The sequence below is a fragment of the Pseudomonas sp. 15C genome (assembly GCF_055484735.1).
The window spans coordinates 1-41,969 of record NZ_JBUDGD010000049.1; the positions used below are offsets into that span (position 1 = coordinate 1).

Annotated in this window: 34 protein-coding genes and 1 pseudogene; 24 read left to right on the plus strand and 11 right to left on the minus strand. The window is 61.8% G+C overall.

Going from position 1 to position 41,969, the window contains the following annotated elements:
• Positions 1 to 299: 299 nt before the first annotated feature.
• Positions 300 to 1,793 (minus strand): CoA-acylating methylmalonate-semialdehyde dehydrogenase, encoded by a 1,494-nt coding sequence (locus ACYYKW_RS20810; protein WP_093104948.1) that lies wholly within the window; start codon positions 1,791 to 1,793, stop codon positions 300 to 302.
• Positions 1,794 to 1,869: 76 nt separating this feature from the next.
• Positions 1,870 to 3,219 (minus strand): omega-aminotransferase AptA, encoded by a 1,350-nt coding sequence (gene aptA / locus ACYYKW_RS20815; protein ID WP_464991021.1) that lies wholly within the window; start codon positions 3,217 to 3,219, stop codon positions 1,870 to 1,872.
• Positions 3,220 to 3,356: 137 nt separating this feature from the next.
• On the opposite strand from aptA, the gene ACYYKW_RS20820 reads away from it, so the two are divergent.
• The 9 genes from ACYYKW_RS20820 (at position 3,357) to ACYYKW_RS20860 (ending at position 13,713) form a co-directional block, all read left to right on the plus strand.
• Complete coding sequence (locus ACYYKW_RS20820; RefSeq protein WP_464991022.1) at positions 3,357 to 4,277, plus strand: LysR family transcriptional regulator; 921 nt, start codon at positions 3,357 to 3,359, stop codon at positions 4,275 to 4,277.
• A 121-nt stretch (positions 4,278 to 4,398) separates the two neighbouring features.
• Positions 4,399 to 5,787 (plus strand): uracil-xanthine permease family protein, encoded by a 1,389-nt coding sequence (locus ACYYKW_RS20825; protein WP_464991023.1) that lies wholly within the window; start codon positions 4,399 to 4,401, stop codon positions 5,785 to 5,787.
• An 88-nt stretch (positions 5,788 to 5,875) separates the two neighbouring features.
• Entirely contained in the window at positions 5,876 to 6,526 is a 651-nt protein-coding gene (locus ACYYKW_RS20830) for a TetR/AcrR family transcriptional regulator (RefSeq protein WP_464991024.1), read from the plus strand.
• Positions 6,527 to 6,534: 8 nt separating this feature from the next.
• Positions 6,535 to 7,116, plus strand: coding sequence for an IMPACT family protein (locus tag ACYYKW_RS20835; protein ID WP_464991025.1), 582 nt, complete (start codon positions 6,535 to 6,537; stop codon positions 7,114 to 7,116).
• 536 nt (positions 7,117 to 7,652) lie between these two features.
• Positions 7,653 to 9,200, plus strand: a complete 1,548-nt coding sequence (locus ACYYKW_RS20840) for an ABC transporter ATP-binding protein (RefSeq protein WP_464991026.1) — start codon at positions 7,653 to 7,655, stop codon at positions 9,198 to 9,200.
• A 15-nt stretch (positions 9,201 to 9,215) separates the two neighbouring features.
• Positions 9,216 to 10,322: an ABC transporter permease gene (locus ACYYKW_RS20845; protein WP_336357158.1), complete on the plus strand. Its 1,107-nt coding sequence runs from the start codon at positions 9,216 to 9,218 to the stop codon at positions 10,320 to 10,322.
• The gene (locus ACYYKW_RS20850; protein ID WP_464991027.1) at positions 10,322 to 11,248 is read left to right on the plus strand and encodes an ABC transporter permease; all 927 of its coding nucleotides are present in this window, start codon (positions 10,322 to 10,324) and stop codon (positions 11,246 to 11,248) included. Before ACYYKW_RS20845 ends, ACYYKW_RS20850 begins: the two co-directional genes overlap by 1 nt.
• 166 nt (positions 11,249 to 11,414) lie before the next feature.
• On the plus strand, positions 11,415 to 12,101 hold the full coding sequence (locus ACYYKW_RS20855; RefSeq protein WP_206414811.1) for an SDR family oxidoreductase: 687 nt from the start codon (positions 11,415 to 11,417) through the stop codon (positions 12,099 to 12,101).
• A 253-nt stretch (positions 12,102 to 12,354) separates the two neighbouring features.
• Positions 12,355 to 13,713, plus strand: a complete 1,359-nt coding sequence (locus ACYYKW_RS20860; protein ID WP_208938833.1) for an 8-oxoguanine deaminase — start codon at positions 12,355 to 12,357, stop codon at positions 13,711 to 13,713.
• Between the two features lie 122 nt (positions 13,714 to 13,835).
• Here ACYYKW_RS20860 and ACYYKW_RS20865 read toward each other — a convergent pair whose 3' ends face one another.
• Entirely contained in the window at positions 13,836 to 14,927 is a 1,092-nt protein-coding gene (locus tag ACYYKW_RS20865; RefSeq protein WP_464991028.1) for a calcium:cation antiporter, read from the minus strand.
• 287 nt (positions 14,928 to 15,214) lie between these two features.
• Here ACYYKW_RS20865 and ACYYKW_RS20870 point away from each other — a divergent pair, with 287 nt between their 5' ends.
• The 3 genes from ACYYKW_RS20870 (at position 15,215) to ACYYKW_RS20880 (ending at position 18,430) form a co-directional block, all read left to right on the plus strand.
• Complete coding sequence (locus tag ACYYKW_RS20870) at positions 15,215 to 16,288, plus strand: BMP family ABC transporter substrate-binding protein (protein WP_464991029.1); 1,074 nt, start codon at positions 15,215 to 15,217, stop codon at positions 16,286 to 16,288.
• 142 nt (positions 16,289 to 16,430) lie between these two features.
• A complete protein-coding gene (locus tag ACYYKW_RS20875) occupies positions 16,431 to 17,396 on the plus strand; it encodes a 2-oxoglutarate and iron-dependent oxygenase domain-containing protein (protein ID WP_464991030.1) in 966 nt (321 codons plus the stop codon).
• A gap of 80 nt (positions 17,397 to 17,476) precedes the next feature.
• Entirely contained in the window at positions 17,477 to 18,430 is a 954-nt protein-coding gene (locus ACYYKW_RS20880; RefSeq protein ID WP_464991031.1) for an adenosine deaminase, read from the plus strand.
• Positions 18,431 to 18,550: 120 nt separating this feature from the next.
• On the opposite strand, the gene ACYYKW_RS20885 is transcribed toward ACYYKW_RS20880, so the two are convergent.
• From ACYYKW_RS20885 to ACYYKW_RS20895, 3 genes are all read right to left on the minus strand, one after another.
• Positions 18,551 to 19,933, minus strand: coding sequence for an MFS transporter (locus ACYYKW_RS20885; protein WP_090281174.1), 1,383 nt, complete (start codon positions 19,931 to 19,933; stop codon positions 18,551 to 18,553).
• Positions 19,934 to 20,074: 141 nt separating this feature from the next.
• The gene (locus ACYYKW_RS20890) at positions 20,075 to 20,806 is read right to left on the minus strand and encodes an ArsR/SmtB family transcription factor (RefSeq protein WP_090281171.1); all 732 of its coding nucleotides are present in this window, start codon (positions 20,804 to 20,806) and stop codon (positions 20,075 to 20,077) included.
• Positions 20,807 to 21,123: 317 nt separating this feature from the next.
• Entirely contained in the window at positions 21,124 to 22,053 is a 930-nt protein-coding gene (locus ACYYKW_RS20895) for a LysR family transcriptional regulator (RefSeq protein ID WP_090281169.1), read from the minus strand.
• Positions 22,054 to 22,173: 120 nt separating this feature from the next.
• Here ACYYKW_RS20895 and ACYYKW_RS20900 point away from each other — a divergent pair, with 120 nt between their 5' ends.
• From ACYYKW_RS20900 to ACYYKW_RS20910, 3 genes are all read left to right on the plus strand, one after another.
• The gene (locus ACYYKW_RS20900) at positions 22,174 to 22,467 is read left to right on the plus strand and encodes a putative quinol monooxygenase (RefSeq protein ID WP_464991032.1); all 294 of its coding nucleotides are present in this window, start codon (positions 22,174 to 22,176) and stop codon (positions 22,465 to 22,467) included.
• 31 nt (positions 22,468 to 22,498) lie between these two features.
• Entirely contained in the window at positions 22,499 to 23,512 is a 1,014-nt protein-coding gene (locus ACYYKW_RS20905; protein ID WP_464991033.1) for a zinc-binding alcohol dehydrogenase family protein, read from the plus strand.
• A 160-nt stretch (positions 23,513 to 23,672) separates the two neighbouring features.
• The gene (locus ACYYKW_RS20910; RefSeq protein ID WP_172833298.1) at positions 23,673 to 23,846 is read left to right on the plus strand and encodes a hypothetical protein; all 174 of its coding nucleotides are present in this window, start codon (positions 23,673 to 23,675) and stop codon (positions 23,844 to 23,846) included.
• Positions 23,847 to 23,852: 6 nt separating this feature from the next.
• Here ACYYKW_RS20910 and ACYYKW_RS20915 read toward each other — a convergent pair whose 3' ends face one another.
• Both ACYYKW_RS20915 and ACYYKW_RS20920 read right to left on the minus strand, forming a co-directional pair.
• On the minus strand, positions 23,853 to 25,055 hold the full coding sequence (locus ACYYKW_RS20915; protein ID WP_464991034.1) for a multidrug effflux MFS transporter: 1,203 nt from the start codon (positions 25,053 to 25,055) through the stop codon (positions 23,853 to 23,855).
• Positions 25,056 to 25,143: 88 nt separating this feature from the next.
• Positions 25,144 to 25,341 carry a heavy-metal-associated domain-containing protein gene (locus tag ACYYKW_RS20920; protein WP_093105016.1) on the minus strand — a complete coding sequence of 66 codons (198 nt, stop codon included), beginning with the start codon at positions 25,339 to 25,341 and terminating at the stop codon, positions 25,144 to 25,146.
• A gap of 149 nt (positions 25,342 to 25,490) precedes the next feature.
• On the opposite strand from ACYYKW_RS20920, the gene ACYYKW_RS20925 reads away from it, so the two are divergent.
• The 3 genes from ACYYKW_RS20925 (at position 25,491) to cueR (ending at position 28,875) form a co-directional block, all read left to right on the plus strand.
• Positions 25,491 to 25,874 carry a hypothetical protein gene (locus ACYYKW_RS20925; protein WP_090281155.1) on the plus strand — a complete coding sequence of 128 codons (384 nt, stop codon included), beginning with the start codon at positions 25,491 to 25,493 and terminating at the stop codon, positions 25,872 to 25,874.
• 197 nt (positions 25,875 to 26,071) lie between these two features.
• Positions 26,072 to 28,465, plus strand: coding sequence for a heavy metal translocating P-type ATPase (locus ACYYKW_RS20930; protein WP_464991035.1), 2,394 nt, complete (start codon positions 26,072 to 26,074; stop codon positions 28,463 to 28,465).
• Positions 28,462 to 28,875, plus strand: a complete 414-nt coding sequence (gene cueR, locus ACYYKW_RS20935) for a Cu(I)-responsive transcriptional regulator (RefSeq protein ID WP_090281149.1) — start codon at positions 28,462 to 28,464, stop codon at positions 28,873 to 28,875. The genes ACYYKW_RS20930 and cueR overlap by 4 nt, the downstream gene beginning before the upstream one ends.
• Here cueR and ACYYKW_RS20940 read toward each other — a convergent pair.
• Positions 28,829 to 30,037 carry an MFS transporter gene (locus ACYYKW_RS20940; protein ID WP_464991036.1) on the minus strand — a complete coding sequence of 403 codons (1,209 nt, stop codon included), beginning with the start codon at positions 30,035 to 30,037 and terminating at the stop codon, positions 28,829 to 28,831. The two genes, cueR and ACYYKW_RS20940, sit on opposite strands and share 47 nt — an antisense overlap.
• Before the next feature lie 229 nt (positions 30,038 to 30,266).
• Positions 30,267 to 31,163, minus strand: a complete 897-nt coding sequence (locus ACYYKW_RS20945) for a PA4780 family RIO1-like protein kinase (protein ID WP_090281144.1) — start codon at positions 31,161 to 31,163, stop codon at positions 30,267 to 30,269.
• A gap of 603 nt (positions 31,164 to 31,766) precedes the next feature.
• Between ACYYKW_RS20945 and ACYYKW_RS20950 the strand changes: the two are divergent.
• Both ACYYKW_RS20950 and ACYYKW_RS20955 read left to right on the plus strand, forming a co-directional pair.
• Positions 31,767 to 32,699 (plus strand): annotated as a pseudogene (locus tag ACYYKW_RS20950) (cache domain-containing protein); the annotation flags it as partial.
• A 129-nt stretch (positions 32,700 to 32,828) separates the two neighbouring features.
• Complete coding sequence (locus tag ACYYKW_RS20955) at positions 32,829 to 33,557, plus strand: methyl-accepting chemotaxis protein (protein ID WP_464991042.1); 729 nt, start codon at positions 32,829 to 32,831, stop codon at positions 33,555 to 33,557.
• A 233-nt stretch (positions 33,558 to 33,790) separates the two neighbouring features.
• On the opposite strand, the gene ACYYKW_RS20960 is transcribed toward ACYYKW_RS20955, so the two are convergent.
• Positions 33,791 to 35,068, minus strand: coding sequence for an acetyl-CoA C-acetyltransferase (locus tag ACYYKW_RS20960; protein WP_464991037.1), 1,278 nt, complete (start codon positions 35,066 to 35,068; stop codon positions 33,791 to 33,793).
• A gap of 231 nt (positions 35,069 to 35,299) precedes the next feature.
• Here ACYYKW_RS20960 and ACYYKW_RS20965 point away from each other — a divergent pair, with 231 nt between their 5' ends.
• From ACYYKW_RS20965 to ACYYKW_RS20980, 4 genes are all read left to right on the plus strand, one after another.
• The gene (locus ACYYKW_RS20965; protein WP_464991038.1) at positions 35,300 to 36,652 is read left to right on the plus strand and encodes a 3-oxoacyl-ACP reductase; all 1,353 of its coding nucleotides are present in this window, start codon (positions 35,300 to 35,302) and stop codon (positions 36,650 to 36,652) included.
• A 2-nt stretch (positions 36,653 to 36,654) separates the two neighbouring features.
• Positions 36,655 to 37,509: a MaoC family dehydratase gene (locus ACYYKW_RS20970; protein ID WP_464991039.1), complete on the plus strand. Its 855-nt coding sequence runs from the start codon at positions 36,655 to 36,657 to the stop codon at positions 37,507 to 37,509.
• Positions 37,510 to 37,811: 302 nt separating this feature from the next.
• On the plus strand, positions 37,812 to 39,386 hold the full coding sequence (locus ACYYKW_RS20975) for a collagen-like triple helix repeat-containing protein (RefSeq protein WP_464991040.1): 1,575 nt from the start codon (positions 37,812 to 37,814) through the stop codon (positions 39,384 to 39,386).
• Between the two features lie 134 nt (positions 39,387 to 39,520).
• Complete coding sequence (locus ACYYKW_RS20980; protein WP_464991041.1) at positions 39,521 to 41,191, plus strand: ShlB/FhaC/HecB family hemolysin secretion/activation protein; 1,671 nt, start codon at positions 39,521 to 39,523, stop codon at positions 41,189 to 41,191.
• The last annotated feature ends 778 nt before the right edge of the window (positions 41,192 to 41,969 follow it).

A 41,969-nucleotide genomic window follows, 5' to 3' on the forward strand; every position in this document is an offset into this window, starting at 1 on the left:
TTCCGATCTCTCGTCAGCGGGAGGCGAATTCTACAGCGTTACACGCTGCTGTCAACACCTCTTTTTCAACTTCCTTTCGAGCTTCGATGAACTGAAGCCACTTACCGCCGAAACCTACTTAACTCATTGAATATCAAGGAGTTTTCCGTTTCGACTGCGCCGGAAGTGGGGCGAATTATAGACATCTGAAATTCGCCGTCAACCTCTATTTTCATAAATCTGTCACATCAGTCAAAAAAGTCCACAAACAGGAAGGCCGACCTCAATGAGGTCGGCCTTCTGCGCTTCCGCCGCGCTACTTACAAGCTAGGGAAAGCGAATTGCGAAGCTTCATGGCTGGCACGCTGCGGCCAGCGCTGGGTGATCGCCTTGCGCCGCGTGTAGAAGCGCACGCCATCCGGACCGTAAGCGTGCAAGTCGCCGAACAGCGAACGCTTCCAGCCGCCGAAGCTGTGATAAGCCACTGGCACCGGCAGCGGTACGTTGACGCCGACCATGCCGACTTCGATCTCGTCACAGAACAGACGCGCCGCTTCGCCGTCGCGAGTGAAGATGCAGGTGCCGTTGCCGTATTCATGATCGTTGATCAGTTGCATGGCCTCTTCCAGGCTGTTCACCCGAACCACGCACAGGACCGGACCGAAGATCTCTTCTTTATAGATGCGCATCTCCGGGGTGACGTTGTCGAACAGGCAGCCACCGAGGAAGAAGCCGTCTTCGTGACCGGCCACGCTCAGACCCCGACCATCGACGACCAACGTCGCGCCCGCCGCGACGCCGTCATCGACATAACCGCTGACCTTGTCTCGCGCCTGACCAGTCACCAGCGGCCCCATATCCAGGCCACAGGAAGTGCCAGCACCGATTTTCAGCGCCTTGATCTGCGGCACCAGTTTGGCCACCAACGCATCCGCCACCTGATCACCGACACACACGGCAACGGAGATCGCCATGCAGCGCTCGCCACAAGAACCGTACGCCGCGCCCATCAATGCGCTGACCGCATTATCCAGATCGGCATCCGGCATCAGCACCGCGTGGTTCTTCGCGCCGCCGAGTGCTTGGACGCGTTTGCCGCGCCTGGTGCCTTCGGCGTAGATGTATTCGGCAATCGGCGTCGAGCCGACAAAACTCAGCGCCTTGATTTCCGGCGCTTCGATCAACGCGTCCACCGCTGTCTTGTCACCGTGAACCACGCTCATCACGCCTTTCGGCAAACCGGCTTCCAGAAGCAGTTGAGCGATCAGCAGCGTCGAACTTGGATCGCGCTCGGACGGTTTCAGAATGAAGCAGTTGCCGCAGACGATCGCCAGTGGATACATCCACAGCGGCACCATGGCGGGGAAGTTGAACGGGGTGATCCCGGCCACGATGCCCAAGGGTTGAAAGTCCGACCAGGCATCAATGTTCGGGCCGACGTTGCGGCTGTATTCACCCTTGAGGATTTCCGGGGCGGCGCAGGCGAACTCGACGTTCTCGATGCCGCGCTTCAGCTCACCGGCCGCGTCTTCCAGGGTCTTGCCGTGTTCTTCGCTGATCAATTGTGAGATGCGCGCTTCGTTCTGCTCCAGCAGTTGCTTGAAGCGGAACATCACCTGCGCACGTTTGGCCGGTGGCGTGTTGCGCCACGCCGGGAACGCAGCCTTGGCGGCATCGATGGCTTTCTGGATGGTGGCCTGGCTGGCCAGTGGCAGTTTGTGAATGGCCTGGCCGGTAGACGGGTTGAACACATCCACTGCGCGACCGTTCTCGGTCACCAGTTCGCCATTGATCAAATGCGGAATAACGCTCATCGAACACTCCTGAATTCTGGTGCGCAGACGCCCGCAAGGAGCGCCTGCCATTTGTGCATCTATATAGAAGGAAAAATCAGTCGAGCTTGCTCAGCACTTCGCCGACCGCGTCGAACAGACGGTCAAGGTCTTGCGGCTTGCTGTTGAAGGTTGGGCCGAACTGTAGGGTGTCGCCGCCGAAGCGCACATAGAACCCGGCCTTCCACAGCGCCATGCCCGCTTCGAATGGACGCACGATGGCGTCACCGTCACGACCGGCAATCTGGATCGCGCCGGCCAGACCGTAGTTACGAATGTCGATGACGTTCTTCGCCCCTTTCAAACCGTGCAGCGCGTTTTCGAAATGCGGTGCGACTTCCGCGACGCTCTGCACCAGGTTTTCCTTTTGCAGCAGATCGAGTGCGGCCAGACCAGCCGCGCAGGCCACCGGGTGCGCCGAGTAGGTGTAGCCGTGGGGGAATTCGACCGCGTATTCCGGGGTCGGCTGATTCATGAACGTCTGGTAGATCTCGGAGCTGGCAATCACTGCGCCCATCGGAATCGCGCCGTTGGTGACTTGCTTGGCGATGCACATCAAGTCCGGGGTCACGCCGAAACTGTCGGCGCCGAACATCGAACCGGTGCGACCGAAGCCGGTGATCACTTCGTCGAACACCAGCAGGATGTTGTGCTGATCGCAGATCTCGCGCAGGCGCTTGAGGTAACCCTGCGGCGGCACCAGTACACCGGCGGAACCGGCCATCGGCTCGACAAAGACTGCGGCGATGTTTGACGAATCGTGCAGTTCGATCAGCTTCAGCAGCTCGTCAGCCAACGCAATACCGCCCTGCTCCGGCATGCCACGGGAGAAGGCATTGCTCGCCAGCAAAGTGTGCGGCAGGTGATCGACATCCATCATCGGCTGGCCGAACAGCTTGCGGTTGCCGTTGACGCCACCGAGGCTGGTGCCGGCGATGTTCACGCCGTGATAGCCACGGGCACGACCGATCATTTTGGTTTTGGTCGACTGGCCCTTCAGGCGCCAGTAGGCGCGGACCATTTTCACCGCGGTGTCGGCGCACTCGGAACCGGAGTCGGTGAAGAACACGTGGTTGAGATTGCCCGGGGTCAGCTCGGTGATTTTCTCCGCCAGTTGAAACGACAGCGGATGGCCGTACTGAAAGCCCGGCGAGTAATCGAGGGTGCCCAACTGTTTGGCCACCGCTTCCTGAATTTCCTTGCGGGTGTGCCCGGCGCCGCAGGTCCACAGACCGGACAGCGAATCGTAGATTTTGCGGCCCTTGTCATCGAACAGCCAACTGCCTTCGGCACCGACGATCAGCCGCGGGTCGCGTTGAAAGTTACGGTTGGCGGTGTACGGCATCCAGTGCGCGTCCAGCTTCAGTTGGCTGGCCAGTGGCGACGGCGCGTTTTCAGGCATGTTCATCGGGCAAAACCTCGCAGGGCATAAGCGGCAGGGAGATAAAAAGCGTTATTGCAGCTACGTTGCCACGGCGATAAAGTCCGTGAAATCCAACTTTTCTAACCTTCAGTTAGAACACTGCTAAACAAAGAGCCTAATAAATGAGCAGCCGCCGTCCCGATCCGCTGGCCCAGGTCAGTGACTTTGATATTCGCCTGCTGAGGATTTTTCGCAGCGTGGTGGAATGCGGTGGCTTCTCGGCAGCGGAAACCGTGCTGGGCATCGGTCGCTCGGCGATCAGCCAGCAGATGAGCGATCTGGAGCAGCGCCTCGGGTTGCGCCTGTGCCAACGCGGTCGCGCCGGTTTTTCGCTGACCGAAGAAGGCCGCGAGGTCTATCAATCGGCGCTGCAACTGCTGAGTGCGCTTGAAAGTTTTCGCACCGAGGTCAACGGCCTGCATCAACACTTGCGTGGCGAGTTGATCATCGGCCTGACCGACAACCTCGTCACCCTGCCCCACATGCGCATCACCCACGCTCTGGCGCAGTTGAAGGAGCGCGGGCCGGATGTGCAGATTCAGATCCGCATGATCGCGCCCAATGAAGTCGAGCAAGGCGTGCTCGATGGCCGTCTGCATGTCGGCGTAGTGCCGCAGGCCAGCGTGCTGTCGGGCCTGGAGTATCAGCCGCTGTATAGCGAGCGATCGCTGCTTTATTGCGCGGTGGGGCACCCGTTGTTTTATGTCGATGACAAACAACTCGATGACCAGCGCCTGAACAGCCAGGACGCCATCGCGCCGACGTTCCGTTTACCGGCGGACATCCAGGCGCATTATCAGGCGCTCAATTGCACCGCCAGCGCTTCGGACCGTGAGGGCATGGCTTTCCTGATCCTGACCGGGCGTTACATCGGTTACCTGCCGGATCACTACGCCAGCCTCTGGGTTCAGCAAGGTCGTCTGCGTGCGCTGAAATCCACTACACGGTTCTATGACCTGAGCCTCGCATCGGTCACGCGCAAGGGGCGTCGCCCTCATTTGGTGCTGGAAAGCTTTCTCGAGAGCCTGGCGGCGACGCGCTGAAAACACCTGCCAGGCCCGCAAGCGCTGGGCCGCACAGACAAAAAATCATAATAACCTGAGCAAGTGGACAGCTTTTTGCAGAGCAGGATCAACCCGATCCCTGAACAAGAAGCCCAGCGCCATGCAGCCAGATTCCGATTCGCCCAGTGAACTGATCTACGGCCTCGACGACCGTCCCAAACCCCTCGCGGCGATCCTTGCCGCACTGCAACACGTGCTCGCCAGCTTCGTCGGCATCATCACCCCGCCGCTGGTGATCGGCTCGGCGCTCGGCCTGACCGCGCACCTGCCGTATCTGATCGGCATGGCGCTGATGGTCTCCGGCGTCGGCACCTTTATCCAGGCGCGGCGGCCGTTCGGCATTGGTGCCGGGATGATTTGCCTGCAGGGCACCAGTTTCGCCTTTCTTGGCGCCGTTCTCTCTGCCGGGTTTCTGGTCAAGCAGCGTGGCGGCAGTCCGGAAGACATTCTGGCGATGATTTTCGGTGTGTGTTTTTTCGGTGCACTGGTGCAAATCGTGCTCAGCCGCTTCATCGGCCAGTTGCGACGGGTCGTCACGCCGCTGGTGACCGGTATCGTCATTACCCTGATCGGCATCAGCCTGATCAAGGTCGGCATCACCGATCTGGGCGGTGGTTTCAATGCGCCGGACTTCGGTGCGCCGGGTAATCTGGCGCTGGGCGTATTCGTGTTGCTGACGATCATTCTGCTCAACCGCTCGAACACGCCGTGGGTGCGCCTGTCGGCAATCATCATCGGTCTGGTGCTGGGCAGTCTGGCCGCGTGGTTCAGCGGAAAACTGCTGCCGCAGCCTTTGCCTGACGTGCCGCTGGTGAGTTTTCCCACGCCGTTCAAGTTCGGTTTCAGCTTTGACTGGACAGCTTTCCTGCCAGTCGCGCTGATTTATCTGATCAGCACCATCGAAACCGTCGGCGACCTCACCGCCAATTGCATGCTCGCTCGCCAGCCCATCAGCGGTCCTTCCTATATAAGCCGTTTGCGCGGCGGCGTATTGGGTGATGGCGTGAGCTGCATGATCGCCGCGACGTTCAGCGCATTCCCCAACACCACCTTCGCGCAGAACAACGGCGTGATCCAGTTGACCGGAGTCGCCAGCCGTTACGTCGGCCTGTACATCGGCGCGATTTTGTTCTGCCTCGGCCTGTTCCCGATGATCGGCGCGGTGCTGCAGCAGATCCCGAAACCGGTGCTGGGTGGCGCGACGCTGGTGATGTTCGGCGCCGTTGCAGCGGCCGGGGTGCGCATCCTTGCGCAGTCGCCGCTGGACCGGCGCAGCATGTTGATCATTGCCACTTCGTTCGGTGTCGGCCTGGGCATCGCTGCGCAACCGAACCTGCTGCACCTGTTGCCGAAGCTGGTGCAGAACCTGTTCGACTCGGCGATTACCAGCGGCGGTTTGACCGCCATCGTCCTGTGCCTGCTGCTGCCGGAAAGCCAAACCGCGGCCACTGAAGTGCCGGCCACGCTGAACAAGATCGAACAGGCGTAACGGTTTTATCGCGCAAGGACTTGTCGGATGCCTGTGGGTGCGCTATCAACGCAACTGGTTGCACCCACAGACAAATCCGGAAGTGCCTATGACCTTTGAAGTCCCCGCTCACGGCGGCAAGCCCGCCAGCCGCATTCGTCAGAAGAACGAAGAGACCATTCTCAAAGCCGCCGAAGACGAGTTCGCCCGTCACGGGTTCAAAGGCACCAGCATGAACACCATCGCGCAGAATGCCGGGTTGCCGAAAGCCAACCTGCATTACTACTTCACCAACAAACTCGGTTTGTACGTGGCGGTGCTGAGCAACATCATCGAGTTGTGGGACAGCACCTTTAACACCCTGACCGCCGAGGACGATCCGGCTGAGGCGCTGACCCGCTATATCCGCGCCAAAATGGAGTTCTCACGCCGCCAGCCACAGGCCTCGCGAATATTCGCGATGGAAGTGATCAGCGGCGGCGAATGCCTGACCGAGTATTTCAATCAGGACTATCGCGCCTGGTTCCAGGGCCGCGCCGCCGTGTTCCAGGCCTGGATCGATGCGGGCAAAATGGACCCGGTCGATCCGGTGCACCTGATCTTCCTGCTGTGGGGTAGCACCCAGCATTACGCCGACTTCGCCACACAGATTTGCCGGGTCAGCGGGCGCAGCAAGTTGACCAAACAGGACATGGAAGACGCCGGCAACAACCTGATCCGCATTATCCTCAAGGGCTGCGGCCTCACTCTTTCTGTATAAGACGTTTTATGCCTTTTACCCTCAGCGGTTTTTGCGAGTACCGCGAAGAGATTCGCAAAAGCCGCTTCATCACCCTCGCCGCGCCGATCGACAGCCCAAACGATGCGCAGGCGTTTTTCGAGCAGCACAGCGATCTGAATGCCACGCACAATTGCTGGGCGTGGAAATTCGGCGCGCAATACCGCAGCAGCGATGACGGCGAGCCCGGCGGCACCGCGGGGCGGCCGATTCTGGCGGCGATCGAGGCACAGGATTGCGATCAGGTCGCGGTGTTGGTGATCCGTTGGTACGGTGGCATTCAACTGGGCACGGGAGGTTTGGCGCGGGCATACGGCGGTGGTGCGAACAAATGCCTGCAAGCGGCGGACAAGATCGAACTGATCAGTCGTGTGCCGCTGAGCTGTGCCTGTGGATTTTCCGAACTGGCCCTGGTCAAGCTGCGCGTGGCGGACCTTGGCGGCCTGGTGCTGGAAGAAAATTTCACCGCCAACGGCGTCGAATTGCGGCTGGCACTGGGGGCGGCCCACATCGATTTGCTGCAAAGCCAATTGGCCGATCTGAGTCGCGGACGGATTTTGCTACAGCGCTAGAACGCTGCGAGCTTTTAGGGCGCAGCCGTTTCCCCTTATTCCGCCAAGTTGCCCACATGCGCTGTGCACCCGACTGTGGATAACCTGAGTACATTCGCCTGCAACCCTTCTGTCACGCGGCTTTGCGCAGTTTGTTCACTTTTCGTTCAATTTCTCCGACGAAACGGAAATTCCAAGTCCAAACAATCAGTTAGCGATGTTTAGCACCATTAGAACAAAGCACCGCAGTGCTTATGCCGAGCTTTCTGGCTTGCGCACAATAACTGTGGAACAACCTGTGGATAACCCGTTCATGACCGGCGCTGTCGCAGGTTCTGCCTGCTTCGCAACGGTTTGCTCGTTTTTTGATCAGTTATCCATGAGCAAAACTGGAGCCCGATCAATACCTTTGCGCCGAATTGGTGCTGTGTTTGCGTACTTTTATTAATCCGAAGCTCTACATCAGGCGCCGCCGAACGCGGCCCGCGAGCGTTCCTGACTCAATGGCCAGGAAATTGCTTTATCCACAGGCACAACTCCAAGCAGTCGAGCCTGTCATGCCAATCGCTCCGCCCGTCCCGCGCCTGCAACTGCGCCATATCAGCAAACGCTACCCCGGTTGTCTGGCCAATGACGCCATCGACCTGAGCATTGCACCCGGGGAAATCCATGCCTTGCTCGGCGAAAACGGCGCCGGCAAAAGCACCTTGATGAAGATCATCTACGGCGTCACCCAAGCCGATGCGGGCGACATGCTCTGGCAAGGTCAGTCGGTGAAAATCCGTAACCCGGCGCAGGCGCGGCAGTTGGGAATCGGCATGGTGTTCCAGCATTTCTCGCTGTTCGAAACGCTTAGCGTGGCGCAGAACATTGCACTGGCAATGGGCGCGGCGGCTGGCACGCCGCAACAACTGGCACCGAAGATTGCCGAAGTGTCGCGCCGTTATGGCATGGCGCTGGAGCCGGAACGACTTGTCCACAGCCTGTCGATCGGCGAGCGTCAGCGCGTCGAGATCGTGCGTTGCCTGATGCAGGACATTCGTCTGCTGATCCTCGATGAACCCACCTCGGTGCTGACGCCGCAGGAGGCCGACGAACTGTTCGTCACCCTGCGCCGCCTCGCCGCCGAGGGCTGCAGCATTCTGTTTATCAGCCACAAGCTCGGTGAGGTTCGCGCCCTGTGCCACAGCGCTACGGTATTGCGCGGCGGGCGTGTCGCCGGGCATTGCCGACCGGCCGAATGCTCGGATCAGCAACTGGCGCAATTGATGGTCGGCGAAGCAGCGGCGTTGATCGGTGAATACCCCAAGGTCAGCGGCGGCGCGGCGTTCTTGCAGGTGAACGGCTTGAGCTGGCACAACCCGGACCCATTCGGCTGCTCGTTGCGCGATATCGACTTGCAGGTACGCAGCGGAGAAATCGTCGGCATCGCCGGGGTGGCCGGCAATGGTCAGGATGAATTGCTGGCGCTGCTCAGTGGCGAACGGCGCTTGCCTCGAACAGACGCCGCCACCATTCGATTCGGCGCGCAAAACGTTGCCGATCTACGCCCGGATGCGCGGCGCAAACTCGGTCTGGCGTTCGTCCCGGCCGAACGTCTTGGCCACGGCGCAGTGCCGGAATTGAGCCTGGCCGATAACGCTTTATTGACCGCTTTTCAGCAGGGATTGGTCAGCCGCGGCATGATCAAGCGCAGCAAACTTGAAACCTTTGCTGAGCAAATCATCCAGCGCTTCGGCGTGAAAACCCCAGACACGCAGACCGCCGCGCGCAGCCTGTCTGGCGGCAATCTGCAGAAATTCATTCTCGGCCGGGAAATTCTCCAGCAACCGAACCTGTTGATCGCCGCACATCCGACCTGGGGCGTCGACGTTGGCGCTGCGGCGACCATCCACCGAGCATTGATTGCGCTGCGCGATGCCGGCGCGGCGATTCTCGTGATCTCCGAAGACCTCGACGAGCTGTTCCAGATCAGCGACCGCCTCGGCGCGTTGTGCGGCGGGCGTCTGTCGCCGCTCCAGGACACTGGCGAAACGCAGCTCAGCGACGTCGGCGGCTGGATGGCCGGGCAGTTCGCGCACTCACCTTCATCAGCCACGGTTTAACGGAGCTTTCCTGACATGCTGCTTTCCCTCGAACCGCGTGGCCAGCAATCGCGCCTGATGCTCTGGTGCTCGCCGTTACTGGCCGCCGTGCTGACCCTGGCGTGCGGCTCGCTGCTGTTCATCGCCCTCGGCCACGACCCGCTGCAAACCTTGCACACGCTGCTGATCGTGCCGGTCAGCGATCTGTACGGCGTCTCTGAATTGCTGGTCAAGGCGCTGCCGATTCTGCTCTGCGCACTCGGTCTGGCGGTGGCCTATCAGGCGCGAATCTGGAACATCGGCGCCGAAGGTCAATTGCTCCTCGGCGCCCTCACCGGCAGCGCCGTGGCGGTGCACATCATCGACTGGCAAAGCCGTTGGGCGCTGGTGCTGATTCTGCTCGTCGGCATGCTCGCCGGCGCCGCTTGGGCCGGGCTGACGGCGTGGTTGCGCACGCGCTTCAACGCCAATGAAATTCTCACCAGCATCATGCTCAACTACATCGCACTGAACCTGCTGCTGTTCTGCGTGCACGGGCCGCTGAAGGACCCGGCCGGGTTCAACTTTCCCGAGTCGGCGATGTTCGGCGACGCCAGCCGGTTGCCACTGTTGCTCGAAGATGGCCGCGTGCATGCCGGGGTGTATTTCGCCCTGCTCGCGTTGGTGGCGGTGTGGGTGCTGTTGCAGAAAAGCTTTATCGGTTTCCAGATCAAAGTGCTCGGTCTGGACAAGCGTGCGGCAGGATTCGTGGGTTTTCGCGAGAAACGTTTGATCTGGCTGGCGCTGCTGATCAGCGGCGGCCTGGCGGGGCTTGCCGGAGTCAGCGAAGTCACCGGGCCGATTGGCCAATTGGTCCCGCAGGTCTCGCCGGGGTATGGCTATGCGGCGATCACCGTGGCGTTTCTCGGCCGGCTCAATCCAATCGGCATCGTGTTTTCCAGTCTGTTGATGGCGCTGCTGTACCTCGGCGGCGAGAGCGCACAGATGACCCTCAATTTGCCGCAGGCGATCACTCAGTTGTTTCAGGGAATGATGCTGTTTTTCCTGCTCGCCTGTGACGTGTTGATCCTCTATCGGCCGCGCCTGAATCGGCGCTGGACCCGACGCACGTCGACCACCGCCGTAACTGCCGGAGCGCTGTGATGGACATCGATCTGTTGAGCAATATTTTTTACGCCATGGTGCGCTGCGGCACGCCGCTGTTGCTGGTGGCGCTGGGTGAACTGATCTGCGAAAAGAGCGGCGTGCTCAACCTGGGTCAGGAAGGGATGATGCTGTTTGGTGCGGTGATCGGCTTTATCGTCGCGCTCAGCAGCGGCAACCTGTGGCTGGGCGTGCTGCTGGCGATGCTCGCGGGGATGCTGCTCTCGTCGCTGTTTGCCCTGGTCGCCTTGGTGTTCAACGCCAATCAGGTCGCGACCGGGTTGGCGCTGACGATTTTTGGTGTCGGGCTATCGACCTTTGTCGGCGCGGCCTGGGTGGGCAAACCGCTGGCCGGGTTTGAGCCGTTGGCGATTCCGTACCTGAGTGACATTCCGCTGCTCGGGCGCATGCTGTTCGCCCAGGATCTGCTGGTGTACCTGTCGTTCGCGCTGTTTGCGCTGGTGGCGTGGGTGATCATCAAGAGCCGTGTCGGGCTGATCATTCAAGCGGTCGGCGAAAACCCCGATGCGGCCAGCGCGATGGGTTTGCCGGTGCTGACTGTGCGTACCCTGGCGGTGCTGTTTGGCGGGGCGATGGCCGGACTGGCCGGGGCCTATCTGTCGCTGGCGTACACGCCGATGTGGGCGGAAAACATGACCGCCGGGCGCGGCTGGATTGCCCTGGCGCTGGTGGTGTTTGCCAGTTGGCGGGTGTGGCGGTTGTTGCTCGGCGCGTATCTGTTCGGCCTCGCCAGCATCCTGCATCTGGTGGCGCAGGGCTTGGGGCTGGCGATTCCTTCAAGCCTGCTGGCGATGCTGCCGTATGTGGCGACGATTATCGTGTTGGTGCTGTTGTCGCGGGATGCGTTGCGTACGCGGTTGTATGCGCCGGTGTCGTTGGGGCAGCCGTGGCAGGCAGGGCATTGATGTTGTCAGAGCGGGCCTGCTCGCGAAAGCGTCCGCATAGGGGAAGCCAGCACGACAAGGGCTGGGGTATGCTCCGGTCGCTGCCTCTTTTGCGCCGGGCGCTGCAACTTCGGCTCGGGCAGGCCTGTCCATTGAATCCTGAACGCTGACAATCAAGGAACCCATCATGTCTCAGGCAAAAAACGCACTGATCATCGGTGCCTCTCGGGGTTTGGGCCTCGGGCTGGTGAAAACCCTGCTGGCCGATGGCTGGCAAGTCACCGCCACTGTGCGCAATCCGCAGAACGCCGAGGCGCTGCAAGCGCTGGGCAGCGTGCGGATCGAGAAGCTCGACATGGATGATCAGCAAGCGGTGATCGCCCTCAGTCAGCAATTGAAGGGCGAAACGTTCGACCTGCTGTTCGTCAATGCCGGGGTCAAGGGCCCGGATGTACAGACCCCGGGCGGCGCGACCCTGGCCGAAGTCGGCAAGCTGTTTTTCACCAACGCAGTGGCGCCAATCAATCTGGCCCAGCGCTTTGCCGGGCAGATCCGCGACGGCAGCGGCGTGCTGGCGTTCATGAGTTCCGGACTCGGCAGCGTGACGGTGCCCGATGCACCGGAGCTGGCGTTGTACAAGGCGAGCAAAGCTGCGCTGAACTCGATGACCAACACCTTCGTCACGCAACTGGGCGAGCAGAAACTGACCGTGCTGTCGCTGCATCCGGGCTGGGTGAAAACCGACATGGGCGGCGACGGCGCTGACCTCGACGTGGAAACCAGCACCCGTGGGCTGATTGATCAGGTCAACGCGTTCAGCGGCAAGGGCGGGCATCATTTCGTCAATTACAAGGGTGAAACGATTCCCTGGTAAGCCCTGATAATCCCTGTAGGAGTGAGCCTGCTCGCGATTGCGCAATGTCAGTTGGAGCATTGATGTCTGACACATCGCAATCGCGAGCAGGCTCACTCCTGCAAGGGATCGGGTTGTCTGGTCGGGTCGGGCTTGCCCGGCGCGGCGATTTGTTTGAAACTGCGCTCCTCGCCGTCGCGGCGAACCTGGATCAGCAGACAGGGCAACACTGAGCTGGCAACCCTGAACCCAACTTTCAGAGGAGCCGGCGACCATGCCTGCGACCCGTATCTGGTTAAAAAACCCCCTCGCCATTTTCACGGCCAACGCGCTCGATGCCCGTGGCGGTCTGGTCTTGCAAGACGGTGTGATCGTCGAAGTGCTTGCTGCCGGCCAGCAACCCTCGGCGCCGTGCAGCGAAGTGTTCGATGCCCGCGAGCATGTGATCCTGCCGGGGCTGATCAACACCCACCACCACTTCTATCAAACCCTGACCCGCGCCTGGGCGCCGGTGGTCAATCAGCCGTTGTTCCCGTGGTTGAAAACCCTCTACCCGGTATGGGCACGTCTGACTCCGGAAAAACTCGCCCTCGCGACCAAAGTGGCATTGGCCGAGCTGCTGCTGTCGGGCTGCACCACCGCCGCTGACCATCATTATCTGTTCCCGGACGGCCTGGAAAACGCCATCGACGTGCAAGTCGAAACCGTGCGCGAACTGGGCATGCGCGCCATGCTCACCCGCGGTTCGATGAGCCTTGGCGAGAAGGACGGCGGTCTGCCTCCGCAGCAGACCGTGCAGGAAGGCCAGGTGATTCTCGATGACAGTCAGCGCCTGATTCACGAGTACCACGAACGCGGCGACGGCGCGCAGATCCAGATCGCCCTCGCACCGTGTTCGCCATTCTCGGTAACGCCGGAAATCATGTCGGCCAGCGCCGAACTGGCGAACACGCTCGACGTGCGCCTGCACACGCACCTGGCCGAAACCCTCGACGAAGAAGATTTCTGCCTGCAGCGTTTCGGCCTGCGCACCGTCGATTATCTGGACAGCGTCGGCTGGCTCGGCCCGCGCACCTGGCTGGCCCACGGCATCCACTTCAACCCGGACGAAATCGCTCGTCTTGGTCAGGCCGGCACTGGCATCTGCCACTGCCCGAGTTCGAACATGCGCCTGGCGTCGGGCATCTGCCCAAGTATCGACCTGACCGACGCCGGCGCGTTGTTCGGGCTGGGCGTTGACGGTTCGGCGTCCAACGACGCCTCGAACATGATCCTCGAAGCGCGTCAGGCGCTGTACATCCAGCGCCTGCGTTATGGCGCCGAAAAGATCACCCCGGAGCGCGTGCTGGGCTGGGCGACCAAGGGCTCGGCGAGTTTGCTGGGCCGCAGCGATATCGGTGAACTGGCGGTCGGCAAGCAGGCGGATCTGGCGTTGTTCAAGCTCGACGAGTTGCGCTTCTCCGGCAGTCACGACCCGATTTCGGCGCTGCTGCTGTGCGGCGCGGACCGTGCCGATCGGGTGATGATTGGTGGCAAGTGGCGTGTGGTGGATGGTCAGGTTGAAGGGCTGGATCTCAAAGGCCTGATCGCCGATCACAGCCAGGCGGCGCGGCAGCTGATCGCCGGGACCTGATTCAACACTGATCAAACCTGTGGGAGCCAGCCTGCTGGCGATTACGGTGGGTCAGCAACAGAAATGTTGACTGATGCACCGTTATCGCCAGCAGGCTGGCTCCCACATTTGTTTGTGGTGTTTCAGAGGCCGAGCAGGGACAGCATGATGAACGTCGCAAACAGCACAAAGTGGGTCATGCCTTCGATGGCATTGGTCTCGCCGTCGTTGAGGTTGATTGCGCTAACGATCAGGGTGATGAAGATCATCACCGTCTGCACCGGGGTCATCGCCATCTGAAACGGCTGGCCGGTGTACAGCGCCATGGCCTCCATCACCGGCACAGTCAGGATCACCGTCGACAGTGACGCCCCCATCGCAATATTGACCACTGACTGCATGCGGTTTGCCAGTGCCGCGCGCAATGCCGTGAGAATTTCCGGCGCTGCGGAAATCGCCGCCACCAGAATCGCCGTGATCACCGGCGGCGCCCCGGTGCCTTCCAGGCCGAGATCAAGGGTCTTGGACATGATCTCGGCGAGCGCACCGATCACCACCACACCGCCGACCAGAATGCCGATCGACAGGCCCAGGCTCAGCGGTTTCGGTTCTTGCTCGATCGGTTCTTTCTTGCGTCGCTTGTCCGGGTAGCTGTAGCTGAAAAAATAGCTGTGCGGCCCGACCTGCATGCGCAGGAACAAGGCGTAAAGCACCACCATCGCGCCAATGGTGAACGCCGAATAGAGCTTCCAGTTCGCTTCGGGAATGAACTCCGGCACCACCATCGACACGCCCATGGCGGTGAGGATCATCACGCTGTAACTGCGCGCCGAATCGTCGTTGTAGGACTGCTCGCCGTGCTTGATCCCGCCCATCAGCGCGGCGAGGCCGAGGATGCCGTTGATGTCCAGCATCACCGCCGAATAGATGGTGTCCCGCACCAGCGTGGGCGAAGCTTCGTTGCTCATCATGATCGCCAAGATCACCACCTCCACCAGCACGGCGGCGAGGGTCAGGATCATCGTGCCGTAAGGGTCGCCGACTTTTTCCGCGAGCAGTTCGGCGTGGTGGGCGACGCGCATCGAAGCGGCGACGATGAAGCCGATCAGCACCAGCCCGCCGACCAGCGCGACGATCTGGCCGCTGTGCAGCAACCAGTGTTCCAGCGGATAAGCGATGCACGCGGCAATGATTGCCAGCAGCAGAAAGCTTTCTAGTTTGAGGATCGAGAACATGGTGGGCCTTTTGCCGAAAGGAGCTGATGAAGCTACTGACTGCCGGGCGGCGCTAACGTTTCGTTACATCTTCGCGCACCAAGCCATGGCGGTGCTTCGGCGGGTGCACCTTTATCGGCCCTGATGGCCCTATCGCGAGCAGGCGAAGGCCTACATTTGAAATGCATTCCCCTGTAGGCCTTCGCCTGCTCGCGATAGCCATCACACAGTTCCGGATTGTTTGTTGTCCTGTTGGTCAGCAATTTGCATTGGCCCTGGGCACACACAACAAAACGGAGCTCCACTTCATGCAAATACGTCCGCTGCACAAACTGCTGTGCGCCGCCATCGGTCTGGGCATCAGCCTGAGCGCCAGCGCTGCCGATCCGCTGAAAGTCGGTTTCGTTTACATCGGCCCGATCGGTGACCACGGCTGGACGTATCAGCATGAACAGGGGCGCAAGGCGCTGGCGGAAAAGTTCGGCAGCCAGATCACCACCAACTATGTGGAGAACGTCGCCGAAGGCGCCGATGCCGAACGGGTGATCCGCAACATGGCCAAGGACAAGTACGACCTGATATTCACCACCTCCTTCGGCTACATGAACCCCACCGTGAAAGTCGCCAAGCAGTTTCCCAAGGTGACCTTCGAACACGCCACCGGCTACAAGCAGGACAAGAACCTTGGCACCTATCTGGCGCGCACTTATGAGGGGCGTTACGTCGGCGGCTTCCTTGCGGCGAAGATGACCAAGAGCAAAAAGATCGGCTACGTCGCCTCGTTCCCGATCCCGGAAGTGATCCGCGACATCAACGCCATTCAACTGGCCCTGAACAAATACAACCCCGGCACCGAGATCAAAGTGGTCTGGGTCAACTCGTGGTTCGATCCGGGCAAGGAAGCCGATGCAGCCAACGCGCTGATCGATCAGGGCGTCGACGTGGTGTTCCAGCACACCGACAGCCCAGCGCCGATTCAGGCCGCGGAACGTCGTGGCGTGTACGCGGTGGGTTACGCCTCGGACATGGCGCACTTCGGCCCGAAAGCGGTGCTGACCTCGATCGTCAACGACTGGGCGCCGCACTACATCCAGGCGACGCAAAGCGTGATCGATCACACCTGGAAACCGCAGGATTACTGGGGCGGACTGAAGGAAGGCACGGTTGAACTGCCGATCAGCGACCTGGTGCCGGCACCGGTAAAAGCCGAGGCCGAGCAGATCATCGCTGACATCAAAAGCGGTGCGCTGCAGCCGTTCACCGGGCCGATCAAGGATCAGGCCGGCGTGGAGAAAATCCCGGCGGGTGTGAGTGCAACGAATGCCGAACTGGCGTCGATGGACTACTACGTGGAAGGCATGAAGGCCGAAATGCCGAAGTAATCTCGGCCCCACCACCATTCCCCTGTAGGAGTGAGCCTGCTCGCGATAGCGGTGTGTCAGTCTAGGTATCCGCTCATGACACACCGCTATCGCGAGCAGGCTCACTCCTACATCTGATCTTCAGCGTGTTCAAGGATTGCGTATGAATCAGCTTCCGATCATCGACATCAGCCCGCTCTACGCCGACAACGAAAACGCCTGGCCCGCCGTCGCCGCGCAAATCGATCAGGCCTGCCGCGAGTGGGGCTTCTTCTACATCAAGGGTCACCCGATTTCCGCGCAGCGCATCAGTGCCCTGCTCGATCATGCGCAACGCTTTTTCGCCCGGCCCGCGGCGGAAAAACTCCAGATCGACATTACCCAGACTCGCCATCACCGCGGCTACGGCGCCATCGCCACCGAACAGCTCGATCCGGACAAACCCAGCGATCTGAAAGAAACCTTCGACATGGGCCTGCACCTGCCCGCTGATCATCCCGAGGTACTCGCCGAAAAACCGTTGCGCGGGCCTAACCGCCATCCGGCGCAGGCAGGCTGGGTTGAATTGATGGAGCAGCATTACTCAGACATGCAGGCGCTGGCGCAGACGCTGTTGCGGGCGATGACCGTGGCGCTGGGAATCGAGCGCGATTTCTTCGACAGCCGCTTCGTTGACCCGGTCAGCGTGCTGCGCATGATTCACTATCCGCCGCGCCACACCGCCAGTTCCGCCGAGCAGCAAGGTGCCGGCGCGCACACCGATTACGGCTGCATCACCCTGCTCTATCAGGACAGCGCCGGCGGCTTGCAGGTCAAGAATGTAAGGGGCGAATGGATCGACGCGCCGCCGATTGGCGGTACCTTTGTGGTCAACCTTGGCGACATGATGGCGCGCTGGAGCAACGACCGTTATCGCTCGACACCGCACCGGGTGATCAGTCCGCTCGGGGTCGACCGCTATTCGATGCCGTTCTTTGCCGAGCCACATCCGGACACCCGCATCGAATGCCTGCCCGGTTGCCAGGACACACAGCACCCGGCGAAATATCCGACCACCACCTGCGCCGAATTCCTGCTGTCGCGCTTTGCCGATACTTACGCTTACCGGCGTGAGCAAGAGGCGGTGTGATGGATCGCTTGGTCAGGTTTTGCCAATTGTTTCGGCGAGCATCTGTAGAATGCCGTCATTGCACCTGATGAGAAAAGACTATGTACGACTGGCTCAACGCCTTGCCGAAGGCTGAACTGCACCTGCATCTGGAAGGCTCGCTGGAGCCCGAGCTGCTGTTCGCCCTGGCCGAGCGCAACAAGATCGCCCTGCCGTGGAACGACGTGGAAACCCTGCGCAAGGCTTACGCCTTCAACAACCTGCAGGAATTTCTCGACCTGTATTACCAGGGCGCCGACGTGCTGCGCACCTCGCAGGACTTCTACGATCTGACCTGGGCCTACCTGCTGCGCTGCAAAGAACAGAACGTGATTCACACCGAACCGTTCTTCGACCCGCAGACCCATACCGACCGTGGCATTCCCTTCGAAGTGGTGCTCAACGGCATCGCGGCGGCGCTGAAGGATGGCGAGACGCAACTGGGCATTACCAGCGGTTTGATCCTGAGCTTCCTGCGCCATCTGAGCGAAGCAGAAGCCGAGAAAACCCTCGATCAGGCGCTGCCGTTCCGCGATGCGTTCGTTGCGGTCGGCCTGGACAGTTCCGAGATGGGCCACCCGCCGAGCAAATTCCAGCGCGTGTTTGATCGCGCCCGCCACGAAGGCTTCCTGACCGTCGCCCATGCGGGTGAAGAAGGCCCACCGGAGTACATCTGGGAAGCCATCGACCTGCTGAAAATCCAGCGCATCGACCACGGCGTGCGCGCCATCGAAGACGAGCGCCTGATGCAGCGGATCATCGACGAGCAGATTCCGCTGACCGTCTGCCCGCTGTCGAACACCAAGCTCTGCGTGTTCGATCACATGTCGCAGCACAACATCCTCGACATGCTCGAGCGCGGCGTGAAGGTCACGGTGAACTCGGATGACCCGGCGTACTTCGGTGGTTATGTGACCGAGAACTTCCATGCGTTGCATGAACACCTCGGCATGACCCGGGATCAGGCCAAGCGCCTAGCGCAGAACAGCCTGGATGCGCGCCTGGTAAAACCCTAAGCCTCACCGCAAATCCCTTGTAGGAGTGAGCCTGCTCGCGATGGCGGTGTGTCAGTTGGATTATTTTTATCTGACACTCCGCTATCGCGAGCAGGCTCACTCCTACAGTTGGATCTGTGTTTAGCCTGGGATTTGGGTTTCAGTCAGCTCCTCAAGGGTTTTGCCCCGCGTCTCCATTCCGAACAGCCACACCACCCCCGCCGCGATTGCAAAGCATGCCGCGCCCAGCGCAAACACCCCGCCCTGCCCGGTAATCGGGAATACCAGCCCGGTGACCAGAGGTCCGAGCAGCGAGCCGACCCGGCCAATCGCCGAGGCAAAGCCTGAACCGGTGGCGCGTGCCGACGTCGGGTACAACTCGGGCGTGTAGGTGTAGAGCACCGCCCACATGCCGAACAGAAAGAACTGCATCAGCAACCCGGTACTGATCAGCAGCGCGACGTTGCCGCCGAACACCGCACTCTGCCCGTACAGAAACGCCATCACGCCCCCGCCAAGCAGCGTTACGATGCACACCGGTTTGCGCCCCCAGCGCTCCACCAGCCAGGCGGCCATGAGAAAGCCCGGAATCCCGCCCAGCGAAATCAGCACCGTGTAATACACCGACTGCGTCACGGCAAACCCCGACTGTTGCAGCAACGCGCTGAGCCACGAGGTCAGCCCGTAAAAGCCGAGCAAGGCGAAAAACCACAGGCTCCAGATCATCGTCGTGCGCTGGCGATACTGCGGCGACCAGATCTGCTTCAGCGCAGCGAAGAAATTGCCCGGTGGCGTCACGGTGCGCGGCAAGCGCAGCGGTTCAGGTAGTGCCGCACCGCCAAGCGAAGCACGCACCCGCGCTTCAATACCGTTCAACACCTTGTCCGCGTCGGCGTCGCGCCCGGCCTGTTCCAGCCAGCGTGGCGACTCGGGAATGAAAAAGCGGATCGCCAAAACAAACACCGCTGGCACCGCCAGCACCAGAAAGATGTCGCGCCAGCCAATCACCGGCAGCAGAAAGTAAGACAACACGCCGGCCGCGACGAAACCGAGCGGCCAGAAACCATCCATCAAGGCGATATAGCGCCCGCGACGTTGCGCCGGAATCAGCTCCGACAGCATCGACTGGGCAATCGGGAATTCCATGCCCATGCCGATCCCCAACAGGATGCGGAACAGGGTCAGTGTCTCGACCGTTTGCGCCGTCGAACACAGATAACTGGCCACGCCCCAGAGCACGATGCTCCACTGAAATACCGGCTTGCGTCCGAAGCGATCGGCGAGCATCCCCGACAGCGAGGCGCCCAGCACCATGCCGAAAAAACTCGAACTGGCGAGCAGTCCGGCCTGTGCGCTGCTCAGGCCGAACTCGGCTTTGATCGAGCCGAGCAGGAACGTCATCATCGCCAGGTCCATGGAGTCGAAGAAAAACGCCAGGGCGATGATGATGAAAATGATCCGGTGATAACCGCTGATCGGCAGGCGTTCCAGACGTTCTGCCGCGCTGTAGCGCTGTGTTTGCATGCTGCTTCCCCCCTCCGAAATATCCCCGGAACGAGTGTGCGCGATAGCGATTCGGCGTTGCTGCTGGATGCGACCTGTTCGCAGCCATCAACGACGCGAGATACGCAGGTGCAATTCGGGCAGCCTGCGTACACCGCTCTGCTACGCCAGTTCCAGCTCGGTGTCTTTGGCGAAACGGTGCAATTCGCGTTGCCCGGTGGCCGTCAGTTGCAAGGCTCGGGAGTCGTTGGGCAACGTCAGCCAGCCGGACTGCATGAACAACTGCAGCAATGCCGCGCCGAGTGAACCGCCCATGTGCGGACGCCGCTCACTCCAGTCCGGGCAGGCACAAGCCACTTGCACGTTGCGATGGGCCAACGCCTGAATGAACACGCCACGGTCGGCCAGCAACCTGGCGCCCTTTTGGGTCACCGCGACGCGATGCTCCAACTGCTCGACCCAGCCGGCATCGAGCAGGCGCTGGTACAGATCGGCGGCCAGCGTACCGCCCAGGTGATCGTCACAAAACCGTGCGCGCAACAGCGACGACGGTGCGGTCTGCGGTTTGGCCAGCGGCGTGCTGCGCTTGAACACCTCGGGAACCTCGCGCGGCGCACTGGCGATGGTGGCGCTGGCGAGAGCTTCTATCGCCGCGCCGACCTCGGGCGCCGCGAGGCGGAAAAACCGCTTGCGACCACGGACTTCGACCCTCAACAGACCACCGGTGGCCAGGCGCGTCAGGTGCGCACTGGCCGAGGACGGCGATAGCCCCGCCTGTAGCGCAAGCTCCTCGGTCTGCCGCGCCGCGCCATCCATCAACGCCCACATCATCGCGCTGCGCTTGGGGTCGGCCAGCAACGTGGCGATCTGGCTGATGCAAGGTGCATGTTCCATGTGTTCACTCCCTGTTGAATCGTATCGTCTACTGCTCGGAGACATCTTGGCCGGTAATCAGTCGTCGGCCAAGACGCGAAAATCGCCATGAACCGGGGCGAGGCAAGCCACTGACGCAGCCTGCCCCGGCACAGCACCCGCAGCAGATGCGCGACCGTCACGCCAGTACGGGCGACGGGGTGCGAAGGTCTCCGGGCCGGGGTGGCGGTGCTGGCATGAGGCGGGCGCTAGTATAAGCGGGTTAGGCGCCGCGTCCTGCGCTCGGGCCTGCACAGTTGGTGATTGTTGCTGAGAGAAATTTCTCTATTTACCTGCGACTAATGATCAACTTTTGAAAAAACGCGAAATTGACTACTCAATTCAGCGCAACGACTGGCGAGCATGTCGCGCAGAAGGTTCACCGGCTTACTCAATTGTGCGCGATGAGCGCACAACAGATTCAGCGGTGCGCGCTCACAGAGCAGTTCCGGCAGCAGCACCTTGAGGCGCCCGGCGAGTACATCGGTGCCAACGTCGAGCCAGGATTTATAGGCGATCCCGGCACCCGCCAGTGCCCATAAGCGTACGACGTCGGCGTCGTCACTGAAACGGTCGCCGCTGACCGTCAGGCCGACTTCGCGCTTGCCGTCATGGAAACTCCAATGGTCATGGACGCGGCTGCCGAGCATGTACAGCAGGCAGTTGTGCTGAGCCAGTTGTTCGAGCTGGCGCGGCTCGCCATGCCGGGCGAGGTATGCGGGGGATGCACAAAGCACACGCCGGTTGTGCGCAGCAATGGGCAGCGCGACCAGGCTGGAATCCTCCGGCTCGCCGTACCGCAAGGCGATGTCCACGGGCTGGCGGAACAGATCCGCGATGCGGTCGCCGAGCAGCAAGCGCACGGTCAACCGCGGGTGCTCGCGCTGGAACTCGTCGAGCCAAGGCAGCAGCAGGTTGCGGCCGAAATCCGACGGCGCGGACAGCTGCAAAATCCCGCTGACCTGATCCTGGCCACTGGCAAGCAGGCGCCGACCTTCATCGAGATTGCTCAGCGCCGCGCGTGCGTATTCAAGAAATCCCTCGCCCTCGGCGGTCAGGCGCAGACTGCGGGTCGAGCGCGCGAGCAAACGCGCACCCAATTGCTGCTCGATGCGCTTCAACGCCGCACTTGCCACCGCGGCAGACATGTCCATCACCCGCGCCGCTGCGGACAGGCTGCCCAGATCAGCCGCGCGAACAAACAACTGCAGGTCATCGAAACGCAGCATCCTCAGCCTCGATTATCAAAATAAAATTGAAAGAGACTGCTGTTTTAGCCGGTTTTATCGCCAACAGAAATAGCGAATCATCTCTCCATCGATTTTCTCGCCGCGCAAATGGAGCCCAACATGTCCCAGCCCTTCACGGCCATCGCCACCCTGACCGCCAAACCCGGCCAGCAGGACGCCCTCGAACAAGCCCTGCGCACGCTGGTTGCACCGAGCCGCGCCGAGGCCGGTTGCGGCCAGTACGACCTGCACCGCGACCTCGCCGACCCTCAGGTTTTTTACGTGATCGAGCAGTGGGCCAGTGAAGAGATGCTACAGGCGCACAACGCCAGTGCGCACTTCCAGCAGTTTCAGCGCAGTGCCGGCGACACCATCGAACACTTCCAGCTCAAGCGCCTCGGCGCGATTGCCTGATTTCTTCTTCCATTAACGTACGGAGCCTTTCATGAAAGCCATCGTCTATTACGCATCCCTGCCGATCAGCGACACCAACGCCCTGCAGGACACCGAACTGCCGGAACCGGTCGCCGGCCCGCGCGACCTGCTGGTGGAAGTCAAAGCCATTTCGGTCAACCCGGTCGACACCAAAGTGCGGCAGAACGTAGCACCGGAAAACGGCGCTGCGAAAGTGCTGGGCTGGGACGTCGCCGGTGTGGTCAAGGCAGTGGGCAGCGACGTGACGCTGTTCAAGGCCGGCGACAAAGTCTTCTACGCCGGCTCCATCGCCCGTGCCGGCGGCAACAGCGAGTTGCATGTCGTCGATGAGCGCATCGTCGGTCACATGCCGAAAACCCTCGGTTTTGCCGAAGCCGCCGCGCTGCCGCTGACCGCGATCACTGCCTGGGAATTGCTCTTCGAGCGTCTGCAAATCAGCGAAGGCAACACCGACGAAGGCCAGAGCCTGCTGATCGTCGGCGCGGCCGGCGGGGTCGGTTCGATCCTCACGCAGTTGGCGAAGCAACTGACCGGCCTGAAGGTCATCGGCACCGCGTCCCGCGAACAGACCCGCGACTGGGTCAAGGCGTTGGGCGCCGATGTTGTGATCGATCACAGTCAGCCGTTGAGCGAAGAACTCAAGCGCGCCGGCCTCGACAGCGTGACCCACGTCGCCAGCCTGACCCAGACCGACCAGCATCTGGAGCAACTGGTCGAGGCGTTGGCGCCGCAGGGCAAACTGGCGCTGATCGACGATCCGAAGTCGCTGGACGTGAGCAAACTCAAGCGCAAGAGCCTTTCTCTGCACTGGGAGTTCATGTACACCCGCTCGCTGTTCGAGACGCCGGACATGATCGAGCAGCACAATCTGCTCAACCGCGTCGCGCAACTGATCGATGCCGGCACTTTGAAAACCACTGTCGGCGAACACTTCGGCACCATCAATGCAGCCAACCTTCGTCGCGCCCATGAACTGCTGGAAAGCGGCAAGGCCAAGGGAAAAATTGTTTTAGAAGGTTTCTGAGAAACCGGAACTCGCAGCCTGTGCCAGCGCTAGAGCGGCTGGCAGGGCTGCGAGGTTTTTTGCCGTCAGTCCGATGCCCAGGCGTTGTCACAATTGCGATCGTATTCAGGTCTACAATCGAAGCCTCTGCGATACATCTTTTACGCAAGGGAGGTCAGCAATGAAGATCCTGATAAAAGAAGTGGCAAAGTCTCAATGGCAGGTTCGCCTTGACCAGCATGTCGTGACCTTTCGCAGTGAAGCCGAAGCACTGGCTTTCACTCGCACCCTCGAAGCGCGACTGTGCGCGCCCCATCGCATTCCCGAATACAGCCAGCAGCGCGCTGCCGGCTGAGACTGTTTACGCCTCGGCCTGGGCTTGCGCCAATGCCCGGGCATTCTGCAGGCGGCGGGTGAGCAAAGCGACGCTGACTACCAGCAACCCGCACAGGCTGATGACCATGGCCATCGGCACCGCGCTGCCATCGTGCAGCACACCCACCAGCGCGGCCGCACCGGCGGCGATGCTGAATTGCAGACAACCGAGCATTGCCGACGCGCTGCCGGCCCGCGCCCCTTGGCCGTTCATCGCACAGGCAGATGCGTTGGGGATGATGCAACCGAGGCTGGCGATGCAGATGAACAACGGAATCAGCAACGGCCACAAGGCTTCCGGCCGCATCGCGCCGACCGCCAGCAAGGTAAGCCCTGCGAGAAAGTACACCCACACCGCACGCACCAGCAGAAACGCCGGGCCGCGCTTGGCCAACAGCCGCGCATTGACCTGCGCCACCAGAATGAAACCCGCCGCGTTGGTGCCGAACAGCCAGCCGAAATGCTCGGCAGGCACGCCGTACAACTTGATGAACACAAAGGGTGAACCGGCGATGTAGGCGAACATCCCGGCGATGGCGATACCGCCGGTGAGTGCGTGGCCCAGATAAACCCTGTCCTTGACCAGTCGCGTGTATTGGCGCAATGCGCCCGACAGTGGCTGGCGTGGCACGTGTGCTGGCATGCTTTCCGGCAGGCCAAGCGCCACGGCCAGAGCCGCGAGGGCGCTGAAACCGGTCAGCACCAGAAAGATCGACTGCCAACCGCTGATATTGACCAGCAGACCGCCGAGCATCGGCGCCAGAATCGGTGCCAGGCCCATCACCAGCATCAGTTGCGAGAAAACCTTCGCCGAGCCCACCGCATCGCACTTGTCGGCGACCACCGCACGGGAAATCACCATGCCCGCGCATCCGCCGAGCGCCTGGACGAAACGCGCGCCGATCAGCCATTCCAGACTCGGCGCATAGGCACAGCCCAATGACGCCAAAGTGAACAGGCCGACGCCGCTGAGCAATGGAATCCGCCGGCCGAACCGATCGGAAATCGGCCCGTACGCCAGTTGGCCCAGCGACAGGCCGAGGAAGTACGCCGCCAGCGTCAGCTGTACATGCTGCTCATCGGTGCCGAACGCCAGCGCCATGGCCGGAAATGCGGGTAAATAAAAGTCGATCGCCAATGGACCGAAAGCGCTCAAGGCGCCAAGTATCAAAATGGTACGAAAGTTCATCAGGCATCCAGGTGGGCGGGTCGCAGCCCGACAGTCTAGCTGCGCCCGGACGCCTTGAACATTCCGATAGCTCGCTAACGAAAAAAATTCAGACGAGCTTCACCGGATAACCTTCTTCGCTGATCGCTTCGATGATCTGCGCGGCATCCAGCTGGCTTTCGACGCCGACTTCTTTAGCGGCCAGGTCGACGCGCACGCTGGCCGCCGGATCCCTGGCCTGCACGGCGTTGGTGATGGCTTTGACGCAATGGCCGCAAGACATGTTTTGAACGTTGAACACTTGCATGCGATGTCTCCTTTGAGTGAGGTTGCCGGCAGTTTCGAGCTTGCCACGATGGCAAGGTCAAGTTCTGGCAAAAACTGCCGGGCTGGCAATCGGCGCCGCGCTCGGCCAAGCTGCGTACATCAATGACTTAAATTGCAGGAGATGCAGCCATGCGCTGGTCAGCTTTCAGCCTGTTTGGCTTTCTCGGTCTTTTCGCCGCCGCCGCGCCTGTGCAGGCTGTCGGGGAAGATTACGCGGTACTGATCATTTCCCGCGAGCGCCTGGAAGTGGCGACCTCGTGCGAAATTGGCGTGTACATCCAGGATCAGCTGTCGGCGCGGCTGTTTCAGGAGCAGAGCACTTCGTTCAACCTGCCGCCGGGCAAGGTTTCGTTGCGCTTGAAGCTGTTGCCGGGACAAGTACCTGGTTGCAATCCGGGTTTGCTCGCACCCGGCTCGCAGGAAATCAAGCTGCAAGCGGGCGATATACAGAAGTACCGGATAGCGATGAATCAGGAAGGCATGTACCTCAAGCGCGCCGATCTCGGCTACTGAGCCAACCTGAAACTGTGGGAGCCAGCCTGCTGGCGATGAGGGTGTGTCTGCGGACTTCATTGCTGAATGACACACCGCCATCGCCAGCAGGCTGGCTCCCACTTTTTTTGCTCTGCGGCGATTCGAACATTGGTGCTTGACCTTGCCCGCATGGCAAGGTTGATCCTTGCAGGCCTCTACTGCAGGGAGTACGACCGATGTCCGATTCCACCACGTTTGATCTGCCGATTGCCGGCATGACCTGCGCCAGTTGCGCCGGACGTGTCGAGCGCGCCTTGAGCAAAGTCAGCGGCGCCCGCGACGTCAGCGTCAACCTCGCCACTGAACAGGCCCGCGTGCAGGCGCCGGGCGACAGCTTGCCGGCGTTGCTCGAAGCCGTTGAGCGCGCCGGTTACAGCGTCCCCCAGCAAACCCTCGAATTGAGTATCGACGGCATGACCTGCGCGTCCTGCGTCGGCCGCGTCGAGCGCGCGTTGAACAAAGTCGCCGGGGTGAAAAGCGTCAGCGTCAACCTCGCCAACGAACGTGCTCACCTGGAACTGCTCGGCCAAATCGATCAGCAAAGCCTGCTCGACGCGGTGAGCAAGGCCGGTTACGCCGCCAGCGTCTGGCAAGCCGAAGCGGCGAAAACCGATAACCAGCAACAGCGCTTCAAGCACGAGCGCTGGGCGCTGATTTGCGCGATCGCTCTGGCCCTGCCGCTGGTCGCGCCGATGTTGCTGCAACCGTTCGGCCTGCACTGGATGTTGCCGGCCTGGGCGCAATTCGCCCTCGCCACGCCGGTGCAATTCATTTTCGGCGCGCGCTTTTATGTCGCCGCGTGGAAAGCCGTGCGCGCCGGCGCCGGCAACATGGACTTGCTGGTGGCCCTGGGCACCAGCGCCGGTTATGGCTTGAGCCTCTATGAATGGGCTACCGCCGCCGGACGCATGCCGCATCTGTATTTCGAAGCCTCGGCGGTGGTCATCGCCCTGGTGCTGCTCGGCAAATACCTGGAAAGCCGCGCCAAACGCCAGACTGCCAGCGCCATCCGTGCCCTTGAAGCGTTGCGCCCGGAACGCGCGATTCAGGTGATCGACGGCCGCGAGCAGGACGTCGCCATCAGCGCCCTGCGCCTGAATGACGTGGTGCTGGTCAAACCCGGCGAACGCTTTCCGGTCGACGGCGAAGTCATCGAAGGTCAGAGCCATGCCGACGAAGCGCTGATCAGCGGCGAAAGCCTGCCGGTGCCGAAACAACCCGGCGACCCGGTCACCGGTGGCGCGATCAACGGTGAGGGGCGCTTGCTGGTGCGCACTCAAGCGCTGGGTGCGGAAAGCGTACTGGCACGGATCATCCGTCTGGTCGAAGACGCGCAAGCGGCGAAAGCGCCGATCCAGAAGCTGGTGGATAAAGTCAGCCAGATTTTCGTGCCGACGGTGCTGCTGATTGCTCTGGCGACGCTGATCGGCTGGTGGCTCTACGGCGCGCCGATGGAAACCGCGCTGATCAATGCCGTCGCGGTGTTGGTCATCGCCTGCCCTTGCGCCCTCGGCCTCGCCACGCCGACCGCGATCATGGCCGGCACCGGCGTGGCGGCGCGCTACGGCATTCTGATCAAGGACGCCGAAGCACTGGAGCGCGCCCATGCCGTCACCACCGTGGTGTTCGACAAGACCGGCACGCTGACGTCAGGCACGCCGCGTATTGCCCATATGAGTGCAATCGATGGCGACGAAGACACCCTGCTGAAACTGGCCGGGGCGCTGCAACGCGGCAGCGAACATCCACTGGCCAAAGCGGTGCTGGATGCCGCCGCTGAACGCGACCTGGATGTGCCAAATGTCAGCGACAGCCAGTCCCTGACCGGGCGCGGCATCGCCGGCACACTGGACGGTCGCCGCCTGGCCTTGGGCAATCGACGGTTGCTCGAAGAAAGCGGATTGAGCGCCGCGCCACTGAACGACAGCGCCACGGCCTGGGAAACCGAGGGCCGGACCCTGTCGTGGCTGATCGAGCAGAGCCCGCAGCCGCGCGTGCTCGGACTGTTCGCTTTCGGTGACACGCTGAAACCCGGCGCGCTGCAAGCCGTACAGCAACTTGCCGCGCGCCATATTCACAGCCATCTGCTGACCGGCGACAACCGCGGCAGTGCGCGGGTGGTCGCTGAGGCGCTGGGCATCGCCAATGTCCACGCCGAAGTGTTGCCGGCAGACAAGGCAGCTACCGTCACCGAACTGAAGAGGGCCGGCGTGGTGGCGATGGTCGGCGACGGCATCAACGATGCGCCGGCCCTGGCCGCCGCCGACATCGGTATCGCCATGGGCGGCGGCACCGATGTCGCCATGCACGCCGCCGGCATCACCCTGATGCGCGGCGACCCGCGACTAGTGCCGGCGGCGCTGGAGATCAGCCGCAAGACCTACGCGAAGATCCGCCAGAACCTGTTCTGGGCCTTTGTCTACAACTTGATCGGCATTCCGCTGGCGGCGTTCGGCTTCCTCAATCCGGTGCTGGCCGGCGCGGCCATGGCCTTGTCGAGCGTCAGCGTGGTGAGCAATGCGCTACTGTTGAAAACCTGGAAACCCGATGAATTGGAGGAACAGCGATGAACATCGGCCAAGCGGCCCGGCAGAGTGGCCTCAGCGCAAAAATGATCCGCTATTACGAGTCGATCGGTTTGCTCAAAGCGGCCCATCGTACCGACGCCGGTTACCGCGTCTACGGTAGCGATGACTTGCACACCCTGGCGTTCATCAAGCGCTCGCGGGACCTGGGTTTTTCGCTCGAAGAAGTCGGCAAGCTGCTGACCCTGTGGCAGGACCGCCAGCGCGCCAGCGCCGATGTGAAGGCCCTGGCGCGCCAACACATCGACGAGCTGAATCAGAAGATCCGCGAGCTGGGCGAGTTGCGCGACACCCTGCAGGATCTGGTCGAACACTGCAGCGGCGACCAGCGCCCCGACTGCCCGATTCTCAAGGAACTGGCGTCGGGCTGCTGCGCGCAACCCGCGCGCGCCTGAGCGCCAGCACTTTCAGCACAAGCAGCGTGCCGAGGGGAATGCCGTGGAACAGCGAAACCACGGCTCCCGGCGTCCACCATTGATAGAACGGTGCGGCGACGAGCATGCCGATGCCGAAACCGGTCATTTGCAGCAGAGTGAGGACGCTGAAGATCGGCAGGCGCAGTGACTCGGGCTCGCGTTGCAGGCGCGACATCAGGCTGACTTCGGAAATCCCGTCACCGAGGCCGGCCGGCAGGGCAAACAACAGCAAGCCATACAGGCTGTGCTGCTGGAACATCAGGATGAACCCACAGGACATCACGGCCACGCCGAGGAAATATCGACGCTGCAAATCGCTGTTGCCCGTAGCCTTGAAGCGACTGGCGATACGCGCACCGAGCAGCTTGCCGCAGGCCCATACCGCCAGTGCCAGGCCCAGCGTCGTGCTTGCCGACTCGGGCGTGAGCAGTTTCGAAATGATCGGGAAGCCGACGTTGTGTGCGGCGCTGCCGAGGGTATCGGCCATGGTCACGGCGAGCATCGCCGCGACCACCGGGGCACCGCGCAGACCTTTTTTGAGGGCGGTCCATTCGCCGCGTTCGGGTACATCGTTGACGGTCGTGGCGGCAAAACGCAGCGGCACAATCAACAGCGCGGCCAGTACATAGGTCAGCGCATTCAGGGCGAACACCGTTGCAAAACCAAACCCCGCCACCAGCAATCCCGACACCAGACTGCCGCCGACCATTGCTGCCGACGAGGCTGAAGTGATCCAGGCATTGGCCTTGAGCAATTGCGCCGGCTCGATCAAGCACGGGAGCTGGCTGTTCACGCCAATCGCGAACATCGAGTTGCCCAAACCGAGCACGAAGGCGATCAGCGGCAGCAGCAGCGCTTGTTGGCCGACCGGCACAATCAGCAGCAACGCCAATGCGCCAGCGCGCAGTAAATCAAAAGCGATCAACGGCACACGGCCGCTGCAGCGGCGGTAGAACGCGGTGCCAATCAGGCTGGCAAAAATCCCGCCGCCGACGCGGATGGCGAGGAAGATGCCGACGCTCATGGCGCTGTTGCTCAGCAGGTAGACGTAAGTGGCCAACGCGACCATGTTGAGGAAAGCGCCGAAATCGGAGATCAGCCGCGCGCTGACGATCAGCTGGAGATTGCGGGGGGTGGGCACATTCAGTCCTTGAGTGTGGTTGGAGCCGGTGAGAGTCCCATACAACTTCCAACAACACCACAACCCCTGTAGGAGTGAGCCTGCTCGCGATTGCGGCGGTTCAGCCGATGGAGATGCTGACTGTGCTGACGATATCGCGAGCAGGCTCACTCCTACACGGGATTCGTGGTGCATTGGCAACGGAGCAAGCACAAAAAACCCGGCCGAAGCCGGGTTTGTGTTCACGCGTTCACTGCATCCACGGCGGTGGAGGCGGTTCCTCGGACTTGCCTTTAGGCTCGTCGTCGGCCGCGCGAATGGCCTGCTTGCGTTCCTCGTCGAGGCGCGCCGCTTCGATCTCGCGCAACACGCCGCCCACATCGGCCAGGTCTTCCGGATCGTCGAACTCACCGGTCAGCACGCTGTTGGGGTGCAAGGTGCCGGCTTCGTACAACGCCCACATTTCCTTGGCGTACTTGGTCTTCTTCAGCTCCGGGGCAAAGCGACCGAAGTACGAAGCCATGTTGCCGACATCGCGCTCGAGCATGCTGAATGCGTGGTTGTTGCCGGCGGCGTCGACCGCTTGCGGCAAGTCGATGATCACCGGGCCGGTCGGGGTCAGCAGCACGTTGAACTCCGAGAGGTCACCGTGCACCAGACCGGTACACAACATCAGCACGATCTGCGAAATCAGGAACGCGTGATATTCGCGCGCCTGATCCGGCTCCAGCACCACGTCGTTCAGACGCGGCGCAGCGTCGCCGAACTCGTCGGCCACCAGCTCCATCAACAGCACGCCGTCGAGGAAGTCATAGGGTTTGGGCACGCGTACGCCGGCACCGGCCAGACGGAACAGCGCCGCCACTTCGGCGTTCTGCCAGGCGTCTTCGGTCTCTTTGCGGCCGAACTTGGAGCCCTTGGCCATCGCGCGAGCCTGTCGGCTGTTGCGCACCTTGCGACCTTCCTGATACTCGGCCGCCTGGCGGAAACTGCGTTTGTTCGCCTCCTTGTAGACCTTGGCGCAACGTAACTGATTGCCGCAGCGCACCACATAAACAGCTGCCTCTTTGCCACTCATCAGTGGGCGCAGCACTTCGTCGACCAGACCGTCCTCGATCAGGGGTTCAATGCGTTTTGGAGTCTTCATCAGCTTTTATTGTGGGTCCTTTATTACCAAACACGCGAATGTCACTCGTTATACGGCAATCCTCGCATCACGGGGAGGGGGTGCCAACCTGTGAACGTCGAGAATGCACACACTGTGCCGGATTACAGGGCCAACTCTGCGCTCGCGCATCGACCGATGCGAATCATAGCCGAGCCCGGCGAATATGTTGGCCTCCGTCTGCAAGGGCATTTGCGACAGAATCTGACATGAGCGCCCGGCGACCCTTCGGCGGATTTTTTCCGCGCCGCCTCAATTTCCCGTTTGCGCAGCCGAAGCCCTGAATGACAGAGGGATCTGTTCGACAATCGTTCCACAACAACCTGCGATGCCGCGCCCAGGGAAACGGGTGATCCACAACGTTTTCGGCTGCCAAAAAACCACAAGTCATCTGCACTGCGTGGGCCTACAAGAAAATCTGGAGCGCGGATGAACATCAAACAGAAGTTGACGTGGGCGTTTGCAATCATCGCCTGCTTGCCGGTGGTGCTGGTCGCTACCCTCGTGGTGATGAACCTGCGCAGCGATGCCCGGGACAGTTTTGTCGACAGCAGCGGCCGCGAGATCCGTCAGGTCAGCAACGCCATGCAGTTGTTTTTTGACGGCATCAGCCAGAACGTCGATTACCTGGCGTCGCAACCGCTGATCAAGAACACCGACGACAGCCTCAAGACCTACATGAGCGCCAACGCCGAAACCATCCCGCAGGGCGAGATGGACAAAAAGGTCTTTGCGTTTCTGCAGGACCTGGGCAACGCCCACCCCGCCTACGCCTATGCAATTGTCGGCACCGCTGCCGGCGGTTACGTGTCGTGGCCGGACGATCCCAAGCTGAACAACTACGACCCGCGCCAGCGCCCGTGGTACAAGGCCGCCCAGGCCAAACCGGGCAAACCGTTTCGCACCGCGGCTTATTACTGGGCGCAGGACGATGCCACCTACGTCAGCACCGTGCGCACCATCGACAACAAACTCGGCAGCAACGGCGGCGTGGTCAGCATCGACGTGACGCTCAAGCAGCTCACCGAGATCGTCAAGCAGATCAAACTGGGCGACAGCGGTTACCTGATGCTGCTGGAAAACAGCGGCACGGTACTGGTCGACCCGAAACAGCCAGAACACAACTTCAAGCCGCTCGACAGCCTCGGCGAGGGTTATGCGCAACTCGCCAAGGCCGGCAAAGGGTTGGTGGAAGTCGAGCTCAATGGCGAGCGCTACATGGCCAACGTCTGGCCATCGGAGCAACTGGGCTGGACCTTTGTCGGCCTGATCAAGCAGAGCGATGTGATGAGTTCCGCCACGCAACTGACCTGGTTGATCGCGATCATCGCCGCCGTGCTCGCCGTGCTTTTCGCCGTGGTCGGTGCCAGTTTCGCCAGCCTCATCGTACGGCCGATCCGCAGCGTCGCCAGTGGCCTGGAAGGCATCGCCCAGGGTGAAGGCGACCTGACCAAAAACCTTGATATCCGGGGCAACGATGAAACCGCGCAACTGGCCAACTGGTTCAACCAGTTCCTGACGGCGATCCGCAGCCTGATCCAGCACATCGGCGGCGCGGCGGGGAAAATTCTCGCCACCTCGCAGAGCTCGACTCAGGTGTCCAGTGACATGGCCGAAGCGGCCGGGCGTCAGCGCGAGGCGGTCGATATGGTGTCGACGGCCTTCCATGAAATGGTCGCCACCGCCAACGAAGTCGCACGCTCGTGCAGTCAGGCTGCGGATTCTGCCGACAGCGGCCAGCGTCAGGCACGGCAGGGCCAGCAGCAGATCGATGCAGCGGTGCACAGCGTCGATCAGTTGAGCCAGGAACTCGAGCAGTCAGCGCAGTCGATGCAGCAACTGGAGCGCGACAGCACCGATATCCAGTCGATCCTCGGCACCATCCGCTCGATCGCGGAACAGACCAACCTGCTCGCACTCAACGCCGCCATCGAGGCCGCGCGTGCCGGTGAACAGGGTCGCGGGTTTGCCGTGGTCGCCGACGAGGTTCGCGCGCTGGCCAAACGCACCGCGGATTCGACGGCGGAAATTGATGGTTTGCTCGGCAACCTGGCCAAGCGCACCAGTCAAGTCACGCAGCAGATGCACGCCAGCCTGCAGGTTTCGCAGCAATCGGTGACGCGCATTGGCGAGGCGCGGGAAAGCTTCGGGCAGATCCGCGAATCGGTCGACGTGATCCGCGACATGAACACGCAGATCGCCACGGCGGCGGAAGAGCAGCACCAAGTGGCTGAGGACATCAATCGGCACATCAGCCAGATTCATGGGGACGCGCAGTTGGTGGCGGAATTGGCTAATTCGGCACGGCTGGATTCGCAGAGTCTGGCGGGGTTGTCGAATGAGTTGGATGGGTTGGTCAGACGGTTTCGGACCTAAGTTTGTGGCGGTCCTAAAAGCCCCCTCACCCCAGCCCTCTCCCAAAGGGAGAGGGGGCCGACCGCGGGGTCTGGCGTTGTCCATCGACCTGAAATACCGATTCGAATATGGAATTCTCCAAATCGGTTCGATTCTGGATTCAACACGAGTCTCTCAGGTCGGCGCACCTCTTGAGCATCCCCCAATCAGTCCCCTCTCCCCCCGGGAGAGGGTTAGGGTGAGGGAAAGCTCTCTCAGCGTTCAACAATGGCAGTCACGCCCTGCCCACCCGCCGCACAAATCGAAATCAACCCGCGCCCCTTCCCCGCCGCATCCAGCAACTTCGCCAGGTTCGCCACAATCCGCCCACCCGTTGCTGCAAACGGATGCCCCGCCGCCAGTGAGCTGCCTTTCACATTCAGCCGGCTGCGGTCGATCGAGCCCAGCGGCGCGTCGAGGCCAAGGCGGGTTTTGCAGTAGTCGGGGTCTTCCCAGGCCTTGAGCGTGCACAGCACTTGCGCCGCGAACGCTTCATGAATTTCGTAGTAATCGAAATCCTGCAGGGTCAGGCCATTGCGCGCCAGCAAACGCGGCACCGCGTACACCGGGGCCATCAGCAAACCTTCGGCGCCGTTGACGAAATCCACCGCCGCCGCTTCGCCGTCGCGCAGGTAGGCGAGGATCGGCAGACCCCGTTCGCTGGCCCATTCTTCACTGCCGAGCAGCACCACCGAGGCGCCATCGGTCAGCGGTGTGGAGTTGCCGGCGGTCAGCGTGCCTTTCGCGCTTTTCTCGAAGGCCGGTTTCAGGCTCGCGAGTTTTTCCACGGTCAGATCCGGGCGCAGGTTGTTGTCGCGAGTCAGGCCGAGGAACGGTGTCATCAGGTCGTTGTGCCAGCCTTCGCTGTAGGACGCGGCGAGCTTGTGATGACTTTCGAGGGCCAGTTGATCCTGTTCTTCACGTGGGATCTGCCAGGTCTGCGCCATCAACTCACAGTGCTGCCCCATCGACAGACCAGTGCGTGGCTCGCCGTTGCGCGGAAAATCCGGAATCAGATGCTGAGGCCGCAACTGCAGAAAGGACTTCAGCTTGTCGCCAGTGCTCTTGGCGCGATTGGCTTGCAGGAGAATTCTGCGCAAGCCTTCGCTGACGCCGATCGGCGCATCCGACGTGGTATCCACGCCGCCAGCGATGCCGCAGTCGATCTGGCCGAGAGCGATCTTGTTTGCCACCAGTATCGCCGCTTCCAGACCGGTGCCGCAGGCTTGCTGGATGTCGTAGGCCGGGGTGGCCGGTGACAGGCGCGAGCCGAGCACGCATTCGCGGGTCAGGTTCATATCCCGTGACAATTTCAGCACCGCGCCCGTGACCACCTCGCCGAGGCGCTGGCCATGCAGGTTATAGCGTTCGATCAGGCCTTCGAGGGCGGCGGTGAGCATCGCCTGATTGCTGGCCGTGGCGTACGGTCCGTTGGACCGGGCGAAGGGGATACGGTTACCGCCGATGATCGCGACGCGGCGCAGCTGGGTCATGAATAACTCCTTTTCAAAATTCACGTGGAGCCCTGTGGGAGCTGGCTTGCCAGCGATGGGGCCGGCACATCCAATATCCTCGGTGGCTGACACTACGCCATCGCTGGCAAGCCAGCTCCCACAGGGTAGGTGGTCTACTCTGCTTTGCAGCGTAGGCCTTATTGCGCTGATCGAACGATTGATTGCCCTCGGCAGTCCACACTTTGAACCCCAACTTCTGGAGAGCGTTCCATGTCTGACCGCTATATCGACTTCGCCAACTCGTCCCTCGGCCATCGTCTGGTCGGGGCGTTGGGCCTGCCGTCGCCGGTGCGGCTGGAACGCTGGCAGGCCGGACGCCTGCGTCCGGTCGAGGGGGCGCTGCTGATCGGTGGCGGGCCACTGACCGAACGCATCAGTGCCTTTGCCAATCGCTTGACCGATGGCGTCTACCGCTACGGCGAGCAACCGGCGAGCGCCAGCGAATGGATTCCGGGGCATGGGCCGAAACTCAAGGCGGTTGTATTCGATGCCAGCGCGTTGCAGCACACCGACCAGCTCAAGCAATTGCGCGAGTTTTTCCAGCCGTTGCTGAAGAACCTCGAACACAGCGCACATCTGGTCATTCTTGGTCGCGCGCCGGAGACCCTCAGCGATCCGTTCGCGGCGAGTGCACAGCGTGCGCTGGAAGGTTTTTCCCGTTCGCTGGCCAAGGAGCTGCGCAGCGGCGGCACGCTGCAACTGATCTATGTCGGCGAAGGCGCCGAAGATCAGCTGGAAGGCCCGCTGCGGTTTTTTCTCTCGCCCAAGAGCGCGTTCATCTCGGGTCAGGTGATTCGTCTCAGCCCCTGCGCAACGCCGGTCAGCGACTGGACGCGACCACTGGCTGGACGTAAAGCGCTGGTCACCGGCGCGGCGCGCGGCATCGGCGCATCGATTGCCGAAACCCTCGCTCGCGATGGTGCCGAAGTGATTCTGCTCGACGTGCCGCCGGCCAAAGCCGATCTGGAAGCCCTCGCCGCCCGCCTCGGCGGGCGCAGCATCACCCTGGATATCTGCGCAGAAGACGCCGCCGCGCAACTGATCGAACAGCTCCCGGACGGCCTCGACATTCTGGTGCACAACGCCGGAATCACCCGCGACAAGACCCTGGCCAACATGACCCCGGAATTCTGGGACGCGGTGCTCGCGGTCAATCTCAATGCCCCGCAAGTGCTGACCAAGGCCCTGCTCGACAGCGGCACCCTGCGTGACAACGCGCGGGTGGTTCTGCTCGCCTCGATCAGCGGCATCGCCGGCAACCGCGGGCAAACCAACTACGCCACGAGCAAGGCCGGGTTGATCGGCCTGGCCCAGGCCTGGGCGCCGACTCTGCTGCCACGCGGCATCAGTATCAACGCCGTCGCGCCGGGTTTCATAGAAACGCAAATGACTGCACACATTCCCTTCGGCCTGCGCGAGGCCGGGCGCCGCATGAGTTCGCTGGGCCAGGGCGGCTTGCCGCAGGATGTCGCCGAAGCAGTGGCGTGGCTGGCACAACCCGGTAGTGGCGCGTTCACCGGGCAGGCGCTGCGGGTCTGCGGTCAAAGCGTTCTGGGGGCCTAGGCATGAGCATCGAATGGCACACGCTGGACCGCGAACCGAACCTGCCCGTGCTGTACGCCAGGGCGGCAACGCGGCGCAAGATCACTGGCACGCAATTGCCCGACCGAGGTTTGCGCTGCTGGGTCGACATCGATGGCAAACGTCTGGCGGCGTATCGCAAGGTCAGCGGCTTCACCGACGACGGCCTGCTGCCACCGACGTATCCGCACATTCTTGCCTTCGCCTTGCAGATGCAGTTGCTCACTGACAAGGAATTCCCGTTTCCACTGCTGGGGCTGGTTCATCTGAGCAATCGCATTCGCGTGCTGCGACCGTTGGGCGCAATCAGCCGGGCGCAGGTCAGCGTGCGTGTGCACAACCTGCAAGCGCATGCCAAAGGCGTGACGTTCGATCTGTTGACCACACTGGATGATCAGCTCGGGCCGCTGTGGGAGGCGCAGAGCCAGATGCTCTGTCGCGGGGTGAAACTCGACGGCGAGCCCGCTGAACAAACCTGGCAACCCGCGCAAGCGCTGTTGGAGGTGGCGCGCTGGCACGCGCCGGCGGATATCGGCCGGCAATACGCGAAAGTGTCCGGCGACTACAACCCGATCCACCTGAGCGCCGCCAGCGCAAAACTGTTCGGTTTCCCCACCGCCATCGCCCACGGTTTATGGAACAAGGCACGCACGCTGGCGGCACTCTCCGAGCACCTGCCCAAAGCCAATCTGGAGATCGCCGTGCATTTTCGCAAACCGGTGCGCCTGCCCAGCGAAGTGAAGTTGCTGGCGAGTGCGCCGGGTTCCAGCGGCGAGTTGCGACTGGTCGGCGCCGGAGATCTGGAGCACATGGTCGGCCAGTGGCAGCCGATTGCCTGAAGAATCGAGCGCAAAAAACCGTCAATTGTATGTATATAACTTAAGTTTTTTACATACCACTGCCCGCTTCCGAAAAATATCGAGCCTTGATTTTCAAGGCTTTTTTTTGCGTTGTTATGACCTGAGTATTAGTCCTTAGGCAGAGCGCCGCGCCCTTCGTATCAAGGCGTTAATACCAACTTGAGAATGGTGCGAAATGACTGATCGACTGAGATTAGAGCCATGGACGAGGCATCGCCGACAACAGATCGGCGGGCCATCGAAAGCAACGTAACGTTGTGACAGGTGCAGGAATCTCGATCATGAAAACTCAAGTGATGTGGTCCAAATCGGCAATCGCTCTGGCATTGATCCTCTCCCTCGGCATCGCCGGCTGCAGCAGCGGTGGTGGCGGCCATCGCAGCAGTTCGGGCAGTTCGGGCAGTTCGACCGCAGACGGCACGGCGGGCACCGATGGGTCCGGCGGCGCTGGCGGCGCCGCAGGCGGGGGTGATACCGCAGGCACTGGCGGCACTGGCGGCGGCACTGGTGGGACGGGTGGCGGCACTGGCGGAACCGGCGGCGGCACCGATCCGACAAACCCTGCGAACCCGACGGATCCCACCAATCCGACTAACCCGACCACACCAGCGCTCGTGACCACGACGCTGGTGCAGGATGTCGGCAAAACCGTCAGCGGTGTCGGCGATGGCGTCGGCAAGATCGGCGATTCCCTGAGCAATGTTCCAGTGGCTGGCGGCATCGTACAAAGTGTGGCCAACACGACGGGCAATGTGGTCAGCACCCTGGGTGATGGCGTCAGTAACGGCATCGGCAAACTGGCCACCGACCCGAAAGGCCTGACCACGACCGTGGCCTCGGTCGGCGGTGTGGTGTCGGATGTCGGCGACGGTGTCTCGGACTTGAGCGGCAAACTGGCGAGCGCCACCAGCAGCGTGCCGGTAGTCGGCGGCGTGGTGACCAAAGTGGCACCGGTACTCGACGGGGTCGGCGTGAAGGTCACCATGCTCGGCGACACCCTCAACACCACCCTGAGCAACGGCCCGACAAGCCAACTGACCAATAAAGTCGGCAGCGGCCTGGTCCCGGTGATCGCCATGGTCGAGAGCACCACCGATAAACTCGGCGATGCCACCGGCCTCGGCGATCCGCTCAAAGGCGCCGTGGCGCAAGTGGGCGGCGCGGTAAACAGTCTTGGCGGTAAAGTCACCGGCGCCGGTAACGGCAATGCGCTGACCAATACCCTTGGCGGTGCGCTGAGCAACACTGGCACGGCGGTCGGCAAAGCCGGTGGTCTGGTGTCCAACGGCACCGGTTCCGGCACTGGCGGTGGTTTGGGTGGCGGCCTCGGCGGCACCGGCCTGCTGCAAACTGTCGGTGGCGCGGTGGTCAACGTCGGCGCAGGCCTCAACGCGGGCAACACCAATGGCGTGGTCAGTGCCGGTGGTGTGACCGCTGGCGGGCTGGGCAACACCATCGCTTCGCTCAACACAGTACTGGGTGGCTCCGGGACTCCGATCACCGCGACTACATCACCACTGGCTACGGTTGGCGCTGCTGTCGGCGCAGGCCTGAATCCGGTCACCAGCGCCGTCACCAGCGTCACCCAGCAAGTCGGCGCCGCCACTGGCCTTGGCTCACCCGTTGCCGGCCTCACTGGTCAGGTCGGCGGCGCGGTCAGCAGCCTCGGCAACACCATTGCCGCGACCAACAACCCGGTCACTACAGCGGTTGGAGGTCTGGTCACTAACGTCGGCGGCACTGTGGCGGCAGTCGGTGGTCTGGTCAACAGCGGCACTGCCACTGGCGGCACATCTGGCGGTCTGGGCGGGGTACTCGGTGGCCTGACCGGCGCTTTGAGCGGCACTCAACGCTAAATTGCACCTGGCCGATTCGACGGCCTTACCTACAGCGCCTACGCTTGGTTGAGGGCGGAAGATTCCCACGAGTCTTCCGCCTTTTTTCTCAGGAAAAATCCGCCCAGTGCTGCGATCTGACCATGGAGTGTCCTATGCGCGTAATGGCATCCCTGCTGCTGCTCAGTCTCACTTCCACCGCCTTCGCCGACACCCTGCCCAGCTTTCTCAACAGCAACGAAACCATCCGCAACCTGCCCCAGCCGAACCTGCCGGCCGACGCCTATCGCCCGAGTGCCACGCCGCTGCAAGTGCCGGATCCGGGCGCGACTGCCGCGCAGCCGCTGCTGATGGAAACCAAAGTTGATCTGAAGACCGTGCAGATCGAAGGCGGCACGATCTATCCGCTCAACGAACTGGCCGAAGTCTACAAACCGCTGATCGGCCGACAGACCAGCCTCGCCGATCTGATCGAAGCCACGCGCAACATCACTCGCCGCTATCAACAGGACGGCTATCTGCTGTCCTACGCGTTTTTGCCGCAACAGAACTTCGACGACGGCGTCGCCCGGGTAGTGCTGGTGGAGGGCTACGTGCGCGATATCCAGATGCAGGGCGATGTCGGCCGGGTCAAAGGTCTGCTCGATAAACTGGCGGCAAAGATCCAGGCCGAACGGCCGCTGACCCGCAAGACCTTCGAGCGCTACACCACGCTGATGACGCGTATCCCCGGCGTAACAATCCAGGCCCAGGTGCCGCCGCCGGGCACCACCGATGGCGCCACCACGCTGATCGCCCAGGCCAGCCGCAAACCATTCACCAGCACCCTGAGCACCACCGAAGACAACCGCAACGGCCCCCAGGCCCTGCTCGGCGTCAGCAGCAATTCGCAGACGTCGCTGGGCGAGCAACTGAGCCTCAGCGGCCTGTTTCCACCGGGCGATGACAAAGAGCATTACTACCGACTCGATTACAGCCAGTTCCTCGACAGCGAAGGCACCCAACTGAACGTCTCGGCCTCACGCTACCGCGCCGATCCCGATACCGAAGTGCTGGTCAACGGCGGCGGACGGCTCAGCACCCACCGCGAAAACGACCGCTACTCGATCGGCTTCAGCACACCCTTGATCGCCTCCGCCAACGAACTGCTGACCGCCGGCTCACGCCTCTACGCGGTCGACGACAAGACCCGCTACGACGGCATCAACTTCCCGTTCAGCACCGAATTGCGCACCGACGTCCGCGCCCTCGCCTTCGAAGGCGACTGGCGCAAGGCCGACGCCCGCCAACTGCGCATCCTCAGCGCCGGTGTCTATCAAGGCTTCGACAGCCTCGGCGCACACACCAATTACGACGACATCGACCTGGACTTCTTCCGCGTACGCCTGTCCGGGGTGCAGAGCGATAAATTGCTCGACAACTGGCAAGGCGTCCTCTCGGCCGCGCTGTACTGGAGCGACGACACCCTGCCCGACAGCGAACGCGCGGTGTTCGGCGGACAAAACTTCGGCCGCGGCTATCCCGACGACCAAGCCTCCGGCGACAAGGGCTGGGGCGTGGCATACGAAGTCAACTACAGCTTCAACCGCGACGGCAACTGGCTGCGCATCCTGCAACCGTACGTCGTCCTCGACCGCTCACGCAGCTGGTTCAACCAACTGCCGGTACAGGCCAACAACCTCTCCTCGACAGCCATCGGGCTGCGGTTTGGCGACGCCAGGTACTACAACATATCGCTCGAAGTGGCCAAGGCCATGTCCGATGAAGCGCTGGACACGTTGAATCGCAAACCGCGGTATAGCGTCAGTTTCAGTTATCAGTTGTAGGAGGGAGGATGTTCGCGATGATGGTCTGAGACACAGATTATTTTGGCTGACCTGACGCATTCGCGAGCAGGCTCGCTCGCACAGGGTTGTGTTCAACCGGTAGAGATTAGGAGGCCGTAAGATCGCCATCGCGAGCAGGCTCACTCCTACATTTGGACTGTGTGCTTTCAGTTACAGATTGGTCGGCAGTGAGGCCGCCAATCGCCAGCAGGCTGGCTCCCACAGTTTGAATGGGGTGAGTTCTGCATAATATTCGTTGGCTGTGAGGGCGCCATCGCTGGCAAGCCAGCTCCCACAGGTTTTGCGCTGATTTCAAGATCGGTGCATGACTTGTGGGAGCCAGCCTGCTGGCGATGAACGATAATGCGGTGGTCCGGCAGATCGGGCCTGGCAGCCAAAAGCCGACCCTCACCCTAGCCCTCTCCCGGAGGGAGAGGGGACTGACCGAGGTGGATGCGAGAGCTACGCCGACCTGAGATATCGAGTTGAATAGATCACTTGAAAAGCCCACAAATCGGCTCCCTCTCCAGGGGGAGAGGGCTGGGGTGAGGGGCGAATCCACCGAAAATCCCAAGCCATGCGTCGCTTCTCACCACTCAATAGGCCGAGTGTCAGCTCGCCTGCTTTTGATCTTGCGTCACCGGCGACATCGGAAGGCTGAGTGGAGGGATTGATCCGAGCGTGGGAGCGCAGCGACCGTACGACGAAGTCGTACACAGCGGAAGGAGGTGCAGCGAAGCAAACCGTAGCCGCTGCGCCCGGATCGATCCCGGAGCGA

Coding starts and splice junctions, on each gene's coding strand:
- ACYYKW_RS20810 (WP_093104948.1), bottom strand. CDS start 1,793: ATGAGCGTTATTCCGCATTTGATCAATGGCGAACTGGTGACCGAGAAC.
- aptA (WP_464991021.1), bottom strand. CDS start 3,219: ATGAACATGCCTGAAAACGCGCCGTCGCCACTGGCCAGCCAACTGAAG.
- ACYYKW_RS20820 (WP_464991022.1), top strand. CDS start 3,357: ATGAGCAGCCGCCGTCCCGATCCGCTGGCCCAGGTCAGTGACTTTGAT.
- ACYYKW_RS20825 (WP_464991023.1), top strand. CDS start 4,399: ATGCAGCCAGATTCCGATTCGCCCAGTGAACTGATCTACGGCCTCGAC.
- ACYYKW_RS20830 (WP_464991024.1), top strand. CDS start 5,876: ATGACCTTTGAAGTCCCCGCTCACGGCGGCAAGCCCGCCAGCCGCATT.
- ACYYKW_RS20835 (WP_464991025.1), top strand. CDS start 6,535: ATGCCTTTTACCCTCAGCGGTTTTTGCGAGTACCGCGAAGAGATTCGC.
- ACYYKW_RS20840 (WP_464991026.1), top strand. CDS start 7,653: ATGCCAATCGCTCCGCCCGTCCCGCGCCTGCAACTGCGCCATATCAGC.
- ACYYKW_RS20845 (WP_336357158.1), top strand. CDS start 9,216: ATGCTGCTTTCCCTCGAACCGCGTGGCCAGCAATCGCGCCTGATGCTC.
- ACYYKW_RS20850 (WP_464991027.1), top strand. CDS start 10,322: ATGGACATCGATCTGTTGAGCAATATTTTTTACGCCATGGTGCGCTGC.
- ACYYKW_RS20855 (WP_206414811.1), top strand. CDS start 11,415: ATGTCTCAGGCAAAAAACGCACTGATCATCGGTGCCTCTCGGGGTTTG.
- ACYYKW_RS20860 (WP_208938833.1), top strand. CDS start 12,355: ATGCCTGCGACCCGTATCTGGTTAAAAAACCCCCTCGCCATTTTCACG.
- ACYYKW_RS20865 (WP_464991028.1), bottom strand. CDS start 14,927: ATGTTCTCGATCCTCAAACTAGAAAGCTTTCTGCTGCTGGCAATCATT.
- ACYYKW_RS20870 (WP_464991029.1), top strand. CDS start 15,215: ATGCAAATACGTCCGCTGCACAAACTGCTGTGCGCCGCCATCGGTCTG.
- ACYYKW_RS20875 (WP_464991030.1), top strand. CDS start 16,431: ATGAATCAGCTTCCGATCATCGACATCAGCCCGCTCTACGCCGACAAC.
- ACYYKW_RS20880 (WP_464991031.1), top strand. CDS start 17,477: ATGTACGACTGGCTCAACGCCTTGCCGAAGGCTGAACTGCACCTGCAT.
- ACYYKW_RS20885 (WP_090281174.1), bottom strand. CDS start 19,933: ATGCAAACACAGCGCTACAGCGCGGCAGAACGTCTGGAACGCCTGCCG.
- ACYYKW_RS20890 (WP_090281171.1), bottom strand. CDS start 20,806: ATGGAACATGCACCTTGCATCAGCCAGATCGCCACGTTGCTGGCCGAC.
- ACYYKW_RS20895 (WP_090281169.1), bottom strand. CDS start 22,053: ATGCTGCGTTTCGATGACCTGCAGTTGTTTGTTCGCGCGGCTGATCTG.
- ACYYKW_RS20900 (WP_464991032.1), top strand. CDS start 22,174: ATGTCCCAGCCCTTCACGGCCATCGCCACCCTGACCGCCAAACCCGGC.
- ACYYKW_RS20905 (WP_464991033.1), top strand. CDS start 22,499: ATGAAAGCCATCGTCTATTACGCATCCCTGCCGATCAGCGACACCAAC.
- ACYYKW_RS20910 (WP_172833298.1), top strand. CDS start 23,673: ATGAAGATCCTGATAAAAGAAGTGGCAAAGTCTCAATGGCAGGTTCGC.
- ACYYKW_RS20915 (WP_464991034.1), bottom strand. CDS start 25,055: ATGAACTTTCGTACCATTTTGATACTTGGCGCCTTGAGCGCTTTCGGT.
- ACYYKW_RS20920 (WP_093105016.1), bottom strand. CDS start 25,341: ATGCAAGTGTTCAACGTTCAAAACATGTCTTGCGGCCATTGCGTCAAA.
- ACYYKW_RS20925 (WP_090281155.1), top strand. CDS start 25,491: ATGCGCTGGTCAGCTTTCAGCCTGTTTGGCTTTCTCGGTCTTTTCGCC.
- ACYYKW_RS20930 (WP_464991035.1), top strand. CDS start 26,072: ATGTCCGATTCCACCACGTTTGATCTGCCGATTGCCGGCATGACCTGC.
- cueR (WP_090281149.1), top strand. CDS start 28,462: ATGAACATCGGCCAAGCGGCCCGGCAGAGTGGCCTCAGCGCAAAAATG.
- ACYYKW_RS20945 (WP_090281144.1), bottom strand. CDS start 31,163: ATGAAGACTCCAAAACGCATTGAACCCCTGATCGAGGACGGTCTGGTC.
- ACYYKW_RS20955 (WP_464991042.1), top strand. CDS start 32,829: ATGGTGTCGACGGCCTTCCATGAAATGGTCGCCACCGCCAACGAAGTC.
- ACYYKW_RS20960 (WP_464991037.1), bottom strand. CDS start 35,068: ATGACCCAGCTGCGCCGCGTCGCGATCATCGGCGGTAACCGTATCCCC.
- ACYYKW_RS20965 (WP_464991038.1), top strand. CDS start 35,300: ATGTCTGACCGCTATATCGACTTCGCCAACTCGTCCCTCGGCCATCGT.
- ACYYKW_RS20970 (WP_464991039.1), top strand. CDS start 36,655: ATGAGCATCGAATGGCACACGCTGGACCGCGAACCGAACCTGCCCGTG.
- ACYYKW_RS20975 (WP_464991040.1), top strand. CDS start 37,812: ATGAAAACTCAAGTGATGTGGTCCAAATCGGCAATCGCTCTGGCATTG.
- ACYYKW_RS20980 (WP_464991041.1), top strand. CDS start 39,521: ATGCGCGTAATGGCATCCCTGCTGCTGCTCAGTCTCACTTCCACCGCC.